The 57671-nt window shown below is 46.7% G+C and carries 52 protein-coding genes (1 of these 52 running past the window's edge); 31 read left to right on the forward strand and 21 right to left on the reverse strand.

The features are described from left to right. Positions 1 to 35 precede the first annotated feature (35 nt). Positions 36 to 8354 carry a hypothetical protein gene (locus ACZND6_RS03735; RefSeq protein WP_489524398.1) on the forward strand — a complete coding sequence of 2773 codons (8319 nt, stop codon included), beginning with the start codon at positions 36 to 38 and terminating at the stop codon, positions 8352 to 8354. Positions 8355 to 8492: 138 nt separating this feature from the next. Here the strand turns inward: ACZND6_RS03735 and ACZND6_RS03740 are convergent, their stop codons facing one another. Genes ACZND6_RS03740 through ACZND6_RS03750 form a run of 3 tightly spaced genes read right to left on the reverse strand, consistent with a single transcriptional unit; the run spans position 8493 to position 9572 of the window. Beyond that, positions 8493 to 8774: a type II toxin-antitoxin system YafQ family toxin gene (locus ACZND6_RS03740; RefSeq protein ID WP_155165935.1), complete on the reverse strand. Its 282-nt coding sequence runs from the start codon at positions 8772 to 8774 to the stop codon at positions 8493 to 8495. After that, a complete protein-coding gene (locus ACZND6_RS03745) occupies positions 8768 to 9133 on the reverse strand; it encodes a type II toxin-antitoxin system RelB/DinJ family antitoxin (protein ID WP_241680189.1) in 366 nt (121 codons plus the stop codon). Before ACZND6_RS03745 ends, ACZND6_RS03740 begins: the two co-directional genes overlap by 7 nt. Then, entirely contained in the window at positions 9120 to 9572 is a 453-nt protein-coding gene (locus ACZND6_RS03750; RefSeq protein ID WP_489524399.1) for a hypothetical protein, read from the reverse strand. The genes ACZND6_RS03745 and ACZND6_RS03750 overlap by 14 nt, the downstream gene beginning before the upstream one ends. Positions 9573 to 9689: 117 nt before the next feature. Here ACZND6_RS03750 and ACZND6_RS03755 point away from each other — a divergent pair, with 117 nt between their 5' ends. The 5 genes from ACZND6_RS03755 to ACZND6_RS03775 are packed head-to-tail and all read left to right on the forward strand — an operon-like array spanning position 9690 to position 14120. Beyond that, a complete protein-coding gene (locus ACZND6_RS03755; RefSeq protein ID WP_443891602.1) occupies positions 9690 to 10226 on the forward strand; it encodes a transglycosylase SLT domain-containing protein in 537 nt (178 codons plus the stop codon). Between the two features lie 25 nt (positions 10227 to 10251). Next, positions 10252 to 10530, forward strand: a complete 279-nt coding sequence (locus ACZND6_RS03760; protein ID WP_008812091.1) for a TrbC/VirB2 family protein — start codon at positions 10252 to 10254, stop codon at positions 10528 to 10530. After that, the gene (locus ACZND6_RS03765; RefSeq protein WP_290066036.1) at positions 10531 to 10857 is read left to right on the forward strand and encodes a VirB3 family type IV secretion system protein; all 327 of its coding nucleotides are present in this window, start codon (positions 10531 to 10533) and stop codon (positions 10855 to 10857) included. It begins immediately after the preceding gene. Between the two features lie 3 nt (positions 10858 to 10860). Further along, entirely contained in the window at positions 10861 to 13326 is a 2466-nt protein-coding gene (locus ACZND6_RS03770) for a VirB4 family type IV secretion/conjugal transfer ATPase (RefSeq protein ID WP_486865525.1), read from the forward strand. Next, positions 13323 to 14120 (forward strand): hypothetical protein, encoded by a 798-nt coding sequence (locus tag ACZND6_RS03775; protein ID WP_155165941.1) that lies wholly within the window; start codon positions 13323 to 13325, stop codon positions 14118 to 14120. Before ACZND6_RS03770 ends, ACZND6_RS03775 begins: the two co-directional genes overlap by 4 nt. Here ACZND6_RS03775 and ACZND6_RS03780 read toward each other — a convergent pair. Further along, positions 14068 to 14982, reverse strand: a complete 915-nt coding sequence (locus tag ACZND6_RS03780; protein WP_155165942.1) for a hypothetical protein — start codon at positions 14980 to 14982, stop codon at positions 14068 to 14070. The genes ACZND6_RS03775 and ACZND6_RS03780 overlap by 53 nt on opposite strands. 49 nt (positions 14983 to 15031) lie before the next feature. On the opposite strand from ACZND6_RS03780, the gene ACZND6_RS03785 reads away from it, so the two are divergent. The 3 genes from ACZND6_RS03785 to ACZND6_RS03795 are packed head-to-tail and all read left to right on the forward strand — an operon-like array spanning position 15032 to position 17692. Beyond that, a complete protein-coding gene (locus ACZND6_RS03785) occupies positions 15032 to 15751 on the forward strand; it encodes a TrbJ/VirB5 family protein (RefSeq protein ID WP_486865526.1) in 720 nt (239 codons plus the stop codon). A gap of 12 nt (positions 15752 to 15763) precedes the next feature. Beyond that, positions 15764 to 17452, forward strand: coding sequence for a TrbL/VirB6 family protein (locus ACZND6_RS03790; RefSeq protein WP_462336990.1), 1689 nt, complete (start codon positions 15764 to 15766; stop codon positions 17450 to 17452). A 3-nt stretch (positions 17453 to 17455) separates the two neighbouring features. Beyond that, positions 17456 to 17692: a hypothetical protein gene (locus ACZND6_RS03795; RefSeq protein WP_337575335.1), complete on the forward strand. Its 237-nt coding sequence runs from the start codon at positions 17456 to 17458 to the stop codon at positions 17690 to 17692. 5 nt (positions 17693 to 17697) lie between these two features. Here ACZND6_RS03795 and ACZND6_RS03800 read toward each other — a convergent pair whose 3' ends face one another. Both ACZND6_RS03800 and ACZND6_RS03805 read right to left on the reverse strand, forming a co-directional pair. Further along, positions 17698 to 18051, reverse strand: a complete 354-nt coding sequence (locus ACZND6_RS03800) for a type II toxin-antitoxin system PemK/MazF family toxin (RefSeq protein WP_008812084.1) — start codon at positions 18049 to 18051, stop codon at positions 17698 to 17700. After that, on the reverse strand, positions 18048 to 18323 hold the full coding sequence (locus ACZND6_RS03805) for an AbrB/MazE/SpoVT family DNA-binding domain-containing protein (protein ID WP_278747618.1): 276 nt from the start codon (positions 18321 to 18323) through the stop codon (positions 18048 to 18050). Before ACZND6_RS03805 ends, ACZND6_RS03800 begins: the two co-directional genes overlap by 4 nt. A 57-nt stretch (positions 18324 to 18380) precedes the next feature. On the opposite strand from ACZND6_RS03805, the gene ACZND6_RS03810 reads away from it, so the two are divergent. From ACZND6_RS03810 to ACZND6_RS03840, 7 genes are all read left to right on the forward strand, one after another. Then, complete coding sequence (locus ACZND6_RS03810) at positions 18381 to 19130, forward strand: VirB8 family type IV secretion system protein (RefSeq protein WP_293737564.1); 750 nt, start codon at positions 18381 to 18383, stop codon at positions 19128 to 19130. After that, positions 19127 to 19975 (forward strand): TrbG/VirB9 family P-type conjugative transfer protein, encoded by an 849-nt coding sequence (locus tag ACZND6_RS03815; RefSeq protein ID WP_337575338.1) that lies wholly within the window; start codon positions 19127 to 19129, stop codon positions 19973 to 19975. The genes ACZND6_RS03810 and ACZND6_RS03815 overlap by 4 nt, the downstream gene beginning before the upstream one ends. Then, positions 19976 to 21187, forward strand: a complete 1212-nt coding sequence (gene virB10, locus ACZND6_RS03820; protein WP_293737562.1) for a type IV secretion system protein VirB10 — start codon at positions 19976 to 19978, stop codon at positions 21185 to 21187. Positions 21188 to 22304: 1117 nt separating this feature from the next. Then, a complete protein-coding gene (locus ACZND6_RS03825; RefSeq protein WP_486865527.1) occupies positions 22305 to 24248 on the forward strand; it encodes a hypothetical protein in 1944 nt (647 codons plus the stop codon). 12 nt (positions 24249 to 24260) lie between these two features. After that, positions 24261 to 25499, forward strand: coding sequence for a ribbon-helix-helix domain-containing protein (locus tag ACZND6_RS03830; protein ID WP_486865528.1), 1239 nt, complete (start codon positions 24261 to 24263; stop codon positions 25497 to 25499). 15 nt (positions 25500 to 25514) lie between these two features. Beyond that, positions 25515 to 26042 (forward strand): hypothetical protein, encoded by a 528-nt coding sequence (locus ACZND6_RS03835; protein ID WP_486865529.1) that lies wholly within the window; start codon positions 25515 to 25517, stop codon positions 26040 to 26042. Between the two features lies 1 nt (position 26043). Then, positions 26044 to 29058 carry an LPD1 domain-containing protein gene (locus ACZND6_RS03840; RefSeq protein WP_486865530.1) on the forward strand — a complete coding sequence of 1005 codons (3015 nt, stop codon included), beginning with the start codon at positions 26044 to 26046 and terminating at the stop codon, positions 29056 to 29058. 104 nt (positions 29059 to 29162) lie between these two features. On the opposite strand, the gene ACZND6_RS03845 is transcribed toward ACZND6_RS03840, so the two are convergent. After that, on the reverse strand, positions 29163 to 30698 hold the full coding sequence (locus ACZND6_RS03845) for an argininosuccinate lyase (RefSeq protein WP_486865531.1): 1536 nt from the start codon (positions 30696 to 30698) through the stop codon (positions 29163 to 29165). A 136-nt stretch (positions 30699 to 30834) separates the two neighbouring features. Between ACZND6_RS03845 and ACZND6_RS03850 the strand changes: the two genes are divergently transcribed. Beyond that, positions 30835 to 31818, forward strand: a complete 984-nt coding sequence (locus ACZND6_RS03850; protein WP_308513702.1) for a LysR substrate-binding domain-containing protein — start codon at positions 30835 to 30837, stop codon at positions 31816 to 31818. Between the two features lie 339 nt (positions 31819 to 32157). On the opposite strand, the gene ACZND6_RS03855 is transcribed toward ACZND6_RS03850, so the two are convergent. Next, the gene (locus ACZND6_RS03855) at positions 32158 to 32469 is read right to left on the reverse strand and encodes a hypothetical protein (RefSeq protein WP_486865532.1); all 312 of its coding nucleotides are present in this window, start codon (positions 32467 to 32469) and stop codon (positions 32158 to 32160) included. A 369-nt stretch (positions 32470 to 32838) separates the two neighbouring features. Here ACZND6_RS03855 and ACZND6_RS03860 point away from each other — a divergent pair, with 369 nt between their 5' ends. The 8 genes from ACZND6_RS03860 to ACZND6_RS03895 are packed head-to-tail and all read left to right on the forward strand — an operon-like array spanning position 32839 to position 42270. Then, positions 32839 to 33876, forward strand: coding sequence for an LPD3 domain-containing protein (locus tag ACZND6_RS03860; RefSeq protein ID WP_487713904.1), 1038 nt, complete (start codon positions 32839 to 32841; stop codon positions 33874 to 33876). Beyond that, complete coding sequence (virB11, locus tag ACZND6_RS03865) at positions 33860 to 34936, forward strand: P-type DNA transfer ATPase VirB11 (protein ID WP_486865599.1); 1077 nt, start codon at positions 33860 to 33862, stop codon at positions 34934 to 34936. The genes ACZND6_RS03860 and virB11 overlap by 17 nt, the downstream gene beginning before the upstream one ends. After that, the gene (locus ACZND6_RS03870; RefSeq protein ID WP_489524400.1) at positions 34923 to 37478 is read left to right on the forward strand and encodes a type IV secretory system conjugative DNA transfer family protein; all 2556 of its coding nucleotides are present in this window, start codon (positions 34923 to 34925) and stop codon (positions 37476 to 37478) included. Before virB11 ends, ACZND6_RS03870 begins: the two co-directional genes overlap by 14 nt. Positions 37479 to 37511: 33 nt before the next feature. Further along, on the forward strand, positions 37512 to 37940 hold the full coding sequence (locus ACZND6_RS03875; RefSeq protein WP_278748318.1) for a hypothetical protein: 429 nt from the start codon (positions 37512 to 37514) through the stop codon (positions 37938 to 37940). Between the two features lie 53 nt (positions 37941 to 37993). After that, positions 37994 to 38224, forward strand: coding sequence for a hypothetical protein (locus ACZND6_RS03880; protein ID WP_418819402.1), 231 nt, complete (start codon positions 37994 to 37996; stop codon positions 38222 to 38224). After that, on the forward strand, positions 38221 to 39294 hold the full coding sequence (locus ACZND6_RS03885) for an ArdC family protein (protein ID WP_489524401.1): 1074 nt from the start codon (positions 38221 to 38223) through the stop codon (positions 39292 to 39294). Before ACZND6_RS03880 ends, ACZND6_RS03885 begins: the two co-directional genes overlap by 4 nt. Before the next feature lie 5 nt (positions 39295 to 39299). After that, positions 39300 to 41168 carry a DNA topoisomerase 3 gene (locus tag ACZND6_RS03890; protein WP_487713907.1) on the forward strand — a complete coding sequence of 623 codons (1869 nt, stop codon included), beginning with the start codon at positions 39300 to 39302 and terminating at the stop codon, positions 41166 to 41168. Further along, positions 41155 to 42270, forward strand: a complete 1116-nt coding sequence (locus ACZND6_RS03895) for a relaxase family protein (RefSeq protein WP_155168124.1) — start codon at positions 41155 to 41157, stop codon at positions 42268 to 42270. Before ACZND6_RS03890 ends, ACZND6_RS03895 begins: the two co-directional genes overlap by 14 nt. Before the next feature lie 3 nt (positions 42271 to 42273). Here the strand turns inward: ACZND6_RS03895 and ACZND6_RS03900 are convergent, their stop codons facing one another. The 11 genes from ACZND6_RS03900 to ACZND6_RS03950 form a co-directional block, all read right to left on the reverse strand. Continuing rightward, positions 42274 to 43203 carry a tyrosine-type recombinase/integrase gene (locus ACZND6_RS03900; protein ID WP_155165678.1) on the reverse strand — a complete coding sequence of 310 codons (930 nt, stop codon included), beginning with the start codon at positions 43201 to 43203 and terminating at the stop codon, positions 42274 to 42276. Positions 43204 to 43223: 20 nt separating this feature from the next. Then, positions 43224 to 44756, reverse strand: a complete 1533-nt coding sequence (locus ACZND6_RS03905; protein WP_486865601.1) for an ESPR domain-containing protein — start codon at positions 44754 to 44756, stop codon at positions 43224 to 43226. 36 nt (positions 44757 to 44792) lie between these two features. Next, entirely contained in the window at positions 44793 to 46388 is a 1596-nt protein-coding gene (locus tag ACZND6_RS03910) for an ESPR-type extended signal peptide-containing protein (RefSeq protein ID WP_487713908.1), read from the reverse strand. Positions 46389 to 46428: 40 nt separating this feature from the next. Beyond that, complete coding sequence (locus ACZND6_RS03915; RefSeq protein ID WP_487713909.1) at positions 46429 to 47955, reverse strand: ESPR-type extended signal peptide-containing protein; 1527 nt, start codon at positions 47953 to 47955, stop codon at positions 46429 to 46431. A 38-nt stretch (positions 47956 to 47993) separates the two neighbouring features. Next, the gene (locus ACZND6_RS03920) at positions 47994 to 49508 is read right to left on the reverse strand and encodes an ESPR-type extended signal peptide-containing protein (protein ID WP_489524402.1); all 1515 of its coding nucleotides are present in this window, start codon (positions 49506 to 49508) and stop codon (positions 47994 to 47996) included. Between the two features lie 23 nt (positions 49509 to 49531). Then, the gene (locus ACZND6_RS03925; protein ID WP_155166054.1) at positions 49532 to 49813 is read right to left on the reverse strand and encodes a hypothetical protein; all 282 of its coding nucleotides are present in this window, start codon (positions 49811 to 49813) and stop codon (positions 49532 to 49534) included. A 338-nt stretch (positions 49814 to 50151) separates the two neighbouring features. After that, positions 50152 to 50361 (reverse strand): hypothetical protein, encoded by a 210-nt coding sequence (locus tag ACZND6_RS03930; protein WP_155166053.1) that lies wholly within the window; start codon positions 50359 to 50361, stop codon positions 50152 to 50154. Then, positions 50358 to 50705, reverse strand: a complete 348-nt coding sequence (locus tag ACZND6_RS03935) for a hypothetical protein (protein ID WP_155166052.1) — start codon at positions 50703 to 50705, stop codon at positions 50358 to 50360. Before ACZND6_RS03935 ends, ACZND6_RS03930 begins: the two co-directional genes overlap by 4 nt. Before the next feature lie 22 nt (positions 50706 to 50727). Next, on the reverse strand, positions 50728 to 51453 hold the full coding sequence (locus ACZND6_RS03940) for a hypothetical protein (RefSeq protein WP_173020605.1): 726 nt from the start codon (positions 51451 to 51453) through the stop codon (positions 50728 to 50730). Between the two features lie 2 nt (positions 51454 to 51455). Continuing rightward, positions 51456 to 51734: a helix-turn-helix transcriptional regulator gene (locus ACZND6_RS03945; RefSeq protein WP_149879688.1), complete on the reverse strand. Its 279-nt coding sequence runs from the start codon at positions 51732 to 51734 to the stop codon at positions 51456 to 51458. Positions 51735 to 51970: 236 nt separating this feature from the next. Further along, positions 51971 to 52165 (reverse strand): hypothetical protein, encoded by a 195-nt coding sequence (locus ACZND6_RS03950; protein WP_173020606.1) that lies wholly within the window; start codon positions 52163 to 52165, stop codon positions 51971 to 51973. A gap of 90 nt (positions 52166 to 52255) precedes the next feature. Here ACZND6_RS03950 and ACZND6_RS03955 point away from each other — a divergent pair, with 90 nt between their 5' ends. Then, positions 52256 to 52744: a hypothetical protein gene (locus tag ACZND6_RS03955; RefSeq protein ID WP_489524403.1), complete on the forward strand. Its 489-nt coding sequence runs from the start codon at positions 52256 to 52258 to the stop codon at positions 52742 to 52744. 383 nt (positions 52745 to 53127) lie between these two features. Here the strand turns inward: ACZND6_RS03955 and ACZND6_RS03960 are convergent, their stop codons facing one another. Next, on the reverse strand, positions 53128 to 53439 hold the full coding sequence (locus tag ACZND6_RS03960) for a YdaS family helix-turn-helix protein (RefSeq protein WP_279175310.1): 312 nt from the start codon (positions 53437 to 53439) through the stop codon (positions 53128 to 53130). A 144-nt stretch (positions 53440 to 53583) separates the two neighbouring features. On the opposite strand from ACZND6_RS03960, the gene ACZND6_RS03965 reads away from it, so the two are divergent. Continuing rightward, positions 53584 to 54276 (forward strand): hypothetical protein, encoded by a 693-nt coding sequence (locus ACZND6_RS03965; RefSeq protein ID WP_008812104.1) that lies wholly within the window; start codon positions 53584 to 53586, stop codon positions 54274 to 54276. A gap of 43 nt (positions 54277 to 54319) precedes the next feature. Here the strand turns inward: ACZND6_RS03965 and ACZND6_RS03970 are convergent, their stop codons facing one another. Then, positions 54320 to 54613, reverse strand: coding sequence for a hypothetical protein (locus ACZND6_RS03970; protein WP_008812105.1), 294 nt, complete (start codon positions 54611 to 54613; stop codon positions 54320 to 54322). 143 nt (positions 54614 to 54756) lie between these two features. On the opposite strand from ACZND6_RS03970, the gene ACZND6_RS03975 reads away from it, so the two are divergent. The 4 genes in view from ACZND6_RS03975 to ACZND6_RS03990 are tightly spaced (at most 29 nt apart) and all read left to right on the forward strand, a layout consistent with a single transcriptional unit that may run on beyond the window. Beyond that, on the forward strand, positions 54757 to 56229 hold the full coding sequence (locus tag ACZND6_RS03975) for a hypothetical protein (RefSeq protein WP_486865613.1): 1473 nt from the start codon (positions 54757 to 54759) through the stop codon (positions 56227 to 56229). 29 nt (positions 56230 to 56258) lie between these two features. Then, positions 56259 to 56981 (forward strand): ATP-binding protein, encoded by a 723-nt coding sequence (locus tag ACZND6_RS03980; protein WP_149879680.1) that lies wholly within the window; start codon positions 56259 to 56261, stop codon positions 56979 to 56981. Further along, positions 56978 to 57241: a hypothetical protein gene (locus tag ACZND6_RS03985; RefSeq protein WP_149879679.1), complete on the forward strand. Its 264-nt coding sequence runs from the start codon at positions 56978 to 56980 to the stop codon at positions 57239 to 57241. The genes ACZND6_RS03980 and ACZND6_RS03985 overlap by 4 nt, the downstream gene beginning before the upstream one ends. Before the next feature lie 11 nt (positions 57242 to 57252). Further along, positions 57253 to 57671, forward strand: the beginning of a protein-coding gene (locus ACZND6_RS03990; RefSeq protein ID WP_149879678.1) for a hypothetical protein. 466 nt of this gene lie beyond the right edge of the window; the window shows 419 of its 885 coding nt (coding positions 1-419); the start codon lies at positions 57253 to 57255; the stop codon falls past the right edge of the window.

Raw genomic sequence — 57671 nt, forward strand, 5'->3', positions numbered from 1 at the left:
CCGATCATGCCTCGTTTACGGGCGGAAAAGTCATCGTGACCGGCGTCAATTTGACTCAGACCCAAGCTGCGGATTTGGCAAAGGCATTCAAAGAACAGTTTGGAAGTGCAACGACCCTCGAGTTCCAAGGCACGATAGCGGGCGTTTCACATGATGATAAATTAACCGTCGCAAAAACCAACGAGCTGTACAACAACGTTGAGCATCTTCGCGATGTCATTTTCGTAGACCGAAAACTTGAAGGCGAAAACGGAGCAATCGTCGTTGGAGATTCAGGTTTGCGCAACAACACAGGCTTCACGGGCATCAACGAAGCAACCGGAACAACAATTCAAGACGGGAAAGAGCTTACTCTGATCGGCGGTAAGTCCGACGGAACAGGAAATCGTTTCACTCTAGCTGAAAAAGTTATTACTGCCGTGGGCACCGGTGCTAAGCTGATCTTGGGCAGTCTTGGTATTAAAGACTCTTCTCTTTATCAGGGTCAGGCCTCGGAAGTCAATCTTTCCAACGGCGGAGAATTGAGAATCGCTGCGGGCGACTATCTTGTCACGAATCACACCTCTTCGGGAGGTACAACAACGGTAGATAAAAATTCTACGTTCCGCAGTGACAACGGCACATTCACCGACAAAGCTGTTCTCGAAAATAACGGCGAAACCGTTCTCGGAACGTTGAACGGTTGGAACGCTGCTGAGGTTCACAATAACGGCCGGCTGACGATCAACGGCAACACACAATTCGGCGGCAGATTTATTAATAATGCAAATGCCAAATTAGTAGGTACTGCCGATATCGACGGAACCTTGCAAAACAGTCAAGGCGCCCAGTTGATTGCCAATACTGTAAATATCAACGGAACCCTCCGCAATTTCGGTTACATGGAGGCGCTGGATAATTCGACCGTGTTTGGTACGCTGGAAAATCCGGGCGAAATCCGTTTGTTCAATACTTCTATCGGCTCCCGCGGTGACGGCAACATTGGCACTATCGGGAACACTTACACCCTTAAAGCAACCGGTAAAACGCAGGTTTCCGGTTTGATCGCCAATGCTTCAGGCGCTGTTGCAGAATTTACCGGAGATGATTCGGAACTCACAATCCTCAGCGGCGGCGTTGTTTCTAATAATGGCACCTTGATTGCCGATTCTTTGGTAATTAATAACGGCGGCTATTTCATCAATGGAGATAATGCACAGCAGACCTTCACTTCCTCCCCTCTTCGTTTGAGAGCTGTTGCCAGAGCAGTTGCAAGGGCAACCGAACAATTGAAGAATTTGACGGTTTCTGAGGGCGGCAGCAAGACAAATAACGGCATTGCCTATTACGGAACCGGTTCGATTGCGGGCGAATTTGTCAATGCAGCAGGAGCAGAAGCCTACGGCGGCGTGTCTGACATTTTCGTTGACGGCAGCGGATTAGGTATTACGAATACCGGCTCGATCAAGAATGCAGGTACGTTTACTTTCGGCGGTACCTTGAACAACTCCGGCTCGATAACCGGGGACGGCCTGATTGTTTTCAAACGCGCCGGCCTCGGCAATGATACCTTTACGAACGCCGGACAAATCAATGTCGGAAGTCTGGAAGCTGACAATATTAAATACGTCCAGACGGCAGGCAGTCTTTCGAGCGCTTCGGGTTGGTTCAGCAATTCAACAGTTGATCTGACCGGCGGAACGATTGAACACGCTGTTCTTGGTTCTGGCAATACATACAATCTTGGCGCGGGCTCCGGTTCCAATGATGCAGCGACATTCACAGTCGGCACGCTCGACAGTTCTTCTGTCGTTAATATCAATCGCGGCGCAACACTGAGAACCGAACACATTGCAATGGACGGTCACAAGACGACTAACTTGCAAGGCGGCCGTCTGTCCACAACGTTGGATCAGGTCTTTGCCGATCTGGATTATTCAACACTTAACCTCGATGCGGTTAACCCGGACGACAAAGTAGAAGTCACAAGCAATCCTCAGATTGTGACCGGGGTAGGCAATGTTATTGATTCCGTGGCCGAAGGCGTTGCTTTCCAGTGGGGCACTGTCGCATTTGACGACGCCTCATACAGCGCTGCGCTGGCCGGCGATGCAGTCAACAAGCTTGTAGCCATCGGAGACGTTCCGGCGGAACGTCGCGGTGAGCTCGAAGTCGCATTTAACGGCAAAGCATCAGAGAGGTTTAATGTAGATCTCGCAAATTCTATTAAAGCCACGGCTGCCGGCACTCTAGCCTACGCAACGTTTGCTAATGAAACGCTTTCCAATGAAAGCGCTGCCAATCCGGATGCAACCTCTTTGGTTGTAGGCGTTAATGACCGCTCGGCGGTGATTGTTCCGACATCCGGCACCCCTAACGTTCTTAGCCAAAATATGGGTTTTATGAACGTCACCGGTGTATCCGACGGCCTCTATATTAATAACGGCAGCCATTTCGTATTAGTGGGTCAGTCCCAGCCCAATCCGAATCTCGCTCCGGTTGAATTAGCAGACGGAGCTGTATGGGTTGGCGGCAACAAAAATGTTGACGGTTCCGTCACACCTTCTAAGTTAACCCTTGGGTCCTACGGTTCTGCTACGGAAACAAAGGGCCACCTTGGGGAATTAAATATCGGAATCTCTCCTGCCAATCCGACTCTCGGAGGTGCCGGTGGTCAGGTTATCGTCAAAAACGGTGTTTTCACTGTTGATAATCTGAACAATGGTTCAGCCGGCTACGGTACTGACAGAGAGGGACTGGTTATTGGCAACTCTGACGATACAACCACTCAGCTGATTGTCGGCACCTATACGGCTGTTGACGGCAGCGCTATGAGCAATCACGGTATTTTCAAAGCTCAAAATATTGCATCCCGCAACACCAATAATTCGTTTGTTAACTACGGAACCTTTGAGATCGGTACTGCCGACATCAGCGGCTACGTGGAAAACAACGGTCAAGCAGCCTTTAATGAGCTGACACTACGCGAATACGGTTCTGTTAATAAGCAAGGTGCTGAACTGACAGCCGGAAAACTGACCGTTTCCGGTAACGCTCTTGCCGGTGCTTCGGGAACTTACGGCATTCGTGGATCGCTGGAAAATCAGGGCAAACTGTCCGTTACGGATGAGCTAACTGTTGGCGGTGATATTACCAACAGCGGCGAAGTGGACATTGCAAAACTCACCGTTCAAGCCGCGACACCCGTTCAGGATGCAACTGCGGGTAGCTTCATTAATAACGCGCTTGCGAAAGTGGACTCACTTCTGACGGAAGCCGGCTCCATTGTGACCAATGCAGCTGACGCTGTACTCACGATTGCCGGTCTTAACGGGGCAACAGAACTCAAAGGAACTCTGACCAACAACGGAACCGTCAAAGTTGACGGTACGCAGAACGTTACGGTAGCGGGCGGGGAGTTAAACAATAACGGGACAATGGACAATACCAATGCCCTGAACGTTACCGCCGGTACCGTTAACAACAAGGGCACTTTAGCTCTGAAAGGTTTGAACGTCACAGGCGGTCAGGTAACCAACTCTGCGGAAGCTCAGTTCAAAGACACGGGAACTACCAAGATTGAAATGGCTGATGCTTCCGACGTCGGTATCGCCAATGAAGGCCACCTTGAGCTTACAAATCTCATGCTGTTGAAGGGAATGATTCAGGGCGGCTCCGTGGGTTCCAAGGGTGTGACACTGGCAGAAGTCAGGCAGGATGCCTCGATTGAGGCTGAAAAGGTTCAATTAAAAGAACTGAACAATGCCGGAACGGTAAAAGCTACCGATTTTGCCGCAGCCAAGACCGAAAATACAGGCACCGTTGAGGCCGGACACCTTGTTCTGGCTGAGAACGACCGCTTCCTTAACCAAGCAACGGGTTCAGTCAAGGCCGATCAGCTGGTTCTTAACGGCGGAGAATTTGTCAATGCAGGTGGAAACACCTCGGATATTGCTCTGACTCAACTCGCCACCGGCGGTCAGTTCACTTCCGACGGAGACAGCACCCTTCAGAAGGTTGTTTCCAATGAAGGAACGATTAACCTTAACAAGGGTAATCTTAATATTGCCGAGCTCGATGCAAAGAACTCCGTCTATAACCAGTTAGGCGGTCATTTCAAAGCTGACAAGGGCTTCTTTGAAGATTCCACGCTGAATATTAAAGGCGGAATTTTTGACGCTTCCGAAGTTCGCGATTCCGAAGGAAACGTTACCGGTCTCCTCGGCAATAACACCGTTAACATCTCCGGCGGCAATAAGACTCCGGTGATTGATAACGAGGATTCTGCGGAAGTTAAGTCCCACTACAAAGATAATTTAACGCAGGTTATTGCGGGCGTAGTCAACAGCGACACAACGGTCAACATTATGGCGGGCGGCGTCCTCGATGTTGCCAAGATCGAACTTGACGGAAAAGCCGATAGCATCAATCTGACAGGCGGCGTTCTTCAGACAAGTGCGGATCAAATTTTCGGCTCTGTCACGACTGAGGCCATTCGAATCGACGCGGCAGACGCCGAAACGGGCACGGTACAGCTTCCGACCACCGTGCTTTCTGCAACTACCGTAGGCGCAGTCAAAGACGAGATCCAGTCCGGGCTGAATGTCGAAAGCGGCAATCTTGCTCTTGACGACGATTATTTCAGCGCTTCGCTGATTGTCAGCGTCACCGACAAAATTGCGAATGCATTTGAAAATGCGGCCAACCTGACCATCAATTTCTTAGGTCAGATGACTGCCCCGTTTACTATTACGACGGCAAACGATCTGGAAAAAGAAGGACTTGATGTCGTTCTGAACCCCGGCATTGTGCTCAACACGACGACTCTGCACAATGAGTTTGCGGATGAGTACAACAAAGACACTGATGCTTCTCAGACGATCAAAGGTTTGATCATTGGTGCCGAGTCCAATGATCCGAATACCAATTCGATCAATATTAGTATGGGATTCAAAGATGTCTCCCATACGGATAAAGTCACAATCGAAGGCGGTAAGGAATTGGTTCTTGTCGGCAATGCCGTCAATGCAATTCCTGAAGGTTCTTTTGGTGATGATGCCAATAAACTGCTGAAGGATTCCGCCGACGGCGGTTCCATTGATGTGAATAACGGTCAATTCACGTTCGGCTCTCACGGCGGTGTTACACCGACAGTCGGATGGATTCTTTCCTCCAATATCGGAGAAGACGGAGCTTTGGAAGCCAAGAACGGTGAATTTGCTGATTGGACTATTGCAAACAACGGTAATGTTCACGTTCACTCCAATGCCATTTTGCATATCAACAGTTTGACCGGCAATGGTTCGACCGTTAACGAAGGGAAACTGTCTCTGGACGAAAAACACGGAAATCTTCCGGTCTTTGATGTAACCGGAAACTTCCTGAATAAGGGCCAGAACTCCGTCTTGGACGCTTCCAAAGTTGACAAGGTAACGGTATCCGGCACACACGCCAATGAAGGCAAAGCCGATTACAACGATATGCTGATTGCCGAGGGCGGCAGCTCTAATAACAGCGGCACGGAAAAAGGCAACATCCTCACCGTTGAAGGGACTCATGCCAACTCCGGCACTTCGATTTGGAACGGTGTCACCGTTGCCGATTCCGGCAACGGTGAAAACTCCGGCAATTTGGATGTCGGAAGCGTATTTGATGTGATTGGTGAGTTTGTCAACAAAGGCAAAGACGCAGTTCTTGACGCCACAAAGACAGCTGTGACCACCGTCGCGGGTCTGTTGCGCAACGAGGGAACGGCCAATTACGACGATATGACCGTCGCTTCCGGCGGCACGTCGAACAACTCCGGTTTCGAGAAAGGCGACATCCTGACGATTGCTGACGGCGGTCAGCACACCAACAGCGGTACCTCTATTTGGAACAATGTCTCGATCCAGACGGGTGCTACTTCAACTGTTGAAGTCGGCGGCAAGGAAACGATCAACGGAACCTATGACATTGCGGGCGACCGCATTAACAAAGGCGAAGTTGACGCAACAGGCGTTGCCAATACTCAGGTTTCCGGGACGCTCGATAACCAAGGAACCTCAAACTACGACGATATGACCGTCGCTTCCGGCGGTACGTCGAACAACTCCGGTTACGAGAAAGGAGACATCCTCATCATCGAAGACGGCGGTGAGCACATCAATTCAGGAACCTCGATCTGGAACAACCAAACCGTTCAGGTCGGAGGCTCGGCCACTACCGAAGAAGGAGGCAAAGAAACCATCAATGATAAGTATGTCATTGATGGCGAGAAGACGAATAAAGGTGAAATTGACGCCACCAAGGTCACCGATACCCTTGTTTCCGGGGCACTCGACAATCAAGGCAAATCTGAATACGACGATATGACGATTCAGGGCGGCGGTACGTCGAATAATTCCGGTTACGAGAAAGGAGACATCCTGACGATTGACCCGAACGGCGAACACAATAACTCCGGCACGTCCATTTGGAACAACGTCGTTGTGGCCGGAGGCGATGTGAACAACACGGGAGATATTGAGACGGGCAAACTCACCATTGATGACGGCCTTGTCAAGAACGACGGCGGCAGTCTGAAAGCCGAGGAAACCGATCTTAACGGCGGAGACCTTATTATCGGAAACGACAGAGAACCGACCGAAGAAAATCACGTTAAAGCCGAGATCAATCCGACGGGCGACGTTATCGACACGAATATCTACGTGAAGAATAACGGCGACTTGAACTTGGGACCCAAAGGCGGTCTTGATTGGGCCGACTCTATCGGATCTCCGACGGTGCCCAGCGGCACACCGAGCCGATTGGTTATTACCAATAACGTGACAACGGGCCCGGGAGGAGGAATTTCCGTAGGTCCCAACGTTTGGACGGATAAAGACAATCACGTCCAGATCGGAAACGGTGATTTGTATTTCGCTAAAGACTCTTTGACCGTTATTGACAGCTCCATCCTCACAGACGGTAAGAGCGCATTCAATACCACAAGCGATATTGCGAAAGTGACTGTCGAACCGGGTGCAAACCTTGTTCTGGGCAATATTGAAGAAGTGGGCGACTACACAATCGTCAACGGCTACATCACCGGCGGAAATGAATCCGGCGGAAATGAATCCGGCGGAATGTGGACGGGCGGCTGGACCGGCGACAATCTTTACGCTCTTCCACAGGACGGCTCCGGCATCAACTGGATTCTGACGCTGCACAACGATCCGAGCAAGATTTGGGTCAATGCAACGCTGGCCGATGTCCGCACTGTCTATCCTGACATCGCCATTCCCAACATTGCTAACGACGATCTGCTGCACTGCAAGAGCGGTGACGCAGGAGCCGAATTTGTTTGCCGCGTTCTGCGAGATAAAGAGCTGGATATTGCCGGTAAGACCAAAGTCATCAACTCTGTAGCAAATATCGCCTTTGCGGGCGGCGCTATGAGCGTTTCCATGAACGACCTCAACACGGCTGCCGACTCCATCGAGGGCAGAGTTTCCATGCGGAACGAAGCCTTTACCGAGTACGGTGTTATGCGCGAATGGGATCGCGGAAACGATCTTTGGGTCGATGTTATCGGAGGTAAGCAGAAGTACAAGAGCCTGAGTGCCACCGGTATTTCTAAAGCCGGATTCGATACGAACGCCTATGGTCTTGTTATGGGCTATGACCGCAAGTTTGCCGGTAAGTCCGTCATCTTAGGCGGCGCTTTCAGTTACAACCACGGTTCACTTGATTCCACCGGCGACGTGCTGAAGACCAAGAACAAGTATGACAGCTTCGGTCTGCACGCTTACGGCGCTTACGCTCCCGTCGATAGAGTCAATCTGATCGGAACTTTGAGCTGGATGCACAACTCCTCTGATATTACACAGTCGATTAATGCAGCTGGATTCAACAAGGCCGATGCTGATGTCAAGACAAATCTGTTTAGTCTCGGCACTCGAGCCGAAGCCAATCTGCCGGTCGGCAAGGCAAACGTAATTCCTCACGCAGGACTGCGTTATGTGTGGGCCAAGTCCGGCAGCTACGACACCAAGGTGGACGGTAAGAAGGTTTGGGGCAACACACCTGATGCCACTAATACTTTCCAGCTGCCTATCGGCGTTGCGGTTCGTGGCGACATTATGACTGCTTCCGGTTGGAATGTTCGTCCGCAAGCTGATCTGACCCTCATCCCGCAGTTCGGGGATACCGAACAGAAGACGAAACTCAGCAACTTCAACGGTGTCAGCGACAAGCTCTCCGGTGAATTTGCGGGCAAATTCGGCACAAACGTGAACTTAGGCGTACAGGCCGATAAAGGTCCGGCAACGTTTGGTGTCCGTTACGGATTCACGGGCGGCACCAAAGGCAAAGCAGACCACGCCTTCAAGTTCGAGGCCAGATACCGCTTCTAAACAAATCTAAAAACAAACGCGGGCTCCTCAAGGAGTCCGCACAACCCCGATGAATGAAGGATTCATCGGTGAGCGCTCTAAGAGGGCGCTGACCAATGAGTCTCAACCCAAGAGAAACAAATGCGCAATAGAAAAAAATTACCTTTTAACCTTGGAAAGCAGTTCCGAATGACTTCCGGTTCTTGCCAACCTGAGCAAAGGGTATTCAACTTTATAAATGAGAAGCCAATCGGGGCGGATATGAAGTTCGCGATATCCCTTCCAATTGCCGCTCAAACTATGGTCTCTGAATTGAACCGGAATCTCAACTTCTTTGAGAAGCATGTCAATTGCTTCAGAAAGCAGTTCCATCCTCTTTCCTTGTGCTTCCATTTTTTTAACGTCTTTCAAAAAAAGACTCGAAGCCTCGATATTCAGCATTCTTTATCCACTGCCGAGAGCAATTCTTGGAAATTAGAAAACTTTTTTCCTTTTCCTGCCTCCAGCTCATTCATCGCTTCGATGGTTTCTTTGTTTGGGACGTATGTACTAAAGGGAATGTCTCTCTCATTGACCAATTTGATCAAGGTCATCCGTACCAAGTCGGATATGGAAAGACCCATAGCCGAAAGAATCTCACTTGCTTCCAATTTCAATTCTTTGTCGAGTCGAACCCGAATAAAAGAGTCGGCAGTACTCATAGAATCTCCTTCTAAAGAATGCCTACATTGTAGCACCAATGAAAGATTAAGCTCTGCTTTGGCCGCATCATATCCTTTGCGGAGTTCAGGATTTTTCATCCAATCCGCCGAAGTCTCTTTCCAAGATTTCTTTGTAGGTCTTCTGATTTGCCTTTTTTCTACCTCTAGCTTTTTCAATATCAAGTGCAGCCGCTTTTTTCAAAGAGCCATCTCCGAGGTCTTCCTCTGCGCAAAAATGAAGGTACAGAGCGCAGTCCTCTTCGCTTTCAAGAAAATCAACTGGGTCATAAGGTTTGCAAAGTTTTGTACTCAGCACCTCTGGGAAGGAAGAAGGTTTTTCAGCCCTAATACTTTTGCTCGAACAGTAATCAAGATATGCGTCACTGACGCTTTGAAAAGCATCTTGAAGCTCCAAAAGGGTGAGGCCTTCATAAATCAACCCGCAACGGATATCAAGAACTTTGCCCGTAAATCGGCCGTCCGGACTAACTTCCACGGAACCTTCATACCCTTTGTAACTAAGCTTCTCGTTGCTCATAAAAAATCATCCTCATTAGAGCCAAATTTTAATCAACGCGGCCTGCGTGTAAGGTTAATTATCGGTTTCATCCTTGCAACTCTTTCCCTCTCATCTCAAGCCGATGATTTCGGGGATTTGGCCAAACGCTGCGCACCGGAAGTTTCTGAAGACACGCTGCGCGCATTGGTCAGAACCGAATCTAGTTTTAATCCTTATGCCATAGGCATTGTCGGAAGAGGTTCTCGGCAGCCGAAAGCATTCCATGAGGCGATGGCAATCATTGCGCAGCTGGAACTTGAAGGAAAAAACTATTCAGTCGGTTTGGCACAAATCAATAAAAAGAATTTTTCCAAGCTCGGTATCAATGCCTCCGGGGCACTGGATGCCTGTACCAATTTAAAGGCAGCATCAAAAATCCTTTCCGACTGCTACCAAAGAGCACAGAACCGCAGCGGCAGCAATTCGCTTCACGATGCCTTGAGCTGCTACTACTCAGGAAATTTTCAGACCGGCTACCGCCACGGCTACGTGGATAAGGTGCGCGCCAATGCCGGCATTTCAACCTTAACAGCTCCTGTCGTTCCGTCCATCCGGGAAGCTGAAACGAAATCAAAAGATTCTTCAACCCTTGTCGCTACAGGCGACAACTCATCAACCGGATTGATTTTTTAATCCGATTAACTTTAGGAGTTTAACTATGAAAAAAAACAACTTCTTATTCCCCGCTGCGCTGGCCGCGTTGATTCTGAGTGACCCGGCACTGGCTGCTGCCGGAACTCAGAGTCTGAACAATACGCTCCAAACAATTTTGAGTGTATTCCAAGGCGCATCTCTTTTAATCGTCACAGGAGCAATTATTTGGGCAGGCTACAGAATGTTGTATACCCATGCCAATATTCAGACGGTTGGCGGCCCCTTCCTAGGCGCTTGTTTAATTGCCGCAGCTCCATGGCTGGCTGAATTGCTGGTGGGCTAAATGGAAACATCGAGCCCTTTGTTTAAAGGTGCGACGCGCCCCGCTTGCATCGGGGGCGTTCCCCTCCAGGTATTTGTGCTCAATATCGGCGTCGTTTCGCTTTTGGCAATCTGGATTTGGATTCCTTTGATTTTGATTACGCCTATCACGCATTTTTATTTGAAGACCGTCGCCGACAAAGATGAGCAGATTTTCTCGCAGCTGATTTCCTATGCGCGAATCAATCTCGTTCGCTCTTTTAACCGACGGTACTGGGGAAACGTCACAAGTCTGAGCCCAAAACAAGAAAAAAAAGAGCTTTTCATCCTTGAAAAGAGCAAGGAGTAAACCATGTTTGCCCAACGTAAAGCACTTGAAAACTCTGAAAAAAGCCTCTCGGAATTTATTCCCTACTCAGCAGTAATTGCGCCCGGCGTTGTGATCTGTCGTGAAGGAGATTTGGTTGCGACTGTAAAGATTTCCGGAAAGGTTTTTGAGGCGGTTTCCAACGAAGCGCTCCAAAGAGACGCGGAGCGCCAGAATAACTTCTTAAAAGTGATGGCAAGCGCGTCCTCCACGGACGAAATGTCACTGAAAGTGCACAGAATTCGGCGCGTTGTTCACGACGAACTTTCTGTGCCGGACGAGAATTCGAGCAGCCGTTTTGTCAGAGACTTTGTTCGCGCCTACAACCGTGAAATCTCGGAAAACAATCTGATGGCGACCGAACTTTATGTGTCGTTGGTCAGCCATAAAGCGACGGCATTGAAGAGGGATAATTACAAAGAATCGGAAATCCGGGAGGAACTTAAAGAGCGCTTGGAGGTTTTCGGAAAAGTCTTCGATCAGCTGGTAAGTTCACTTAGGGATTACGAGCCCGCAGTGCTTGGAGAATATTCGGACGAGCAAGGAATTATTTTTTCCCATCAGCTCTCCTTCTACAATTACTTGCTGACCGGGCAATGGCAGAAAGTCCGAGTGCCTTTCATGCCGCTAAACGAAGCACTGGGGAACGTTCAGGTTTTCGGCGGAGCCGATACCCTTGAATTTCAAACTGCATTGGGAAAGTCCTATGTGCAGTCGATAGAGCTTAAAGATTATCCGATGGCAACGTATTCCCGGCTGCTTGACGGACTGCTCTACAACACTAATTTCGATCAGAGTTCATACCCCTTTATTGAAACGCAGACCTTTACGGCCCTATCCAAAAACAAGGGACTCAAGGCTCTGAAGTTGCAGCAAAACCAATTAAGGTCGGCTCAAGACGATGCCGTTTCGCAAATGCAGCTGCTGTCATTGGCACGCGATATGGTCGCCAACGGTCAGATTGTCATCGGCGACTACAGCTATTCGCTTCTTGTATTCGGCAGCGAAGATACCGTTGTTGCCCATGCGAATGACTCGGTAAAAAAATTGCAGGACGCGGGATTTTTACCGATCAAGTCCACTCTCGCGCTGGTTACGTCTTATCTGCATCAGCTTCCCGGAAGAAAGGACCGCTCGCGGGTCGCAAAAATCTCAAGTATGAATTTTGCTCATCTCGCTAGTTTTCATAATTTTCCATGCGGAAAACGCGACCGAAACCCTTGGGGCGAAGCCGTCGCGTTAATGAAAATGCCGAGCGATCAGCCGTATTACTTTAATTTTCATTACACCGATCCCGAAAAGGATTCTTTGGGAGACGTGCCGCTTGGGAATACGGCAATTCTCGGAGCATCCGGCGCGGGCAAGACGGTATTGCTGAATTTCCTTTTGTGCTCGGCGCAAAAGTATCGCGATAAAGACCATCAGCTCTCGGTCATCTTATTCGACAAGGACAAAGGTGCCGAGCTAGCCATTAAAGCGATGGGCGGCGGATATTTGGCAATTGAAAACGGGAAACCTTCCGGCATCAATCCCTTCCAGTTGGAACCGACAACAGAAAACATCCAGTTTTTGATCGGATGGACAAAGCGGCTGATCGGACGCGACGGACTTCAGATCACTCCGTTGGATGAGCAGCGGATCGCAACAGCAGTTGAGACGGTCATGTCCATGCCCGCTAAGTACCGAAGACTTGCTGTGCTGCCGCAAAGCCTTCAGACGGGCGACCGTGTGGAAGACGCGCAGAACTCGCTTACCATGCGCCTTTCTAAGTGGATTGAAACGGGGCCTCTCGCATGGGCCTTTGACAATGAAATCAACACGCTCGATCTCAATGAATTTCCCAACTTCGGAATTGACGGTACGGACTTTTTGGAAAATGAGGATGTCCGCGGCCCGATTACGGAAATTCTCCTTTATCTGATTGAAACTCAGGTAATGAAGGACAAGAGACGAACCATCATTGTGATGGATGAGTTCTGGAAGTATCTCTCCGACCCGGCTACGGCTCAGTTTGCGTTCGACAAGCTCAAGACGATTCGTAAGCAGAACGGTATTTTTGTGTTTGCTTCTCAGTCCCCTGAAGACGTTCTGAAAAGCGAAAGAGGTTCCGCGTTTGTGGACAACACGGCTACAAAAATCTACCTGCCCAATCCCTACGCGAATGAAAAGGATTACACGGAAGGGTTCAAGTGTACGAAGGACGAGTTTTCGATCATCAAGAGCCTCGATACACAAAGCCGTCTGATGCTGATTAAGCAGGGGCCTGTGTCCGTGATGATTCGGCTTGATCTCGGAAATTTCAAACGTGCTCTGAAGATTTTTTCCGGGACTGCCGGAACCACCAAGTTCGGAGAAAAACTATTTTCTCTCGTGGGAGACGACCCTGAAGTTTGGATTCCTTATTTCTTCGGGGACAAACCCCTTCCGACTAGCGAAAAGGAGGAGGCATGAATTCTTTAAATTTTAGGTGTCAGGATCGGCTGATCTCGGCATTTTTCAAGGATGTTTCTGCTGTTTTCAGTGACGCAGAGATATACGAGTTAAAAAAGATAATCAGCCGTCCTTTTATTTTCCCTCGTGATAAGAGACTGCTTCTCGAGAGAATCAGCGAAAATTGCGAAGAAGCGAGGCGCCTGTCCGATTCATTCGGATTTAAATACTTGTCCAACTTACTGGCTTTGCGCGTAAAGCTTCTTTACCGTTTTAAGCAACCTCGTGAAGAAGGAAACGTTCTTATTGGCGATAAGTACTCAGTCGGTTTGCGCTTTCTGGAAGTTATTGAACAATCCAATCAGAAATTTCTTTGGATCAGCCAGAACGGACCATTTAGTTATGACACCGATTATCCGTTAACGGTTGCGCAGGCCGAATTTCATGCTCCTGTGATTCCCTGCTCAGTAACAGCTTCAGAGTGTTTTGAAAAATTAGAGCAATTCTCTCTGAATTGGTCCTCCCAGTTAACAGTTTTAGAAATTGGTTCCGGCAGCCAATCCAATTCTTTACCCGGCAAAAGTCTTAATTTTTTTCCACAGCTTCTTAACAAATTGTCATTTATCAAATTCCAAGGAGTCATTATCCATTTGGATGAAGAAATAGAAGATGTGATGATTTCAAACCGATACGAAATCGTCTCGGAACTCCAAAAGTTAAAAGCCATCGGGAAAGATGTCTACTTCGGCTGTGACCAAGTTGCTAAGGAAGAAGCTTCTCAGAGTTTTGTTGCTGCCGTAAAAGGAGTTCTGTAATGAAGCTATTAAGAAAAAATAAGCCTTGTCTTTTGGCCCTAATTGGCAACAAAAGATCGCTCGGCAGTTTCATCAGATCAAAGTACTTGGTTTCGCTTGTAAACGAACCGGAGGCGAAGTCCAACTCAACAACATTGTATGAACGATCTCGCGAAGGGTACCGACGTTTTAAAGCCGGAAAAAGATCATGGTATTCAAATCTCCGGCCAATTATCTCTCTGATCAAATTAAAAATTTCACTTGCAAATATTGGGTTGTCCGGTAACAAAAACCAGTTATCGCGACAAAACTCGAGGGCTTTTTCCGTGTTTATGGAAAAGGAGGAAATATGCGCTTGAAATTTCCAATCTTTATTCAAAAGTTTGCTAAGAAAGCGCAACTTAAATGTTCTGTGAGAGCCATCAGCATTGCTCCATACCGCACGTTCAGGGGCCCACTGAAATTTTTGAATATCCGGGTGTCCGGCAAGCATATGGGGTCTAACGTCTGCCCTGAGGTACGCAGAGAGCTTTTGCCACTCAATTTCTCCTTGTCTTATGTCCACGACGTATTGCTTCAAGTGCTTTACGAAATAAAGCTTTTCGAGGATATCAAAGGCAACATCTTTCACATTGAAAGGATGGGGACGACCGGCAAGCAAGGAAGTTATTGCGCAAATATCAAAAGGTTCATCCGACCGACGTACACCAACAAGATTCAAAGAAGCAAGAAACGAAAGAAGATTTTGGGAATTTTCTTCACTAAGAAGAAGTTGATTGGAAGGGGCCTCTTGCGCCGCTTGGAAAAAAAGATCTTCAAGTTTACTGATTTCCCGTCGATGCCAAACCTCTTGAATTTTCTGCCTGATCCCGATTGTTTTCATTTGGATGCTCTGCAAATAACAAATAAATCTTAATGGAGAGGAACAACTTATGTATAGAAAAGTAATAGCCACCCTTATGTTGTCCGCCGGTTTGTGCTCCGGCACATCCGCTTTAGCCTCCGGCATCCCTACCGTGGATGCGGCTGCCATTGCACAAATGGTGCAGCAGCTCACGCAGATGCAGCAGATGTACTCGAACATGGTTCAGCAGTACAACACGGCAGTCAACACGCTGCAAAACTTCACCGGAACTCGCGGATTGGGACTGGTGGATTACAACCTGAATCTGAGAAGTCTGATACCAACCTCCGCCCGCAGTCGGCTGAACGGAATTATGAACGGCACGTCGTCTCTTAGCAGTTTAGGGCGGGATATTTTTAACCGGCTAAAGCTCGGAGACGCGTGCAGCAATCTTGACGGGGAAGTCAAGCAAAACTGTCTGAAGGCTCGCGAATTTGAAGCGGAGCAACAGGCAGTTTTGGAAGAAGCAGCCAATACCGCCAACCAGCGTCTTCAAAACATCGAATCGCTTATGAGTCGGATCAACACTGCAACGGATGCCAAATCCATTGCCGATCTTTCCGCGCGTATTCAGGCCGAGCAAGTTGCGCTTCAATCCTCTCAGTTGGCTGCACAGTTCCAACAGGCTCAGATGGATAAGCAAAACGAGCTGGTGCGTCAACAGGCCGAAAGAGAAGCGCATCAAAAGATGTTTCCAAGAATGACGCAAGCGGATATTCAACGGGCCATTCGTCCGCCGAAAAACTAAAAGGAGAATCCTATGGCGGGTACTTTTGAAGCCTTCGGGAATCAAGTCAGAGGAACAATGGCTGGTTTTGCCAATTCCGTTTCAGGCGAGATCATCTCGAGCATCAGTCCGATTATTTACACCGGCATCATGATCTACTTTTTTGCCCGGGCCTATCAGATCACGACAGGCCGGGCGGAAGGCGCGATACCCGACTTGATCACACAATGCGTAAAGATTGTATTGGTCGCTTTTTTCGGACTGAATGCCGCAAATTTCGTGACTTATGTTATCCCGGCGGTCTATGGCATCGAAAACCTGCTGTTGAATGCAATATCCCACGGCACGACCGCAAGTGACATAAATAACGCTTGGGGAGCTGCTGACCAGACATGGCAAACCTTTATGAACGGCTTTCAGGCCATTTACAACATTTGGTCGAACAGCTCTTGGAGCGTTTGGTCCATCGGTGAAAGCATTGCCACGAGCCTGTTCATCATTTTACTCATGGTGCTTATGCTGGTGGTATGCATTTACTTCATGTTTTTCGCTGTCGGTTACTTGCTGCTTTACGAAATCTTTCTTGTCATGGGGCTGGCTTTCGGGCCGCTGTTTATTTGCACATTGATGTTCACCGTAACGCGGACGTGGTTCGACGGTTGGCTCAGAGCAGTGGTCTGCTGGGCCTTTACTCTTGTCGCAGTGGCAGGAACACTCTCACTGATTAACGGTATCTTTGCAGAGAGAATTGATCAAATAACCGAGTTTGCGATAGCTGCCGAAGGCGGAAAAGACTATGGAGTTCTGTTAGTTAACTTAGGTGTTTTTGCCGTTGTAGTGCTAGCTCTTGCAACAGTTGTGAAATCTATCCCCACATTTGCCGCCGGTCTTACCGGAGGCGTTGCGCTTCAGGCTGCCTCGGTGGCAGGTATGCTGCAAAGTTTCGGCAGAACAATGGCAGCCGTCACGGGCGGTGCTATGCTGGGGTACGCGGGCGGTATGTACGGACGCGCCAATGCTCAGGATACCGATTACGCTAAAGAAAACCGGGATGCTCTGAAGTCTCAAGCCCAGCACCTCCTTGGCAGCGGCGGCCTTACCAATCCCGGTTCATTTGCAGCAGCGACTGCCGGTTACGCGGCAGGCGCAGTCAGACAGTTCTTCACCGACCCGGACAAATTAAGAACTCCGGCAAACGCGGGTTCAGACGGTTCTTCCGGTCCGACAGGAGGAAGCAGCTCGGGCTCGCAATCCGGTTCTTCAAGTGCTCCTGCCCCTGCATTTACCGGCCCGGCAAACATGAACCAGACGCCACAGCAGGAAAAGGTGGCGGCAGCCAATGCTGCGGCGCTCGGTGCTGCATACGGAGCACAACCGTCTTCCGTTGCACCGTCGATATCTCCTTCAGGAACGACGGCAGCAGTCGGTTCTGTGCCCGCTCAAGGTGCGGCCCCGCAAAGCACCGGTTCTTTTGGAGCGGCTTCAGGTGCGTCCACTTCAGCAGCGTCCGGCAATTCCGGCGCAGCAGATCCGGCGTTTGATTTCTCAACGGATCATTCGCAGTTTGACCAAAGAGCTCAATTCAATACTCCGACCCCTGAACAAAACATTCCTCAGCCGTCTCAGAGTTCTGGGTCTTCAGAACAAGTGAATGAAGCACAAAGCCGGGAAAACGAACGGATCGCCGATGAAATCTTAAAAAACAGAAGTAAAGAAGAGTGAACCATGCAATCAAAAAAACTTCTCTATTCAATCTTAACCGGCGCTTTTACAGCCTTTGTTCTAACCGGCTGCGGCGCCACAAAACCACCGACACCTTCCGGCATTCGCGTCCCTGTAACTGAATTTGCACAGCAAAGACAAAAGGAAGCAATGCAGAAAAAAGAGGAAGCAAAATTCAACTTTGGAAAAGACCGGGCTACACGTAATTTCAGTTTCGGTTATGAGGAGACGGAGCAATGAAAACCTTACTCCTCTATTCCGAGAATGGCTGCAAGCTTGCCCAAAACTTCATCAACAACATACTGAGGAGCGGTCTCAATGAAAGTCGCTTCCCTTGCTCGGACGTCCATCGTGCGAAGCTGATCACAAATAATGACACCGGTCGTTTGCAGTCCCGTTCCAATGAGAGGAACGACGAGACCGTACTTTCGATTAAAACCCGCACCGTTACTGATAGCCGCAACAATAACGCGGTTAGAAAGAGCGTTTACCGGCTGAACGCTGACTACAAGCGCCGGACGAACGCCTTGCTGTTCCTGTCCCAGCGAGGGATCGAAAGCAATACGTATGATGTCACCTTGTTGAAGTACCTTTTTCATAATAATTCGGTGCCCTTACGTTTATCTTTTCCCCAAATTTCATACTCTTCTTCCAGCAAGGGCATGATCTGTTTGTGCTCCTCGAGGAGTTGGCTGAGATCATATTTCGGAAGTTTTCTGCGTTTCTTTTGTTTGGACTCAATAATCAGCTTGCCGTCGTCAAACGTATATTCAACGGTGTCGCCTTCTGTTGCGTTCAAAAGTTCAAGTAAAGCCTTGGGAAATGTGGCTACTACCGATCCCCCGACTCTTCGTAATGTCAAAGAAGCCATATCTTTCTCCTAAAAGATAATTTTTAGATAACGAATATTATACAGATAGGAAACAATATGTTTTTCAAGAAAAAGAAACCAACGCCCCAAGCAGAAGCCGCTCCTTCAGCTGCAAAAGAAACCGTGAACAAACCGGCTTATCCCTATCACGAAGCTCTAGATTGGACCGTTGAGCGTATGGCGCTGAAGGAAAAACAGGCCAAAGCCGGTTGGACAGCCGCCAAGATTATGGGGTGCCTATTAGTGCTGGTGAGCATTATCTGCATTGTGATCGCGGTGAAAAAGGAGGCTTATCCCTTTATCGTCGAGCTGGATAAGAGCAACGGCACTACCCGGGTGATCGACATCCGTGATCCGCAAAACATCCCGGCCGATGAGATGATGGACAAGTATTGGCTCAATCTGTACACGCAGAGCCACGAAAGCTATGACTACCGCACGCTGGAAAACGACCATGCACGAGTCCGCCTGATGAGCGTTCCTGAAGTATTCAATCCTTATGACCATCAGTACGGACTGGATAATAAGAAATCCCTTCAGAATCTTCTTAAAGACAAAAAGAAGATCATCTGCAATGTTGAGTCCGTCGTTCCCAACGGAAACGGAATCGCAACCGTCCGCTTTACCAAACGCCTTGTTGATACGTACAGCAACAATGAAGAAGCTAGAAACTCTTGGCGTGCAACCATCGGATATGAATACAACCCGAATTATTCGATGGACGAAGCACAGAGGCTTGTAAACCCATTTGGTTTTACGGTCACAAGCTACCGTGTTGACCCGATCATTGAAGGAGCCGCCCCATGAGAAAAAGTCTTTGCTGTCTTTTGCTGGTTACATCTTTCCTCGGCTGCGGGCTCTCAGTTAATGCTTTAGAGCGTCCGACGGCAAGTCAATATGACGCACGAGTGATGTACACGGACTACAAACCCGGTCAGGTGTATCCGATCCGGGCCGCAAACGGGCTGATTACAACCATCACATTTTCTCCCGGAGAAAAGATTCGCGATTTCGGTTCCGGGTATTCAACCGCTTGGGAGTTTCAAGCCCGAGGCAATAATTTCTTTCTTAAACCTAAAGATTTCGACGGAGCGACCAATCTTGTGATTGTGACGGATAAACATACGTATCTCTTTGATGTGCATCCCGGTTCCAGAGCCAAGGCAACCTACAGCCTGACCTTCCGGTATCCGCTGGAAGAAGCGGCCAAAGCTCAGGAGAATGCAAACAAGAAAACCGTGGATTCTCTGCTGAACCAATCCGATAAAGAGATTTCCGATAAGACCGATTCCGAGAACCGATCTGAAGTTAATAAGTTTTACAGCGAAAATTTCGGCTCCTCTCCTCTTTCAAAAGAAATCGCACCTCTAGAAGTGTTTGACAACGGAAGGTTCACGTACCTGAAGTTTGACCGGCACACCGACTTTCCGGCTGTGTACAGAGTCTCTGAGAACGAAGAGGAAACACTGCTTAACTCTCACATCAAAGGCGACTGGCTCGTTGTTCACGGCGTTTACAGAGAACTTAGACTCAGAGCCGGACAAGCTGTCGTCGGCATTTACAACGAAACCTACAGCGGCGGCGGAGCTCCGAACGACTCGGGTGTGTCGGTGCCCGGACTGAAACGAGAACTCGTCAAAGAGGTGAACTAAATGAATGAAAACACAACACCGCAGATTTCCGGTTCTCAACCCAATCCTGCTGAAATCGGAATCCCGAGCGTTGCCGGGAAAAAATCATCCCCGGCAAAAAACAGAAACTTGGCTTTGATGGCAGCGTTAGTCGTGTTCATGCTGATTTGCATTGCCTTCGGTTTCTATCAGAAGCATTCTTCGAGAAACGCGCAGCCTAAGCAACAGGAGCAAGCAACTCCGATGCTTTCCGGACGCACGCTCACGCTTCCTCCTCTCTCGCAGATTCAGCCGCCGGAGGCGCCGCCCGCACCCGTGGTGATAAAGGAACCGGCTGAGCCGAAACCGGAAAAAGAGGCCGGGCTGATTCAGGAGCCTCCGGCGATACAGACGCAGCAAGCTGCAAGCAGTCCGATGGTCAACAGCACCAAAGAAAAACCTGAACCGACACTCGCTGAAAAGAGAAACATGGCCCCCATGATGGGCGATGGAGGAGCCTTACAGGGAACGGAGGAAAGTGGGGAAAAGGGATTTGCAGCCACCCTCCGTGAAGAGGGCTACGACTCCGGTTCCGGGCGATCTTCAGGCGGAAAATTAGGCGGACTGCTCTCCAGCGTTTCGACTCCTCCGACCAGTGCAATCATGATGCCGGACAGAAATCTGCTTCTTCCTAAAGGCACGTTCATAGACTGCGTTTTGGAAACCAAGCTTGATACGACCGTCCCGGGCATGACTTCGTGCGTCATCCCCCGCGACGTTTACAGTGCGAACGGTCGCGTACTTCTGATTGAGCGCGGTTCAAAAGCCATCGGCGAATATAAAGGTGCCGTGGAGAACGGGTTGAACCGAATTTTCGTTCTGTGGACGCAGATTCAGACGCCTAAAGGCGTGCGCGTCAATATCGATAGTCCTGCAACCGATGCGCTTGGCGGCTCGGGTATGGCAGGAGAAATTGACTTCCATTGGTGGGCTCGCTTCGGTAACGCACTGCTCTTTACTTTGATTCAGGACGGTTTTGACTTCGCAATGACCAAACAAACCGAAAACAACGGCGGGGTTAATTACTACCAGAACAGTGAAGACGGAATGAATCAAATCATTCAGGAAGCCATGCGTCAATCCGGCAACATTCCTCCGACGCTCACAAAGAATCAGGGCGAACGTGTCGGCATCTTTGTTGCCAGAGACGTGGACTTCTCCAAGGTTTATCAGTTGAAACCCACAAGCCGATAAAAACTCAAACATAGAAACACTTGAGCCCCGCAGCTTTCGCTTTGGGGCTCTTTACCTAAGTGCCTAGCAAGCCAGCAACAAAAGCAACGCAATGACTAATTTGAGTAGCCATCGCAGAATGCGCTTTGCTATACTAGAGGCGTGAGATTTATTTACGAGCATGATCTCAACCTTATAGGCGGCTCCGGACTGCAATCCGAGAGCCGTTTTGCTTGGTTTCTTCACAGACTGGAAAGGTTACCAGCAACTTCCCAATTCCATTCTCGCCATGCTCTACCGAGTTTGGTTTTTGCATTTTATCAAATCGGGTTGTCTGTAATTTTTGAATAGGCCAGCAAAAATAAGACCCGCACAGTGCGGGCCTTGATGGTGTTTTATTTCGGCTTTCAGCCTAGCTAAGTTGAGGTAACGTCACCGAACCCTTCCCGAAGGCTCCGTGCTTCAAGGCTCCTTAGCACCCTCAAGCACTTCATAACCTGATCTGCACACTCGTTGCAGATTTACTTCTTTGTATGTATTTTATCCGCACTATCAACTTCCAAAAAATTTCTGCACTGGGTCTATTGGTGCGTTTTTTTGAGAGGGCCCCGAAAGGGATCAGATACGACAAAGCCCGGTTGGGCCCGGGCTTTGGTGAATCTAAAAATTCTTATGAGGGATGAGATGGTGTGCACATTTCTAACCTCGGGGGAGATTATATCTCATAACACGGTTGTCTGGACAGGCGATGTCAATCTTGGATACAAGATTGTGCTTGTTCTGGTGTTGTGGGCTGTAATCCGCACGAAGCTCTAAGAGCAGAAAAGAGGCCGATTCCGTAAGGGGTCGGCCTTGTGCGTTTCAGAGATTAAGCAGCAAACCGATTCTTCCAACAAGTCCGCTAAAAACGTGAAATAATTAACAAGATAAAGTTTGACAATTAGTTCGTAAACGTCTGCACAAGAAGTCCCGCCAAGATTTTTTGATTTAAGCGTTATGAACTTCGTTAATGCAGCTGGACTCCATGCCTGTCGGGAAGTCCCGCAGGTCATCCTGTCATTTCCCTATTCTAAAAAACTTCTCTTTTCTGCCGTAAAAGCCGTCACGAGCCTCAGAACCTCTTGCCCGGAGGTGTCCTATGGACTTTAACTTAAAAGCGTTAGGAGCGGAGACGGTCATGGTTGACAGACGGCTTGCCGCTAGACTCGTTGAAGCGGAACTTCTTCTGAGAGACGGTGAAAAACTGCCATATGCAGAGGAACTAAATCAGTTTATCCGTCAAAACAGCTTTATCGGCGTTAATCCTTCAGAGCGTTTATTCGCTAAATGTGCCGTCACCGGAAAAAATGCTGAATGCATTGGAGTGATGGTTAAGCCGAGAGAGATAGTGCTTGCCGAAGAGGTCTATTACCGACTGCAAGAACTGGAAACAGCAGAAAGCATTCAAAAGGAATACTTAAGAAAATCCAAAGACGGCACTCCTGTCAGGCCTTTGTATGAGGTTCGCGCCGATTATGCGGACAATCCTTCTCTCTCTGAAGAAGAAAACCGCTTTATAGATAGAATCCGACCTCGAGAATATTGCTTTGAAGCCTTGAACGCTTCTGAAGCAACAAGAATTCTGGGAGGTCATGAATATGCCTTTTTCAGCCGAGTCCATCAATTTCTTAAAGAAGAAAAAGAAGCGGGAATTATTGAAGACATCAGCTCCCGCGCAGTCTCCATACCGGGATTTTCGGATTTCTGCGGTGTTCGGTACGGTAATTTATTTATAAAGACTGATTTCATTAAGAATCCCGTTAAGTCGTGCGTTTACGAAAAAGATAAAAAGGCATGGAACTTAACGCTAGAACCGAAAAAACTTTTGAAGTACGACCTAGGGGCAATACAGAAAAACGTCGAAAATCTTCTTGAAATCGGTTATCGTCGCCTGACAAAAATCGAAAGTTTCTGGACAACAGAGGCATTGCCGGAAGTAAAGAAATTCTTCGACAGCTTTAAGACTGATTCCGTCAATCTTCAGGTTGGTGAGAAAGACAGCTCTCTTGAAACCGTCATTCTCAATAACTGCGACCAAAAGGTTTTTGACAAACTTCCCTTAGAGGAAAAAATCGGGATTGACTCTCTCCGTTTTCATCCGAAATTAAATTCCGACGAGATTGAACCTCAGTCTTTGGACGATAAACCCGATTGTGTTCTGAAGGTTGGTTTTTCATTAAATGAAAAGGAAGCTGCGAAGCTGCCGGAAGCAGTAAGAGAATTGGTTAAAAGAATCTCGGATGTGGAGGTCAGGCATACCGTCGAAGACGATAACGGGGTACGGTCATTTGTCAACCATGACAAACAGCTGCTTCAGGAATTGTTTACTGAAGCTGCCGAAAAACAAGGGGTCGGCACGAAGGGTTTAGACCTTTTTTCCGGGAGCAATCCGGTATTGAAAGAAAAACTCGAAATTTCTTACGGGTCAATGTCTTTGCCTCTGGATAACCTTTCAAAGCCTCCGATTTCAATTTCCGGCATTCAGACATTCAACGAAGAAAAAGGCTGTTATGAAGCCGAATATATTCCCCGTCATCTTTATGGCACCAAAGCCTTAAGAGATGCATTTAAACAACTGGGAATGGACGACGGCAAACCCTTCCCGTTTTCTGATACGGCACTTAAATCCGGCCTTGACAGGAAGGTATTGGAAGAAGCCGCAGAAATGGTCAGGAAAACCGTCAAAGAAGACATCGAAGACTTCAGGTTTTCCTTTGAGAGTCAAAAACTCTTTATTCCAAAAGGCGCCAAAGATTTTACGGATGCGCTGCGCTTCACCGTCGAAGTCAAATCTGTCGAGCTCGCTAAAGAGATGCTGGAACGAAAAAAGGAAGCCCCTCTGAGAAAGGAGCACAGGGAAAGCATTGAAAAGATTGTCGGCAGTTTTTCAAAGAGCCGGGAATTTCAGGAGCATCCGCAACTGTCGGAAGCTCTGAAAAACAGGCTTGAAGAAAAGTTCAAAGCAGCCGAAAAAGCAGGTATCCGGCTCGATCTGCGCCACAGGGACGACCCAAAGAAGCAATCCCAAGATCTCGAACGTTAAAGGTTAAACAAAATGAACTACGAAGAAAAAATCGAATATGCGGAACCGCTCGTTATTGAAAAGCGACTCATGCAGCAGCTGATCGACCCCGGCACCGATATCCGGCCTCTTAATGCCGAGGCTGCGGAAATATTTCTTGCCGAGTATGAGGTACTTAGATTTGAGAATCCGCTGGAAACTCAAATTTGCAAACCTTTTTGCGGAGAAAAAGAAACCGAATGTGTCACGGCACTGGCGGTGAAGAAGGAAACGATCAAAAAGATTGATGCGCTTGAGCACGATTTAGATGAAGCAAGACAGAACCAATGGCGCACCGAGTACCTCCAAGACTGTAAGTCCGGGATGGAGGTCAAACCTCTTTTCGGCGTTGATATCGAGTACGACAACATTCCATGGGAGAACCCGCTTGATGAAGAGGAAATGGATTATTTGACCCAGATAACGCCTACGTCTTTTGTGCTTGATCCAAAAGGGGAACCGGGCAGAATTGATCAGCTGGACTCGGCTCTGATAACAAAGTTCGGCGCATTTCTCAATAGGAAAAACGGAGAAATTGAAGATGACAAATATTACTGCGCTCCGGAGTTTCGCAGAAATGAGGTGTGTTATTACGGCTCTTTGAGATTTCACCTCCACGAAGTCGGAGAGCCGGTGAAATCATTCGGAAACTGGAACGAACAAACAAAAACATGGAGCGGCGTATTCGATCTTTCTCAATTAAACGCGGACGACAAAGAGGACATTAAAGACGCTCTGGAAGAACTTCCAGAGAAATTATCTCAGGAGAAAGTTTTTCAGGGCGCTAAAGAGGACGAGCTTTTCTGGAGAGAAAGCGTGACTGCTCCGATAGAACAAACGCTGCGGCTGCTTGAAGAACCGAAAAAAGAAATCAAACTTCAGGTAAAAGAGAAGGATCTCAGCATGGCGGATGTTTTGGAGCGGAGCATCCGGGAAAAAGCCGAAGAGCGATGGAAGGCCATTGAGACCGAGCGCAACCAGTCCAAAGCAGTTTTAACACCGGAAAACAGAAAGGTATTCGACGTCCTGTTTGAAGCTTATGTTGCGACCGAAGAACTTCAAAAGCACCCTAGATTGCAGAAGGCGCTGGAAAAACAACTTCTCAGTGTCTTTGTAGCGGCCCAAAAAAAAGGTATTACCGTCGGACTTAATGAATATTCAATGGACGCGCCGAGCAGAAATCAAACGATCATTCAGGTCAAGCAGCCCGCCCGCGACCGGGAAAAACAATAAGAACAGGAGGAGAAGATGGCAATCAGTTTTAAAGAACAAATTGACAACTTCAGCAACGATTTTTATATCAACACGGCCTACATTCCCTACATCGTCAACGGGCCGGATTGCGCAGACGGTTTGTCTGCGGATGAATTGAAAAAGATTGATGACTTCCTCGATAAATGGTCATATGTCGATTGTTCGGAGGCAATGCTCGATTCACCGGACTTCGGTGAATGCCATATCTGCGGTATGCAAGCAGCGGTGACTAAGGCCACTTTTATCAATAAAGAGGCTGTCCGGGAAGAAGAGCAGCGAAGAGAAACCGATGAGAAGCTATCGGAGCTTTCCTCGGAAAATGCCGAAACCTTTAAACAAGTCTATGAATCCCACGTTTCGCGTCCCGAATTTAAAGAGCATCCGCGCATGAGAGAAATCTTCAGGGCAAAACTCGCCGATGTTTTTGTGGACGCAGAGCGCCGAGGAATTGTTTTAAAGCCCGAGGAACGCGCCATTGATTCAAATCTCAACAAACCTAACAAGAACGACATGGAGAGATAGCATGGCCCAATTATTGCCCGAACAACTCGAATTTGATTTTTTTGCTCCTCCTGCCCCGGAAAAACTCAAGCAGTCTGAGAACAAGGCTAAATCAACTGCATTCAAAGACACAGACATTTTGAAATTTCAATTAAATAAAGACGGCAGCCGTAAACTCGAGGATTTCGGAGAGGACCTTAACAACACGAGAAAAGGAAGGTCGGTTCACAAAAAAGGCGACCCTTATCAATTTCTCACTGCATCTCAGGATGAGATTGAAGAACGACTGGCTACAGAGTCGCTGGATAGAGTCTGGCCTAAAGAGGCCGTTTTCGATCTGCACAAACAAAACCCAAAAGCAGCGGCTTGTCTTTGGATTGTCAGAGCTTCATTGAACGGACGGCGCCCCCCGAAAAGTTCCAGCAAATACGGGCGTTATAAGTACATTGCTTCGACCGCTATTGCCCTGCATCGTCAGGTTGTAACCGGAAAACTTGCCCCGGAAGCAGAAGTCGAAGCCTTTGATCGTTTTTATGAAGCACGGGATAAATATGAAATCTTCTCCCACATTTCTCCGAAGTATTGGCCTTTTATCAGTGCAAACAGCATCGGAGACGCAGCCAATATGTGTCGATGGAATAACCTCGAACTCTCGGACGGTTCCGACATCAATTCTTACCGCTTCCAATGCACTTTTCCGGGAAGCATGGACAGCGAACATTTATGTTTAAAAAACTCCGACGGTAAACTTTATCCCTACTATGCGATAGCAGTCGGCAACAGCGAGAAAGAATTTGAGGCAAATATTGAAAAGCAGCTTAATGCAACTTTCGGAAAACTGCTTAAAGCACCGGGCCAAGCCGAAAAAACTCTGGAATCCAAGCCCAAACCTGAATTACCCGTAAAGCTCTACGGACGCGGTATCAGTAAGACTCATACTTACGAGGTGTACGGCAAATCCGGCTCGATTGAGTTTCAGCTTACTGACAAGATTGCTTTTGAATCCGATGACGCTTTCTGGAAGTATGTTAATGAACACAGAGGGGAGCTGGAAGGAAAATACCGGGCTTTCAGAGAAGAATTTTCGAGAAGCGAAAAGGATTGGAGAAGCGGAAACCCGATCAGAGATCGAGTGGGGCCGGATTACCGTCAAGGGAAGGACGCCACACCGGAAATGTTTCAAGAGACCTTCGGATTCCGAGGTGTTGAGTTCGGAAACTGGGTCAAACAAGGAAAAAACGGCAGGGAACGGCAATGGATGCTCAACAATGCTTATGACTCCCTCATGGATCTCTCAAAGATATTGGACATTCCTCCGAAGGCCGTTGCTTTGGACGGTGGTTTAGGGCTTGCCTTCGGCTCTCGCGGTCACGGAGCAGCTTCGGCGCATTATGAAGTGGCGAATCGCGTTATCAATCTCACCAAAACCAAAGGCTACTCAAGCCTTGCGCATGAGTGGTTTCATGCGCTCGATCACTATTTGATGAGAACAAATTACCAAGAAATTCAAGACCCGGAAAGGCGCTACTTGAGCCAGCAGGTCGATTCCTCAATAACTGTTCAGCTAACGGAAGACGCAAAAAAAGAAATTTTCAAGCGTGCCGAGCCAGTTTACCGTTCTGCAAAATGGATTCCGGCCCAAGTGGAGTATTTAATAAAAAACGATTCAAAAAACTTTGAGGCCGCGATTAAATGCGCACAAGGTGATACCGATTCCTTCAGTATTGAAGTGAATTATCAGGAGCGCACGAACTCAGCCAACAAGAAGATGATGTTTGAGTTCACCCGAAAAGACATTAACGTTAAAGAAGTCGGCCAAAACAATGTTATCCGCTTCCCGCTGCATGATGCATGGGCCGAAACCATCAATGCCATCCGGGAGAGCGATATGCACAAACGTATGACGCGTAAGAGCGACTATTGGCATTCCAAAGCTGAGGAAGCCGCCCGCAGCTTTGAGGGTTTTGTCGAGCTGCGCTGCAAGGAAATCGGCATAACAAACGACTTCCTTACAAACGGCGCCTACACTGAAAAAACTCTCGGCAAAGAAGGTTTTTATCCTTACTTAGACGGAAAAGACGTTGAGAAAGTAACGAACGGATTCAAGAGAATTTTCAAGGTTATTAAAACCAAAGAAACGGATAAAGGCGTGGCTCTTTTCTCCAAGGCCAATCAGGAAAGCCTGAAGACACCCAAGGCCGAGATCCGAGAGGCCTTAATTAAAGCGTTCGGAAAAGAAGGTCTCGTTAATCTCGTCAACAACAACCGCTTTTACTTGGCGCAAACGGAGTACGAAGCACTGACCGTTGCTTCGATAGAACAGGAAAAAAAGCAGGGATTCTCGACTATTGCGCTGCCCCAAGATCCGACACGGATTCTCGGATTCCACGACAAAGTAAATCACCGGACATTTCTCATTGCCGACAACCTCAAACCGGAGACCGCTTGCGCGGTGATGCTGCATGAGGTCGGCGTTCACATGGCTGCCGATTCCACTCTAAGAGCAAAGACCCGGAAGCTGATTGATACGGCTGTAAATCTCTATGAAACGGGATTAAAAACTGAAGACACTCTGATGAAGACCGTTAAAAACCGCCTTCAGGAAAGCAGAATCTCCCGCAGTTCCTTTGATTACCGGGAAGAAGTCTGCGGATATCTTGTCGAAGAAGCGGCAAAAGCTCAGGCCCGAGCTCCGGCTGTCGTCCGATGGTTTAACGACGTTAAATCTACAGTCAACGTCTGGTTGGTCGAGCACGGCGTCAGAGATACCAGCAAGCTCTCAGCGCTCGATCTCGCGACGATAGCCAAATCTAACGTCAAAGAAATCTCGAAGATGCCGCAGGAGCATGAACTAAGTCCGAAAGGCCGCGAGATTCTTGCAAAGCACGTTCAGGCTTTGTCGTCTAAGTATTCAAAGCTTTCGGATGCTGAAGCTGAAATCAAGGGACTCTACAAACGATTTACCGAACTGGAACAAGTCGGAAAACCGCTACCGGAAGTTCCGAAAGCGAAAAAGACAAAAGAACCTGAGAGATAGGGGGAAAAACATACACCTGAAAACAGCTGACCTAAAGGGCTCTATGCAACATCCCCGCTGCGAGGATCTACACTGCGGGGATGTTTTAACAGAGTGATTGACACCTATCGATTAAGATCTAATGATCTGTCAGTTTTTTTAGCCTCCTCTTTTGGGAGAATTTTTTGGAAGTCACCATCTAGTTTTTGCAACGCATTTGATATTGTGGCAACGTTGTCTTTTGCCCAATTAAGCTGAGACTGAATGGATTTCTCCATACTTGCAAGATTCTTATTAAGTTCGGCCGGTTGCGGACCTCCTGTAGTTTTGCGATTTTGAATAATTTTGACGGGATTCAACGTATCCTTAAATTGACTTTCGGGCATTGGACACAGTGGATTACCTTGCGGGTATTCCTTCTTAATTACTTCAGCATAGATTCGTTTTACCTCAGAATAGGGAAAATCTGCCGGCTTAATACCGTTCGCTTTGGCGTAACTAACAATTTCACTTGCAATATGGTGGCCTACTCTAAAAGGTAATTTATAGTCACGCATGAAAACGTCAGCTACTTCCTGACTAGCAGTCCAGTCCGAATTCAACTCTTCCAAAGCACGTTCGGGATTGATTTTTAAAGCAGCGATTACTCGCCTAACCTGACTTAACATAGCAAGGGTTTCTTTCACTCGGCCGGATGTGTCTTCAACATTACGAGCATCGCTCATACCCGGAATGATATTGTGCGCAAGCCAAACAGCCTGTTGCGCATCCGAAATGACACGACTAGCGTTTGTACGGGTACGGATCATCAGTCCCGGATTACGTTTCTGTGGCATTGCCGATGAAACATAAGTATTCTCTCCACCCTCTTGCAGTAATATCCACGGCCTTGGCTGAGCGTACTGCACACTCAAGTCCTGTATAAAGGTTCCAACGTGAAGTGCAATGCTCGTTAAAATTGAAGAGAACTCGACTGCGTCATCGTTGGACTTAAACTGGCCCGCGTCATAGGCATTTTCAACCGGGGCTTTAAAACCCAAGTAATGAGCCATTCTTTCACGATTTAGCGGCCAACTTGTGCCGTTAAGTACAGTAGTACCCATAGCACAGTAATTTAAGCGATCATAAAAATTTTCAATTCTTTCTGCGTCTCTTCTGAAGGCAGAAAGCAAACCAAGAAGATAATGTGCGTAACTGTTAGGTTGAGCCGCAACGCCATTTGTGTAATTTGGAACAATCGTATTTTTATTTTTCTCTGCAAGGTTAAGCAGAGACTGCATCGTATTGCTCAAAGAAACCATCAGTTCCAGAGCTTCATCTCTTAAAATGGCTGCGCGATAGGTAGCGTGCATATCTTGGCTCGATCTTCCGATATGAAGCATGGTGACATCCATTCCGGCAGCTTTGATAAGGAGCGGCTCGAAAGCGATAACTTTCTTCGGACGTTTTGCGCCGGGTTTACTCCCGTTTGTTATAACCTCTTCGATGCCTCTGGCTATTTTCGGTGTCACGGCTTTATCCAGTAAACCTTCTTCACTGTTAATTACAGCAGTAGCCTTATTCATTTCGCCAAGCCAAAAGAATTCATCTCGTTCTGCTGCGTTTGCGGCTAATGAAAATAAAGCGCAAAAAACAATTGCGAAAGATTTTCTTAATTTCATAATTCCTCCTGAAAGTAACAGTTTGAATATAACTATCCAAAAAAAAATCTTGTCGCTAATTTTCATTTTTTAAAATTGGGTGGGGATAATATGAAAATAATTAATATGTTTTGTTTTTTCTTAATTTGGATTTCTTGTGAACCCCTTCAATGATATTGAGACTTGGCAGACTCTTCTTTGCTTATCGGAAGGGAGACAACTCAATCAAATCGCTCATGAGAATGAGATCAGTCTTGCTGCGCTCATCCGAAGAATTCGTACCATTGAAAATACATGGGGTGTGAAGTTGCTTTCGACGAATAGACCAATTCGTCTTACCTCAGCAGCAGTCAATTTTTTGCCGGAAATCCGAACATTATGTGAGAGCCACAGGAAACTACAACACCGCTTTGAGACAGCTAAAGATTATCACTCCAGTCTCTCCGGCCAGATCCGTTTTGCAGTCGCTGCTGGTTCTCTCGGTAGCCAGAATACCCATCGCTTGCTGATGGAATTTTCAACCCAGCATAAAGGAATCGAATTTCAGACAGAAATAGGACCTAATCTCAATAAAGTCCTAAACGGGACATGCGATGTTTCGACATTCACCGGTAATTTAGAGCTAAGCGGATTGGAAGCGATTCCGAGAGGACGGGCGAAATATTTTGCACTTGCTTCTCCCTCCTACATAAAAAAATTTGGTTATCCACATCATCCTTCAGAGCTCTCACAACATTTCTGTGCTGTTTTTTGCGGAGCTTCTAGAGCCCGTACAGAATACCTACAGAAAGCCAAAGAAAAAAGAATAGTGACCTACGGCAAAACAGTTACTTCGACTGATGTTTTATTTCTTAAGCATATTGTTCTTCAAGGAGAGGCCTTAATCGTAGACTTACCGGTAGGCCACTGCGCAAAAGAAATTAAACTAGGTCATTTGGTACCGGTTTTAGACGGGTGGCACCGGAATTCTGAACCACTATGGATCGTAACATCAGAAAATAAATGGAAAGATCCAAAAATACGCATTTTTATGAAATGGTACGCGACGGCTTGGTCCGAAATGCTCCAAAAAGCCGAGGATTCTTTGCGAAATTGTCTGAACGACGTGTTCATTGAAGAAATTCTTGATTCAACACCTTAGAATAACCCCGGCTAAATATTTGCTTCTATATGCTTCTTTTTTTCAGAAGTGGTCTAGCCGCTTAGCCAAACGGCTCGGCTAAGAAGCCCCTGTTTGATGGCTTTATTTCAAATTTAATGAATTTACTTTTTCGCTATGATTTGCTGTGTGGAGGTTTACGGCATCTACAAAATCAACAGTCAAAAGATTAAAAGAACAAACAAGACTGGGCGTCCGTCCGGGAACACCCGGCCCAAGAGGTTGCTAGAGCTAAAAGGCTAAAGGCTCAGCACGTTGTAAAACCGGTCAACCGACCAACGAACGCCTCATAGAAAGGTGTGGCCGGAATAAACAAGCAGATTACAAGTAGAACAGGCAGCAATAGATAAACAAAAAGATCGGAGAAAGGCATAAAAGCAGAAAGGCCCACCAGAAGAGAAGAAGGACAAGCTGCAAGCAGTAGACCGCAAGAAAGGGTGTTAGCTTACAGAATGCTAAAAGCCAGCCGTCATCCTTTTCTAAAAACGGAGGCCACCACGGGATAAGCAACATCATCGTGAGACTGAGACCGTCGCCGGAACCAGTCCTATTTCTCCCGCTTTTGCACACTTCGTAGGCTCCCGCCATTTGAGCAGGAGTCAGACCGGAACCTCCACCAAAAATGCCTAACATTTAAACCTCCCTCTCTATAAATAATATTTTAAGTCTTGAGGGCTAGTAAAAGCCGGAGCCGGTTCATCCCCGCTTGCGCTGGGTACTACTCAAACTTGGGATTAGCTTGCGTTCCGCCGATTTATTCGGTGCCAAGGAGTCAGGTGCATGATTGTCTCCTGACCTTGATGCTTCGGTTACACCAAACTCTTGACCCCAGCCGGTCGGAAAAAAACAAACCGAATCCAACCCGGAAAACACGCACGAGTCCTTAGGCAATTTCGGATCATACCTGAATCAGCAGCTGTAAGTTCCCGTATTGCCGTTTTTGCTACAATAAACGGGTGAGTCTGCAAGTGTCCCGCCAAAACATTTGCTCGGTTCAACATAATGACTTCAAATCCCAATTTGGCGGAAGACGATACAACCCCGGCGAAGCGTTCGTGCCTTTTAGAAAATTCGTGGAAATTCGGACCTACAAGGTTTGCTGTTTCTGAGAAAATCCAAATCATCCGGCTCTCTGAAACCGATCCGATTTCCAATAAAAAAGACGCTATCAATAAACTGGTCGATGCGCTGGGAAATGGCGTAGTCAATCAGGACACAGGTTTCTTATTGCAAAGCTCTAGAAGTGACGCTAAGAAAACATTATTCAGAAAAGACATCGACTCTCCGATTGTAAGGTGTATTTATTCTCAGGCACGAGATTTAGCACAAAAGTCTGTCCTAATTGAATCCCACGGTGACATTCTTCATGACAATACTCAAGTGCAGGCTATCCATATTTTTGCCGCCGGAGCCTTGGTTGAGAACAGATTGTTCCGAGTTGAGCTGACCGTCAGAGATTATGTTGAAACCGATCATGAAAGAAAAATGGTTCACTCAATAGACGGTGTTGAAATAAAAGAAGTAGATAAAAACAAGGCATCCGTCTGGGAACCCCCGGCCCAAGTGTTTCCTGAAAAAAACCTCTTGCAAAAAACCGGTCAACCAACCAACGGATGCCACGCTCATATTTTAAAAGAAATTAAAGAAAATATCACTATTGAACAACTTTTACACTCTTACATCCGCGCTGACGGAAAGGCATATTTTGAGGCAGTTGACACAGAAGAATACGGCTCCGACGGTGTTTATCAGAGTTTGGTCAGAAGAAAGTATGTAGCCTCCAAATTGACGGATCTTCTTACCGGTTTGCAAAGAAAGAATGGAATTGCCGTATCGGATTCGGCAAAAAAAGAAATTTACATTCAAATTGAGAAAGTATCTGAACCATTCTGGAAATCCTCGGATCAGCTTTCCATTGATTTTCAAAGTTTGAAAAAAATACTTCTTAGCAAAGATTTCGATAAGAACGTTCTTTTGAAAAACTTTATTAAAACCCAGCGAAATCGAATTTTGGGAGGAACCAATGAGCTCTCCCGTTGAAAAAGACCTGACGGTTCGTGTGCAACTCCAAAAAGGACTGCAAAAGTATCTTGACCGCAGCGATATAACGGAAATTGCCGTGAATCGCCCCGGCTTCGTGTGGGTTGAGGAGTCCTCCGGGTGGCGATGCTATGAAGACAAAAATTTCACCTACGATTACCTTGCCAAGCTCGGAAACGTCTGCGCTGTTTACGGAGGAGAGAATAAAACGCTCGACTCCGCTCATCCGGTGCTCTCCGTGGAACTCCCGGACGGTGAACGTGCCCAGTTCGTGATGCCTCCGGCGTGCAAGAACGGGACCATCAGCCTTACGGTCAGAAAAATCTCGAAGCACGTTATCGGACTGGATTCTTACATTCAGAACGGATATTTCTCGCACATCCGCCCCAAAGACTCTCTTAACCCGATAAACGAAGAGTTATCTGCGCTTTACGAGGAGGCTTTTGACGACACTAAAACGCCGGATGCCCTCAACCTTCTCCGGGCAGAATTTTTAAAGCGCTGCGTGGAAACCGGCAAAACAATAGTTATTGCCGGAGAAACCGGTTCAGGTAAGACTACGTTTATGAAAGCTTTGATGCAGCATATTCCGACGGATCAGAGAATTATTACGATTGAAGACGTACCTGAGCTTCTTTACGGACTCCCAAAGCACGAAAACCAAGTCAACCTCTTCTACCCGTCTGAAGCAACGGATAAATCAACGGTAACCGCTGCAAGCCTCATGCGTTCGTGTCTCAGAATGAAGCCCGACCGTATTCTGCTTGCCGAGCTGCGCGGGGGAGAGACTTTCGACTTTCTGAATGTGTGCCTTTCCGGGCATTCAGGTTCAATTACAAGCTGCCACGCCGGAAGCTGCGGACAGGTTTTTGACTATTTGGCGCTCAAAGTTCTTCAGTCTTCAACGGGACGCGAGCTGCCTTATGCGGTTATTCAGCAGCTTTTGCATCAGGTCATTGACGTGATAGTTCACGTCCACCGAAACAGAACTTTCGGACGTCATATCACTGAGCTTTTCTTCAACCCTCATACTGAGGAGACAAAGAATGAAAGCCTCTAAGACGCTTCTGAAAATCCTCTTTGTTGTTATCGCAGCCCTGCTTTGCGCGCTGGTCATTCTTTTTATCAGCAGTTTCGTATTCATGCGGATTTTCAATCTTCCGCTGGAAGCGTGCCGCCCGTGGACGATCATCCAATACTTTATGATGTACCGCCACGCTCCCGACAAAGCGGTGCGCCTTGCCGTTCACGGGTGCCTTTTTCTGCCGTGGATTGCGCTGGTCGGTGTCGGCATTGCAATCGTGATTAATCGAGACAAACGTGCTCTGCACGGGGCGGCAAGATTTGCCAATCTTGGCGAAGTGAGACAATCCGGCCTGATTGATCCTCCGGGCGGTCTTGATAAAACCATTCTGGTCGGAAAGTACAAAAACAACTATCTGACCTATGCCGGATACCAGTTTGTTCTGCTTGCTGCGCCTACCCGAAGCGGTAAGGGCGTCGGTATTGTTGTTCCGAATTGCCTCAACTATTCCGATTCTCTGGTCGTTCTCGATATTAAAGGTGAAAACTTTGATATCACGTCAGGTTTCAGAAAAGCGTGCGGACAGGAAGTCTATTTGTTTTCGCCTTATGCGGATGACGAAAAAACCCATCGCTACAACCCGCTGGATTACATCAGCAGCAGCCCTGCCGAACGGCTCGGCGACATTGATGCCATCGGTCAGGCGCTTTATTCGGGTGAAAACAACAACGACAAGTTTTGGAGTGAAAATGCCAAAGACTTTTTTCGCGGCGTAACTCTGTTCGTTCTGGAAACACCCGGACTGCCCCATACTCTGGGAGAAATTCTCAGGCAGGCTTCGGGCAAAGGAAAGCCGGTTAAAGAACACCTCCTCGGAAAACTAAAAGAGGCTCAGGATGCCGGTCATCCCTACTCGAACAACTGCGTTGATGCGCTCAATCGCGTCTTGAGCAACTCGGACAATACTCTTGCCGGTATTATCGCGACGTTCAATACTGCGCTTTTGTCCTTCCAGAATCCGAAGGTGGATTTGGCAACGAGCGCCTCGGACTTCGATTTGAGAGAAGTCCGGCGCAGACGAATGAGCATTTATTTCAAGATCGAGCCTACAAAACTCAAAGACGCCCGGGTGCTCATCAACCTCTTCTTCGATCAGCTCTTAAACCTGAATACCCGGAAACTGCCGTCTCAGGACAAAACGCTCAAGTACCAATGTCTTGTACTTTTAGACGAGATGACATCCATCGGCACAGTCAACATGATTAAACAGGCTGTTTCCTATATGGCCGGTTACAACATGAGACTCTTGACCATCATTCAAAACAAGTCGCAGCTTGAGGATGTTTACGGCAAAGCCGGTGCCGTAACGCTTTTGTCGAACCATGCTTTGATGATTATGTATGCCCCGAGCCCGGCCACCCAATCGGATGCGAATGAATATTCGGAAATGCTGGGATATGAGACCGTCAAATCAAAGTCCAAGTCCCACAGCAAGGGCGGCAACTCCACCAGTGAATCCGATCAGAAGCGCGCCCTGATGCTTCCGCAGGAAATCCGGGAACTCGGCAAAGACAATGAGATCGTAACGCTTGAAAATACCAAGCCCATTTTCTGTCAGAAGATTAAGTATTACCTCGATCCAGCTTTTAGGGAAAGAGCGAATTGGGCGGTTCCCGAGATTCCGCAGCAGGACGTTGAACTTTTCGTTGCACAAATGGAGCAGCGGATAAAAACCGCCTCAGCAGCCGACTTAAATGAAACGAATGCTGCAAGCCGTATAGTCACCGGTAATACCGAACTACCGGACGATATGAAATCGGTACCTGACAACCAGTGGTCCGAAGATCAGGTTAATTGCTACATTGAAAATCTGATCTCCAACGAGATTGTCAAAAAGTCGATTTCCAATTTTGATGCTCTTGATGGGATCAGCGCAGCTTCTGCATCGGCTCAGACCGACGTTCTGCGTCAAATGAATAGTGCCGCAGCACCCGGCACCGAAAACGCCCGGCAGATTTTGTCCGACTTGACTGAAGAAGAAGCAAACGTCAGCCCAACCTCGGAAAGCAGCAATGAAGACGAAACCTCCGAAAGCTCGGAAGAATCCGATACCGCACTTTTGGCTTCTCTTGAAGAATTTTCCGATGAGTCTGATTCGGAAAACAGGGTTGAATCCATTGCCATTCACGCGGACATAGAAGAAACGCATTTAAGTGAAATAACCGAGCCGGACACGGAGCCGGAAGAGACCTCTGCGGCGACGCAAAACGTTACGGACATTACTGCCAACATCACAGCAGATGTCACTGCCGACTGGGACGAAAAACGCTGTGCGGACTTTGCGGCCTCTTTGATTTCACAAATCAAGCTACAGATGAAAGAACAAAAAGTTTCCGACGCGTCCGTTCAGGAAGCTTTTCCGGTTGAACAAAAAACCGAACCTACCGGCAGCGAAACTCCTATGCCCAAGGACGAAGGTGACAAACAGAAAGAATACTTCAGACACGTACAAAAAATTAGAAACGCTTATCGGAAAGTCGCGAAGAATCCGCTTGCTTCGCGAAGAAAAATTTCCTAACAAAAGCGGGCAGCAACTCTTAAAGGAGAAAAAATGACTGAATACAAAGCCTTCAGCAATACCGTCGTTGTTTTCAAAGAACCAACGGTTTCGCAAATCGTTCCAAAATCCGGCCCCAATGCCGGTAAAGAAACATCCGTCTTGGAGTTCAAAGCCTATAAGCCTCATTTCGTAAAGCAAAAAGACGGCTCCTTTCAACAGGACAAAGACGGGACGGAGTTTTTCAGTGTCCGTTACTACGGCAAAGAAAGTTCGGCAAAAAGAATGGCAGCGGGCATCAAAGAAGGAATGATGCTCGAAGTTCGTGGGGATGTCTCAACTCGTGAATTTACCGGCAAGAACGGAAAACAGATGCAGGAGAACGTTTTGACTGCAAAAGGACTTGCTGTTTCTTTGAATCAACCCGGTCTGACGATTGATTATTGTCGTCCCAAAGCAAAAGAGCCGGAAGCTGAACGCTAAAGAGCTCTGAGTATAAGACCGTCCGTTAAAGCGGACGGCTCCGAGGAACCACCATGAAAACAACCAACCGAGAAACCATAAAACTCACCGTAAATATTCTCATCAGGAAATTTTGCGAAGACAAAGCCGCCAAAAATTTTTCCATGGGTAAACAGGAAGCCGAGGACTACGGCGCTTGTGAAGAAACTTCTTTGCGCGAAGAGGATAAGGACAAACTTTTTGAAGATTTCGCACTGGATTGTTTCACACGACCGAGCTTTTCCAATAACAGGGAGCGGCTATGAACGAAAAATACAATGCATACGTTCGATCCGTCGCCGATTACTTCATTGAAGAGATGAAAAAAGGAACGGCACCGTGGCAGCAAGACTGGGATAACGTCGTGCCTGTCAGTGCCGTTACTGATGCTCCTTACCGGGGTACCAATGCGCTGCTGCTGATGGCTGTCAGAATGAGTCAAGGGTACGGAGACAATCGTTGGCTCACGTTTCGTCAGGTACAGGAGCTCGGCGGGAAAGTAAAAAAGGGAGAACACGGCACCAAGTGCATCTTCTGGAAACACTTAGTGGAAAAGGACGAAAAAGATGAGGATAAAACGGTAGAACGCCTCATTCCCTGTCCGTTTGTCGTTTTTAATTCCGAGCAATGTGAAAATCTGAATCTCAAGAAATTTGAGACATCGGTACACAAATGGACTCCGTTGGAAGCTGCAGAACGTATTCTTGACAAGTCAGGCGCCAAGATCGAAGAGATAGAACAAAACCAGTCCTACTATGTTCCGGCTTTGGACAAGATCGTTCTTCCGCTGAGAACTCAATTCAAAGATGCAGAAGGTTTTTATGCCACGGCACTGCATGAACTGGGACATTGGACGGGTCACAGCTCCCGCCTTAACAGGCCGATACTGAATAAGTTCGGAACCCCGGATTACGCCAGAGAAGAACTTCGGGCTGAAATTTCTTCAATGATGGTGTGCAGCGGATTAGGCATCAAACACAAGGCCCAGAACAGCGCTTCCTACGTGAACAACTGGATCGAGGTACTTAAAAAAGATCCTAAAGAATTATTCCGGGCGTGTGCTGACGCCGAAAAAATTAAGGATTATTTATTCGGCATTGATAAATCTTTAGGACTGACGGCAGAGCCTCCGGTAAAGGAAGATAAAAGTCCGGACTACAAAGAAGCTAAGGCCGCCCTTCAGACAGCAGCTCTACAGACTTACAAGGATTTACCCAATTATCAACAGAAATATATTCAGAGTTCGATGCTGAATTATCTGACGCAGCCGTTATCCAATCCGTACCAATTTCAAAAACCATCACAAAAAATCAGAACCATTGATATTGAAAGGTAGTCGCTATGCAATTATGGATTGCGGAAAAACCCTCTGTTGCCAAAGCTATTTGTGCAGAGTTGGGAATTGTAAAAAAGGGAGCCGGTTTTAACGAATGCAACGGCGGCAATACCGTCACTTGGTGCTTCGGCCACCTTTTGGAACAGGCGGGCCCCGATGCTTACACACCTGATGACGTTCCAGTCACCAAGAAAGGCGGAAAAATTTGGCGTATGCAGGATTTGCCGATCTTCCCTTCAGTATGGAAACTCAACGTAAAACCGGACAGAGGCGTCAAGGCTCAGCTCAAAACAATAAAATTACTTTTGGGTAAATGCGACAGCATTGTTAATTGCGGCGACCCGGACAGAGAGGGTCAGCTCCTTGTTGATGAGATCTTGGAGTTTTACAAATGCCGAAAACCCGTCAGTCGTTTTTGGGTTTCCGCACAAGATCCGGCGTCCATTAAAAAAGGCTTGAAATCTCTTAAGCCGAATAGCCAATTTCAGGGAATGAAGCTTGCAGCGCTCGGCCGATCCAGAGCCGATTGGCTGCTGGGAATGAATCTGACCCGGGTTTTAACGCTTACTCACGGAGCTAAGGAAAGGAAACTCATTGCCGTGGGGCGCGTCCAAACTCCTACGCTTGCCTTAGTAGCCGAAAGAGACAAAACAATTAAAAATTTTAAGGCTGTCCCTTATTTTGTTTTAAAAGCTGAAGTTTCCTCCGGGCGCGGCAGTTTTACAGCGCTCTGGAAACCGTCGGACGTTCAGAAAGGTTTGGACTCTGAAGGCCGACTGGTGAATCCGGCAGTCGCAAAGAGTTTGTCAGACAAGCTCAAACCGATAAAAACGGCGGTTGTCAGAAAGACGGAAACCGTGCCCAAAAAGCTGGCTCAGCCCCGGGCCTTTTCGCTCGCGGACATTCAGCTAGAAGCAAGCAACAAATACGGTTTTTCTGCTCAGGAAACACTGGATACCTGTCAAAGTCTGTATGAAATTCATAAAGCAGCAAGCTATCCCAGAAGCGATTGTCAATACTTGCCGGAATCTCAGTTTAGTGACGCGCCTAAAGTCCTTGCAGCCATTGCGAAAACTTGCCCCAAGCTGAAGGAGTTGGTCTTAAAAGCCGATCCGACTGTTAAGTCTCAAACTTGGAACGATAAGAAGATAACTGCTCACCACGGAATTATCCCGACGCAGCTGCCGGTTGACTGGACGGCATTAAGCGATAAGGAACAAAAGATTTATGAACTGATCGGACGCCGATATTTGGCTCAATTTTTCCCGATTCATCAATTTAATTCTTGCTCCATCGACTTGGAACTAGGAGGTGAGACGTTCATCGGCAAAGGAAAAAACGTTACCGCGCTTGGCTGGAAAGTCGTTTACCAAAATCAAGCTGACCCGGACAACGATAAAACCGAATTCGATCAGATTCTTCCTTCTGTAAAAAACGGAGACATTCTGAAAGTCCTAAAGACTGAAACGAAAAACGAACTTACCAAGCCGCCAGCCTATTTCACCGAGGGTACTCTGATTGCAGCTATGGAAAAAATTCATACTGTAGTGGACAACCCGGAATATAAAAAATATCTGAAGGAGGGCGACGGGATCGGCACACCGGCAACCAGAGCAGCGATTATCAGCGAACTGAAAAGAAAAGGTTATTTGGAGACGAAAGGCAAAAAAATCTGCGCCTCTTCAGACGGAATTGAATTGCTGAAGCTCGTGCCCGAGCTCGTCCGCAACCCGATCCTTACGGCTGTCTTTGAAAGAAAACTTAGGGACGTGGAGTCCGGCAAAAGCACTTTGAGTTCCTTTATTGAAAGCCAGCAAAAATTCATTTTGCAGGAAATCAATAAGGCAAAGGTAATTAATAATGGCCTCCAATAAGAATCCGTTTCTTGACGATCTTTTTCCTGATCCGATGCGTGCCCGAAAAGCACGCATTTTCAAAGGGTTTGAGAAAGTTTCAAACACAGCAGCCTTCAGATTTTCAGCCCTTAGCTCCAAGGTTAAAGCCGAAGGTGTTGTCGATAGGCGCGCCGAGGTCATGTTTCGTTTCGGACAGGCAAACATAAAAAGTTATCTTCACACGATAAAAGCAGCCGATTACATTGCGCGAAACGGAGACATTGAACTGATCGACCAGAGCGGAAACTGTTTGCAGGGAAAAGCGGAATATCGAAAAGTTCTCTATGAGTGGAAGCTGCTTTCAGAAATGGGAGACGGAACATCTAAAAGAGGCCACGCCAGAAGAGTCATACTTTCGATGCCCGCCGGAACTGACGAAGAAAAATTCAAGAGAGCTTGCAGTCAATGGGCCGAGGATATGCTTGACGGATACGACTATCTGCTGGCTTTCCATTTGCCCGGGAACGATAAAAAAACTACTCAGCCCCACTGTCACGTTCTTCTTCGTACAAAAAACCGAGAGGGCAAAAGGATTCATCTGGCAAACGACGAGCTTTCGGCAATGCGTGAGCATTTTGCCGCTTGTCTCCTTAAAAACGGCATCGAAGCCAATGCGACCCGGAGGTGGTCAAGAGGAAAGACACAACAGGGAATTTCTCAGGCGGAGCACCATGTTTTAAATAATCGCCGAATGTCTGAACAAGATCGAGCTCGAGTCTATGCCATAGCCAAAAAGCGAGAACTTTTGAAACGGCAGCAAGCTCAGGTTGAAAAAGTTCATTCTGCCTTTAGGGATGGAAAAACAATACCGGACTCCCCCTCCATTCAAAAAACTAAAAAAACGCGAAAGACAGTTGCTTATTTAGCTGAACAAGCGTCGAGGAAACTTCTTGATTCTTCCTATGCCGAGGAGCAGCACCTCGGCAGAAAAATGCAGGATTATTACTCTAAGCTCGAACCTGTAGAGAGCGCCGAGCAGAAAACACTGCGTCAGCTAAATGAGGTAAAACAGCAGCAAATTAAGCGGATGCAAGCCATGCGTAAACGGCTGAAGAAAGGTTCTCAAAATCTTGAAAAGTAGGCGTCAGCCGAAAACTTCCAGATTCTTGCAAACTTTTTCCCGGCTGGTTTCCGAACGAAAGTCATAGCGGGCGGTAGTCGCAACCGACGTATGCCCCATCGCTCTTTGCAGAATAAAAAGATCACAGCCCTGTTCCAGCATCCGGGTCGCAAAAGTTCGGCGCAAGTCATGAGGGCGCACTTTACCGATAAGTGCTAATTCAGCTCTCTTTTGAAGAATCCTGTAGATGGATGAGGGCTGCATTTTTCTAAAAATGAACTTACTGTTATCTGCACCGGGACAGATTCGGGGAAAGAAAATACCGTCTTCCAATCCTCGAACCATTAGCCATTCGTCGATAATCCGGTTCAATTTTTTCGGCAAAAAAACGCGACGTTCTTTATTTCCCTTTCCTATAAAACAAAAGGATCTGCCTATGCAATCCCAATTTTTCATTTCCAACTGAACGCATTCAGCCCTTCTCAAGCCGCAGCCGAGCATTAACGCAAATAAAGCCATATCCCGTTTCCCTTGGTTTGTGCCGTCGTCACAAGCCTTAAGGAGCCCTGCGGCTTCCTTGATTGTCAGGCTTCGGCCTTTAGGAAGACGTTCATATTTAACGCCTTTTAATGCTTGGATTTTCAGGTAAGACGACTGAGGCAGCTGATCGAGGGTCCATGCCTCCTTTGCTACGGTTTTGAATGCTGTCAGGTAGAGATTCTGGGTCGATCCGCAGCAACCCTGAGCCGACAATTTCTTTTGGATTTCGGTCCAATGAGTGCGCTTCAATTTTGACCAGTCCGCAGACTCAATATCTTTTGCGCCTAAGATATTGGCAATGTGCTTCAAGCAATTGGAAATCGTGATAACCGAGCGTGAGGAGCCCAACCTTGAAAGGTAAGCAAGGGCCGGGTTCTTTTTCACGGATGATATTGTGGTATCGGCTGCAATCATTTTCTTCAAAAAGTCCAATGTTAGATAGCAAAGACACGAAAAAACTGTTCTTTGAATGCCTTTGCCAAATCCGCAGCTTGGGTCTGAGTCAAATTGACGCCGGTCACGATGACTTTTCCGCCCGTAAACGAGGCATGATCGGCAAGCGTTTTAGCGACTGTGCCCGGCAAATATTTCTGGAAGAAATCAGTCAGGCTGGCTTTCACTTCTTGGGGAGTCGTCGAACCTAACGCGACGTAATGAAGATCCTGCCGACCGGAATTACCAAGAGAATCGAATACGTCCAAGGCGTTATTCGTTTGGATTGTCCCGGAAGAGGTCAGACGTCCGTTTCCGAATTGGAAACCGTTCTGGAAATTGGCAAAGCCGGAGTTGTTGAGATTCCCGGCAATCGTAAAGCGGTTCGTTTCCGTCCAGTTGCCCCGGTTATTCAGATTTCCGTTGTTGGTAAGGTTTCCTCGGCTGATAACGTCCCCAGTGAGAGTTAAGGTGCCTGTATTATTAAGAGAACCTCCCAAATTGGAATTTCCTATCGAGAGGTTGTCGGAATTAGCCGTCGTGCCGTTGGACTGGTTGAAATTTGTAATAGACAACGTACCTGCGTTGCTTAATGTTCCGTTCTCCTTGTTAATTGTTTCGATGCTGTAATTGCCTTTTTCAACAACAAAGTTCCCTGCTTTCTGAGTAATGAGCGCACGGTTTACCAAGTTTCCACCCGAAAGGATCAACGAGTCTCCGATTGAAAACTTCCCGATTCTCTGTCCGATTACGATGGAATCCGCTGTATTGAGGCTTCCGCCGTTTAAACGCACGGCTCCAGTGAAGTGGTAAGTATTATTCGCGGTTTGTTGAAAAGTTCCCGCTTCTTGGAAGAGATTGCCAAAATTTCCGACAACAGACTGACCGCCCAACATTCTGAAAATACCCCTGTTGCGGATATTTGCGATATTCATTTCAGAATTAAGATTGATGGAGCCGTAGATACCGTCGGAGTTGTTTTGGAAGAACCCACCGGAACCAATAGTAAGTGTGTCGGTAACGGTTACGTGAGCTTCACTAGATGAATTATGGTAGGTAGAGCGATCTCCGACGTTAACGGTTCCGTAAACATTCATATTCCCATTAACAATCAAAGTTCCTTTTGCAGGAGTCGAGCCCTGATTGTTATGTCCGAGAGCCATCCAGCCGTCGTTTGCCACTGTCAGATTGCCGTTGACGGTGAGGGTTATATCAGGGAAAGTTTCTTGACTGCGATTGGTGCAGCCGATATACAAATATTGCGGACCTTGTGATGCGGAATGAGTGAGGTTCCCGTTGACGGTCACATTGTCATAGACTGCGCCGTATTTATTTTGACTTCTGATTTGATTCGTTCCAACTTCTCCGCTTAATACTTCCAGAGCGTTGACGCTGCTTGAGATAAAAAACGGAGCCAAAGCCGAAGAAATAAGCATTGCTTTACCGGCATTCTGGCACGCGCTTGTCATTGCTTCGGAAACGGCAACAAAGCATCCTCGGCGTTTGTTCCACATCTTTTTAAAGATTTTGTTCATATGTTTTCTCCTAGGAAAAGAAACCAAAGGTTTCAATCAGCACTGTCCTAAGACAGCACTGGCGGAAACCTTCGGGGAAAGACGAAAAAACTGTTCTTTGAATGCCTTTGCCAAATCCGCAGCTTGGGTCTGAGTCAAATTGACGCCGGTCACGATGACTTTTCCGCCCGTTAAAGAAACATGACCAACGAGTGACTTGGAAAGTGTGCCGGGCAAATACTTCTGGAAGAAATCCGTCAAGCTAACCTTAACTTCCTGTGGAACGGAAGAGCCAAGGCTGACATAACGTAAGTTTTGCTGTCCTGCTTTGCCGAGAGAATCAAAAATATCAAAAGCATTATTCGTCTGAAGGGTTCCCGAAGAAGTCATGAATCCGCTCTGGATCTGGAACCCGTTCTGGAAATTAATGTTGCCCGTGTTGTGCAGATTGCCGGCAATTGTGAAGCGGTTCGCTTCCGTCCAATTGCCGTTATTCGTCAGCGTTCCGGTGCTTGTAAGATTGCCTTGAGTATTGACGTTTCCAGTCAATGTTAATCTGGCAATGTTTTCAAGAGATCCGCCAAGATTTGAGTTGCCGATGGTTAAAGTACCGGAATTTTTAGTTGACCCTCCGGACTGGTTGAAATTAGTGATAGATAGAGTTCCAAAATTACTTAGAGAACCGTTCTCTTTATTGATGGTGCCAAAAGCATAAGAACCATTGGTTACCGAAACTTGTCCCGCTTTTTGTGTCAGGAGACCCGTTTGATTAAGCGAACCCCCGGCTAAAACGAAGGATCTTCCTATTGAAAAATTGCCTGCTCTCTGGCCGACGGTAATTGGTTGCTGTGTTACTAGAGAGCCGCTGTTCAAAACAAGTTCATCACGGATATAAATATTATTGGTGGAATTTTGGTTAAATGAACCTCCGTTAATGTTAAGACGGCCAATTTCTCCGGAAACATTCATGTTTTTAGATGCGAGATTGAAGTTTCCCCAATTGTTAAGAGTTCCGATGCTAAAACTGCCTGTACCTGAGGTATGGACATCCGTTCCCAGTCCGCTACCAGTTTTATGTCCGGTATTAAAGAACGAACCGTACAAATTCATTGTTCCGCTAACAACCAAGCGAGAAGTTAACGGGACATATTGATAGTTAACAGCTCTGGAGCCGAGGTAAAGCCAACCGGAAACATTTAGGTCTCTGGTTGTTAAAGAAGCATTGACATTACTCGCGCTTCCGTTTCCTACTTGACCGATAGAGACCCACGTTTCAGGGCCAAAAGTTGTTGTGCCGTTGACTACCAAATTGACGTTAGAGAAGTGTTCGTTGTCAGAAACACAGCCGATTAGCAAATCATCACGTGAATCTGTCGTGGTCGTTCTAAGGTTGTAATCAAAATTGCCATTGATCGTTGTATCTTCACTGATAAAGAAGATATGGTTGTACTTATTGGGCAACCGAGAGTCGGCGTCATGGACATTCCCGTTAATAACAACTGCGGCTTGTGAAGATCCAGATAGCAACAGACCAATGGAACCGATGAGTACGGTGGCTTTCCCCGTATTTTGCCTTGCAGCTGTTATCGCTTCGGAAACAGCGACAAAGCATCCTCGGGACTGGTTCCAAATCTTTTTAAAGATTTTGTTCATATGTTTTTTCTCCTAGGAAAAAGAAACTCAAACGTTTCCATCAGCACCGTCCGAAAACGACACTGGTGGAAACGTTCGAGGATTGGAGAAAAAACTGTTCTTTGAATGCCTTTGTTAAATCGGCCGCTTGGGTCTGAGTCAAATTGACGCCGGTCACAATGACTTTTCCTCCCGTAAACGACGCATGATCGGCCAAACTCTTGGCAACGGTTCCCGGCAAATACTTCAGGAAAAAGTCCGTGAGACTTGTTTTGGCTTCTTGCGGAACCGTTGAATTCAGAGCGACATAATGCAGATCCTGCTGACCGGTCGTACCAAGAGAGTCGAATACGTCGAAAGCGTTATTTGTCTGGATTGTCCCTGAAGAGGTCAGGCGTCCGTTTCCGAATTGGAAACCGTTCTGGAAATTAACGCTGCCGGTGTTGTTTAAATTTCCGGCAATCGTGACGCGGTTGGTTTCCGTCCAGCTGCCGCGATTGTTCAGATTTCCGTTGTTGGTTAAATTTCCTCGGCTCGTGACATTGCCGGTCAGTGTCAGCGTATCGGTATTATTCAGTGAACCGAAAAGATTGGCGTTTCCAATCGTCAGTTTGCCATTGTTGTTAGTAGATCCGTTGGATTGATTGAAATTAACAATGCTTAATACGGACTGATTGTTTAAAGTTCCGTTCGATTTATTTAGTGTTGTAAAGTCGTAGCTTCCGGCAGAAACGTTTACAGTTCCGCCTGCTTGGGTCAATAAGGTGCGGTTGCCTAAGACTCCACCAGCCAAAGTCAGTGTGTTTTCAACTGAAAAATTACCGTTTTTACCACCGACGTATAGAGAATCTTGATTGTTGAGAGTGCCACCCAAGAGTGCAATTGAATTGGCAACATAAGTTTGGACACTGCTGGCTTGTCTGAAGTTGCCTCCCCGAACAGTCAGGTATCCCACATTAGCCGCACCAGATTCAACGGAAGAAATATCAAAAACGCCCGAACTGTCTATAGCACCGGCATTTAATTGAAACTGGACATGGTGATAATCCGGTCGGTTATCTAAGGTTGCTCCTGAAGCGATGTTGATAGTCCCGCCAACATTCAAAGATGAGGTAACAATACCTCCGCTGTTCGAGTTGCCACTTCCAACTCGTAACAGGCCACTGTGTAGATTTAGGTTGCCTTGAACAGAGAGGGCACCGGAAAGACGGCTGGCGCCATCTCCTCTATGTGCAATTACAAAAAGGGGACAGTTGGAATCCAAGTTTCCATTGACTTGCAGGGACTGGTTTTCCATGTCTCTGTAATTTTTGGATGTCCAAGAGATATTTAGTTCCGCAACATTTGCTGTGGCATTGCCGTTGATGACGTAGCTATCGACTAAGGTGCGCTTCGTATCTTCTCGTAAATTACCTAACTCGATATTGCCATTGACGGTAGTAAGAGCATAGACATTACTCAAAGAGAGGAGACCGCTGAGAATGACAGCCGTTTTACCCGAATTTTGGCAAGCGCTAGTCATTGCTTCGGAAACTGCCACAAAGCATCCTCGGGACTGGTTCCAAATCTTTTTAAAGATTTTGTTCATATGTTTTTTCTCCTAGGAAAGAAACTCAAACGTTTCCATCAGCACTGTCCTAAGACAGCACTGGCGGAAACCTTCGAGGAAAGACGAAAAAACTGTTCTTTGAATGCCTTTGTTAAATCGGCCGCTTGGGTCTGAGTCAAATTGACGCCGGTCACAATGACTTTTCCGCCGGTGAACGAGGCATGATTAATTAGTTTCTGAGCAATTGAACCGGGGGCATACTTAGTGAAGAAATCATTCAAACTGGATTTCACTTCTTGCGGTAAAACCGAATTCAATCCAACATAATGAAGTTCTTGTTGAGCAGTCGTCCCTAATGAATCGAAGATGTTAAATGAGTTGTTGGTTTGGACAATTCCGCCGCTTACTGCCAAAACGCCGGAAGGCCCGAAAGACCACACCCCGTCATGTGTGTTGAGCGTTCCGGAAGTATTTAACTTATCCGTGAAATTAACTGCACCATAACTATTGATAGTCCCGTAGTTAGTGGTTTTGGCAATTGTTGCATTGCCGTTGAAGTTTGCAGTACCGTAATTGTTGAGATTCTTGTACCAGCCGCCGTTGACAGTTAAAGTTCCTCGGTTGTTGATGTTTCCGCCTTCAAAGTTCGATGTAGAAGCCCCGAGACCGGAAGCGATATTGACGACGATATCTCCCGAAACTTTGGAGGCATTAAATGAACCGCCGTTATAGTTATAGGTGCCGCTGCCTGTTAACTTAGAAGAAAAGTTTCCGCCGGTTTGCGTCACAGTTCCGTTGTTAATAAGGTTGCCGTTTCCGGCATTGACATTCCCGCCCTGCAAATTAAATGAACCGGTATTTATCCAATTACCATATGGATTGATAGTTCCTCCGGTCATGTAAGTATTGCTGCGGGTTTGAAGATTGTTGTGGACGTCAACGCGTGAATTTCCATTGATATGGAAGGGTCCGTCAAAAACCATCCCGGAGCCGTTGACAGAAAGAACGCTGTTGCCTTCTTGGACAAAGGTTGTGTTAGAGAAGCCTCTTCCGTTGATAGTTATGGACGAAGAGTCCTTCAACCGAAATTCTGTAAGGTTATTGCTTTTGTCAGTTCCGCCTCGGGTAAGGTTGCCGATTTCGTCGTAGTCACCGATATAAAGAGATCCGGTGCTATTAACCAGAATGGAATTTGATCTGTCCCAAGTAAAATGCCCTAAATCTTCACTGTGCCATGAATGAAGTAAAAGATTTCCGTTTACTGTAGTAACGGTGTTGTCTGGCCCGATATTAAAAGATGCTTTTCCTCGAACAGACCAAGAAACATTGGACCCCGCACCAACGGTGTAATTGCCGTGCAAATTTAATGAATAATCCTGTTCGGCATAGTCTAGGTTCTGTCCGGCGGTTGATTCTCCGGCATAAATATGCTTATAAATGGCGTATGAAGGCGTCGATACAAGACCCAATACCAGACCGGCGGTTATAACTGTCGCTTTACCTGAGCTTTGAGCGGCAGAAGACATAGCTTCGGAAACAGCGACAAAGCACCCCCGTCTCCGATTCCATACCTTTTTAAAGATTTTGTTCATAAGACCTCCTCGGGTTGTGCTATTTATTTGGTCTGAGCCGTCTGTGCCGGTTCTTTTTCAGCTGGCGTAAAAATGAGAGGGACTGCATCGAAAGCGACTACTTCTTTGATGCGAACCCAGCTAACGCCGCGAATTCCCTGGAACGTAAAAACTTTCTCTTGGGATTCGGGATCGGCCAAGACATTTTGGAAAGCGGCAATCTGCGGATCGGGCTTATGCGGATCTTCAGCTTGAAGGTCGATACCCAGATTTGTTCCGTTCTTGAGATGGATAGTCACTCGTTGAAAGTGAATTGCGTTTGTCATTTTTTCCTCCTTAAGGAAATGAAGTTGGTTTGGGAAAAGGTTTTCGTTAGCCGAAAGCCTTTTCCTAAAGAAACTGAGGAGGAAAAAGGGCGCAAAAAGCCGAACCGTCCTTAAAGAAGGAAAGTCCGAACCTTGAGATTTGTCTGTTGTTCATAACTCTTATTTCAAAAAATCTGGCGGGACTTTCTGTGCAGACTGTTATGAACCGAAAGATCAACTGTCACCGTTCTTTCAACGGGGCGGGACGATTAGAATAATTGGTGCCCGGAGGCTGCATTGTCCCGCCAAGGATGCAACCGCGCCTGTCAATCAGGCCGTCTGCTTCCGGGCATTAACTGTTACGCTGATCGCAATCGGCCTCCGACCTTCAAAAGAATCCAGTCCTGAAGTTCGGCTATGTTTTCAGAAGCTCTTTTCTGAATTACTGCGCCTCTTTTGATATTTGCTTCATAAAGGTGAATCGACTTCGGCCCGGTAAGACCCACAACACGTTTGGATTCGATGACGCGGATGGAAACATTCGGGTATTCCACATTGTTGATTCTCATTTTTTATCTCCCGATTTATCTTTGCTTTTCAAAGTTTCCAGTTTGTCTTGCAGAAACCGCTCCGTCAGTTCCAATGCGTTTTCGGCAACACCTTGTATTCGTTGGTTATTCACTACTGCCGGGAGAACCTTCATTGCAGCCAAAGTTTCGGAGCTTGGGACAAAGACCCATGCAATCAAAGAAAAAATAAGTATTAGAACAAAGGCGACAAAGAACCTAACTGATTCTAAGTAAAGAGCCATTACACTTAAATAAAAGCATGTCAGTCCTAATAACCCTAGACCTATCGAAATTTTGCTGACTTGTCCGATCCAGAAAATATCGGAAGCTGTGATTTCAACCATGATGAACCTTTAAAGAGGATGTTTACCAATGCACGCGTGTCCAGTTTTTGCCGTTGATGAAGACATCAATGGCTCGTCTGGACTGATACTGTTGCCATTTCACCTGTTCATAGACGCGGACAGGGCGGTAGCAAACGGAAGAACTGCTGCTGTCTCCCGAGCTGTCATAACAGGCGTAACTCTCATAGGCAGTGCCTTGATAGCCCTTAACGCAAGCCTTAGTGCCTCCCCAATGTCCGGGAGAGTCCTCGGTTGCTTTGAACCAGTGCTCACCGCCCCAGTTGTAGCTGGCATTATTTTTTCTAAGTAGTTTGTTTTTCCGACGGTCAGTTTTGAACTGATTGTTGTCGTTGATGTTCCCTTCAACGATCCAGCCTTGAGGAGCATCTTCCATCCCTTGAAGGATGCAAGGATCAAATCCGTCAGAAAGCTGCTTCGCATAGTTGCCGTCTCCGGCCATCGGGCAGGATGGAAATTTGCATGGGTGACGCCAAGAAAGGCAGTCAAAGAGTTTGTCTATCGGAGGACGGCATTCGCTAACGGCTCTCGGTCCGTTCGGATTGGCTAAGCAGAGCAGGACTTCGCATCCCCAACGGTCATTGCCGGTCATCAATTCGATCTTCGGCATACCGGGAATCTGAGAATAGTCCGTCGTATCGGCTAATACTTTGAAACCTGCGCCGGACAGCAGGGCGCTGACGGCTGCCAAGGCTAGTAATGTTTTGGGATTTGAGATTATTGTTTTCATTTTCAGTTTGCCATCAATTCTTTGAATTTCATGGAAAAAGCGCTTGCATTAGCTAGTCGTTCCGTCATCGCTTCAACGCTTAAGCCTTGCTGCTCAGCGGCTTTTTTTATCGTCCAAGCGTCTATTTCACACTCGTACCAAAATGTCCATCTACTGGACAATTGAATCGGTTTCGGAAACGTCGGGTCGTTTTTTACCAATTTGTATAACTGGGTTTTACCGCAGCCGAGACGCTCGCAGACCTGTTCAGGTCTCAGTTGATTGAGGCTGAAGTTACTCATAGAGCCTCCGATCAGGAATAAAAAGCAGCGCCGCTGAGTAGTCAGACAATGTTCTGAACAAGGAAGAGAGCATTCTCATGTTTAAAATCCCGAGAAGACAATCAATGGTCTCGGTATTCAGAAACACTATTAGCGCTGAAGGACCCTCGATGGAATAAGACAAACGGGGGGTGTGTGTTTGTCTCAATTCTCTTACTAAGAGTCCGAGGAAATTGATTGTTGGAAAACCATTCATATCAGCCCCCGTAACTGTCCAGTCCCACAAAACCGCAGCAGCCAATAAGGACAAACGCAATGCCAATGAGCATTAGGCCGGGCGCGGTAAAGGACACAGAGTTTCTTTCGCTGTTTTGGAACAGGAATAAAGGTGCAATTGCCAGACAGCAAAGGCCGGAAAGAAGAAGGATGAAGAAGAATTTCTGCTCAGCCATCATCTCCTCCTCGCGAAATCGGTCTCCGGTGTACTGGGTAGAATTTGATTTGTCAGGAAAAAATCCAAACCCAATACCCGGAGTAAAAAAGTGGAGGCAATTATTGCTTTCCTCACAGGAAGTGGACTAACAGGACTTATCGCTCTATTTTTCAATGCCTTTAAAGGCGGATATGAAATTCGCAGAAATATGTTTAGCGTCTCTGCAATAGCTGATGGAAATAAGGGCAGCTGGCGTCGAAAAATCTTTCTATCCATGAAAGCAAACAATGAGCAGGTCATTGTGTTGTCAATTTCCGGTGTCTCAGGCAGACTCCTTACTGACACGGGCCAAATAGTTAAACGGATAGAACTAACTAAAACTCTCATAGCTCATTCTCCCGATTGGCAGTTTGAAATTGATTACCTGCCGGATAGACCCGAGACACAAAAATTAGGGCGTGTGGATATTTTTGTTCAGGCGGAAACTTGCATGAACTTTCGATGCTATTTTTCTTTGATTGAGTTTCAGAACAGGAACCATGCTTCAGACAGCAAATTGCTAGGCCGAACAAACAAATTAAAACCAAAAGAAGGTTAAAAGGTGATGTGAGATCATCTCGTCCAGAAGACCAAAAGAAACAATTAATCCCTAATACCAGAAAGGCTCCCAAAAGGAAATAAAACCAATCCATACCCACCACCATCGAAGACTGCCGTTGTAACGGATTCAAAAAGGCAATATTCCTAATTTCCAACAGCACAGCTGCGAAATGAGAAAAAACAGGAGAAACCATTTGAGAAGCGAAAGGTCTTTGAAGAAACAAGCGTTCAGTACGCAGATAATCAGAAGAGCAAGCGTTAAAAAAAGAAGCAGGAAGGTAAACACACCTAACGGTGATTGAAGATTGGCTTCCATCTTTTCCCCTCAAATTTAAGCAGCCTGTGTTTGTCATTGCTTTTCCTTGTTCTTATTTTCAAAGTTCAAGCGGTTAACGCTTCTGCTCCGGGGCAGCTCAAATACTGCTTAATCTCTTTTTTTAATCTGCCGGTTTCAGCGTTACTTCTATCTAATTGAGCGAACTTCCAAGGGATATCGGGACGCAACTCTTCACAAGTTAGGTGTCCACGAGAAAGGTTGACCAATGTCAGGCAATTCTCGGGTGAAATTAAACGACGCCCGCAGATGTAAGAGTTAATCGTCGCTTTAGAAAGCCCCAGCTCGGTTGCTAAATACCGTCTAGGATCAGCAACCCCAGCTTCTTTTAGAAACGAACAATAGTCTTTCAAATTCATTGCTACACCTTATTTTTGATGTTTTTATTTTACCTGAATTTGTACAACCATGTACAAAAAATATACATAAAGTACAAATTTTATTAACTCATCTAAGGATAAACAAAAAACAGCTTCTGTTATATCTTTCTAAGAGGTGAAGAAATGACAGATGTGCATGAAATCCGTCGGAAAAATTTAATAGAGCTGATCTCTATGTATAAGTCCGTCGCTAATCTCAATTCTGCTTTGGGAAGAAAACGGTATGACGGAACCTTTAATCAAATTAAAAACAAATCTCAACCGCCAAGCGCTAAAACCCCAAGAGTTATGGGAGCGGAGGTTGCGCGAGAAATTGAAATGAAACTACACCTCCAACCGGGTTGGATGGATGTGGTTCACGATCAACCTCAAACTGAACTAATTAAGGAATCTGATAATTTTTTGAAATCTTCTTTCAATAGGATAAGAAGCTATCGTTTAAACAGCGTCACTCCATCGAATCTAACTTTTACACTTTTCGATGGAGAAATGAAATTGAGTGATTATTTTATCAAGTCAGTTTTAAAAGCCACTTCTGAAGAAAATTTGCGATTTGTAGTCGTTGAAGATAACTCTTTGAAATCGAAATGTAAGATTGGCGATGCTTTGATCCTTGATTTTGGAGTTAATACTTTTACACGCGAGGGTATTTACCTGATAGAAGTCAACGGAGAACAGTTACTTCGTCTGATCTCCATTGACTATGAAGGAGGCTATCAAATTCGAACCGATGATTTTTCTCAACGTTTGACGGATTTATCAAAAATAAAAATATTAGCTAGGGCGTTATACGTTTGCACAGGAACAAGCCTGTAGGCTGAACTTTAGCTCCTCAAAACTCCTCGAACCACTCAGACTTTTATTTGTAGAGTTTTGCATCAACACATTTTTTGAGATGCTTCTCTACCAAGCGATCCACTGAGTACTTTGTTTTAAAGTCAATCACTTTTTGAAATTGCAACTCCGTCAGTCTGTTTCGAAATTCCCAAAGGTAATCTTTATTGCATTGCCGTTCGTTTAACTCCAACGAGGAAGCCTCTAACTTTAATTGTTGAAAGTTAGCAGACTTCAGGTCCGTTATGGAAGAATCGGCTGCTTGAACGCAACCGCAGGCAAGGGCAACCAAAATACAACAAAAAATAGTTTTAGCCATAAAAATATCTCCGGGGAATCACTATACCAATATTTTACAACATAAAAAAAATAAATTTGTACGTAGTGTACAAATTCAATTTTTACTATTATGATTTACTCATATCGAGGCAATTGATTTTTGTAGGCAACGGGTAGTGCAATATGAGTAAATCCAATCAATTCGAAAGTCCTTGTTACTTTCTATCAGCAGAAGAATATACACAGGACTATTTATCGCTTCCGGAACTTCAACTTGCTTGCCTCTTTAAGTTGCGTTCAGCTTACGCATTAAAAGGAAGTCCATTATCAGAAGATGATATCGAAGGGCTCTACCCAGTTTATACCCCTGTTCATGAAAAGACGTTAGGCAAAGTGCTTAATAAATTTTTCACGAAGAAAGGCGATGTTTTCGTTGACATAAGGATAGAGAGTCAAATCGAGAAGAGAAAAGAGCATCAATTAAACATAGAGCAATTAATTGAAAAAGAAGTTCAAAAACGAGTCGCCCGTGCTCTGGCCGGAATGAAAGGCGGCTTATCGAAAGCCCGGAACCGGAAAAATCAAAATATTTCGGTTTCGGAAGAAGAATTTCTTACTGACGAAGTGCCGGAAGAGCAGCAAGCCATCTGTGAAGAACCGGAAGATTTCAAGCAAACTTCTAGCAAAACTGTAGCAAACCGCTACCAAACTCCTAGCAAAACTGTAGCAAACGGCTGGCAAAATCCTAGCAAAGTTGTAGCAAATGCCAAGCAAACTTCTGGCAAAGTTCTAGCAAACTCCAAGCAAAGCTCTAGCAAACCTCTAGCAAACAGTTACCAAACTCCTAGCAAAACCGTAGCAAACAGCTGGCAAAATCCTAGCAAAGTTGTAGCAAACGCCAAGCAAACTGCTGGCAAAACCCTAGCAAACGAAAATTTTGCTACAAACGAAGCATCTCAACCTGTTGATTTTGTTGAGAATTCAGAAAATTTCCAGAATGCGCCGGATATTGATCCTGAAGACTATCCCTCCCTCGCGTGTGCGCACGTATGCGCGTCCGATAATCCGATTAATCCGATATCTGATAGTTTTTTAATTAATAAAAAAAATAAATCGGAATCGGTATCGGAATCGGTTAAAGAAAAAACTGAAAATTTTAAAAATCAAAATTCGCGCGAAATTGAAAAATTCTCTACCGGAAAAAAATGGACGCTTCAGGAAGCCAAAACGCTTCTGGTTGATTCCGGGTTAGACCAAAAGTTTCTCGAAGCGTGGGTTTCGCGCTCAGACAGAAATCAAACCCGCTTCAATGCGCTTTTTTCCGAGGTTCTTCCACGGTTCGATCAAGAGGCTTTTGACCAGCTGATTGCCAGATGCAAAGAACAAAAACGTTCTGAAGGGGCCATGTTTTCGGGATCAATCGCTTACGTGATCTCCGCGTTGGAAAGAGAAACGGTCACCGTTAAAACACGTCGGAAGAAGAAAAATTCCGAGCGGGATTACACGGAAGGACTGATTCAAAACCCCGACGGGTCTTGGAGCCCCGACCCGAATTACGTTCCGAAGAAAAAAAAGTATTCGGACAGAGACTGGACGGAAGGGTTAATCAAGAATCCCGACGGCTCCTACAGCCTTGATCCGAATTACGAACGCTAACCCCAACGATTACTAACCCAAGGAACGCCATGTCATCTGATACCGATAACGTCCAAAAGACTTTCAAAACCTGTCCGGTTCACGGTACGTCCTACGTGTACTCCATAACGGATGCCTCAGGGACGCGCTACACAAACGGCTGTCCGCTTTGTGAAGCAGAAAAACGCTGTCAGGCCGCGTTCGGCCAAGCGCTGATACCTGCCAGATTCACAGATCAAACCTTTGAAACCTATGAAGTGACGAACGACGGGCAAAGGGCCGCAGTAACCCTTTGCCGAGACTTTGTGAAGCGTTTCGGGGATTACCGTAAAACGGGGCACGGACTGCTTTTGACCGGGCGCCCCGGAACCGGAAAAACGCATTTGGCTTGTTCCTTGCTGAAAGAGATTATTGCCGGAAAGAAAGCAGCGCTTTACACGTCTCTGGATCAAGTCTTTACGGCTGTGAAGGCAACATGGAACTCGACGGATGATTCTCAGAAAAAATATCTCAAAAAACTTGCCGCACTGGATTGTTTGGTCATCGACGAAATCGGTACGAATCGTGAGATTTCACCGAGAGAAAAAGACTTGTTTTTCACGATCATCAATGACCGTTACGAACAATTAAAGCCGACGATCCTCATTTCCAACCTTTCCCTGCGTGGGGAAGATTCCTTAGAAGAATTCTTGGACGAACGCACAGTAGATCGGATCTTTGAGACAAACACTTTTGTCGTTTTCAACTGGGAAAGTTACAGAGGGACAAAATGAAATCAAGACAGCAGAAAAAGTCTTTGGACAGGTTCATTTATGAATCAATGGGAGAGAAGCAGTATTTGATTTCCTGTCTGGACGACGATCTCTTTAAAAAAGCGCTCAAAGGATTCCGAAAAGAATGCCCGGAAATAGATTCAAAAACAAACGGATTCCGAATGTGCCTCGAAGCGCTTCAAGCTTCGGAATTATTCACTGAGATTTCTTTTATCGACCTGCACGGAACGAAATTTCCTTTATTCCGCAAAAAACAGTAACCGAGACAGTCATGCCGAACAACCACAGACAAAAAACAGCCGGAAGCCCCGAACCGGGACTTCCTGCGTTAAACCTCAACGCAGCTGACGGTTATGAAAACCAACTGTCAGCGACCGCCGAGATAATCAACACTAGCAGCGCCAAAGGCACCGCAACTTTAACTTTGAAGGTAAAGCCTTCTCTGTTTACTTGTGTTAATATCTCTACGGAGATTAGCGAGTTCTTCGACTGCATCGCTAGTGCTCCCTTGATTGACTTCGGCTCGACTGTTCTCAGCAGTTGGGCCGTTGCCGTTTTACGGGGTCGAAATGAACACCCGTACCGCCTTTCATCCCTTTCAGGGAATCCCCGGCGAGAATCTTATACCGCCGACAACGACCTTTTCTTTTACAAACAATCAAGGAAATCAGCCGGGGCCCGGCTTTTGCG

Source organism: Parasutterella sp. (genome assembly GCF_057870745.1).

Bases quoted from the DNA above. Each gene is read 5' to 3' on its own strand.
- ACZND6_RS03825 (WP_486865527.1), top strand. From the start codon at position 22,305: ATGGACTTTAACTTAAAAGCGTTAGGAGCGGAGACGGTCATGGTTGAC.
- ACZND6_RS03790 (WP_462336990.1), top strand. From the start codon at position 15,764: ATGGCGGGTACTTTTGAAGCCTTCGGGAATCAAGTCAGAGGAACAATG.
- ACZND6_RS03970 (WP_008812105.1), bottom strand. From the start codon at position 54,613: ATGGCTAAAACTATTTTTTGTTGTATTTTGGTTGCCCTTGCCTGCGGT.
- ACZND6_RS03830 (WP_486865528.1), top strand. From the start codon at position 24,261: ATGAACTACGAAGAAAAAATCGAATATGCGGAACCGCTCGTTATTGAA.
- ACZND6_RS03800 (WP_008812084.1), bottom strand. From the start codon at position 18,051: ATGAAAAAGGTACTTCAACAAGGTGACATCATACGTATTGCTTTCGAT.
- ACZND6_RS03860 (WP_487713904.1), top strand. From the start codon at position 32,839: ATGACTTCAAATCCCAATTTGGCGGAAGACGATACAACCCCGGCGAAG.
- ACZND6_RS03915 (WP_487713909.1), bottom strand. From the start codon at position 47,955: ATGAACAAAATCTTTAAAAAGATTTGGAACCAGTCCCGAGGATGCTTT.
- ACZND6_RS03895 (WP_155168124.1), top strand. From the start codon at position 41,155: ATGGCCTCCAATAAGAATCCGTTTCTTGACGATCTTTTTCCTGATCCG.
- ACZND6_RS03870 (WP_489524400.1), top strand. From the start codon at position 34,923: ATGAAAGCCTCTAAGACGCTTCTGAAAATCCTCTTTGTTGTTATCGCA.
- ACZND6_RS03980 (WP_149879680.1), top strand. From the start codon at position 56,259: ATGTCATCTGATACCGATAACGTCCAAAAGACTTTCAAAACCTGTCCG.
- ACZND6_RS03795 (WP_337575335.1), top strand. From the start codon at position 17,456: ATGCAATCAAAAAAACTTCTCTATTCAATCTTAACCGGCGCTTTTACA.
- ACZND6_RS03905 (WP_486865601.1), bottom strand. From the start codon at position 44,756: ATGAACAAAATCTTTAAAAAGATGTGGAACAAACGCCGAGGATGCTTT.
- virB11 (WP_486865599.1), top strand. From the start codon at position 33,860: ATGAGCTCTCCCGTTGAAAAAGACCTGACGGTTCGTGTGCAACTCCAA.
- ACZND6_RS03810 (WP_293737564.1), top strand. From the start codon at position 18,381: ATGTTTTTCAAGAAAAAGAAACCAACGCCCCAAGCAGAAGCCGCTCCT.
- ACZND6_RS03950 (WP_173020606.1), bottom strand. From the start codon at position 52,165: ATGGCTGAGCAGAAATTCTTCTTCATCCTTCTTCTTTCCGGCCTTTGC.
- ACZND6_RS03855 (WP_486865532.1), bottom strand. From the start codon at position 32,469: ATGTTAGGCATTTTTGGTGGAGGTTCCGGTCTGACTCCTGCTCAAATG.
- ACZND6_RS03985 (WP_149879679.1), top strand. From the start codon at position 56,978: ATGAAATCAAGACAGCAGAAAAAGTCTTTGGACAGGTTCATTTATGAA.
- ACZND6_RS03775 (WP_155165941.1), top strand. From the start codon at position 13,323: ATGAATTCTTTAAATTTTAGGTGTCAGGATCGGCTGATCTCGGCATTT.
- ACZND6_RS03945 (WP_149879688.1), bottom strand. From the start codon at position 51,734: ATGAGTAACTTCAGCCTCAATCAACTGAGACCTGAACAGGTCTGCGAG.
- ACZND6_RS03900 (WP_155165678.1), bottom strand. From the start codon at position 43,203: ATGATTGCAGCCGATACCACAATATCATCCGTGAAAAAGAACCCGGCC.
- ACZND6_RS03765 (WP_290066036.1), top strand. From the start codon at position 10,531: ATGGAAACATCGAGCCCTTTGTTTAAAGGTGCGACGCGCCCCGCTTGC.
- ACZND6_RS03845 (WP_486865531.1), bottom strand. From the start codon at position 30,698: ATGAAATTAAGAAAATCTTTCGCAATTGTTTTTTGCGCTTTATTTTCA.
- ACZND6_RS03840 (WP_486865530.1), top strand. From the start codon at position 26,044: ATGGCCCAATTATTGCCCGAACAACTCGAATTTGATTTTTTTGCTCCT.
- ACZND6_RS03815 (WP_337575338.1), top strand. From the start codon at position 19,127: ATGAGAAAAAGTCTTTGCTGTCTTTTGCTGGTTACATCTTTCCTCGGC.
- ACZND6_RS03930 (WP_155166053.1), bottom strand. From the start codon at position 50,361: ATGAGAATCAACAATGTGGAATACCCGAATGTTTCCATCCGCGTCATC.
- ACZND6_RS03885 (WP_489524401.1), top strand. From the start codon at position 38,221: ATGAACGAAAAATACAATGCATACGTTCGATCCGTCGCCGATTACTTC.
- ACZND6_RS03740 (WP_155165935.1), bottom strand. From the start codon at position 8,774: ATGCTGAATATCGAGGCTTCGAGTCTTTTTTTGAAAGACGTTAAAAAA.
- ACZND6_RS03965 (WP_008812104.1), top strand. From the start codon at position 53,584: ATGACAGATGTGCATGAAATCCGTCGGAAAAATTTAATAGAGCTGATC.
- ACZND6_RS03890 (WP_487713907.1), top strand. From the start codon at position 39,300: ATGCAATTATGGATTGCGGAAAAACCCTCTGTTGCCAAAGCTATTTGT.
- ACZND6_RS03780 (WP_155165942.1), bottom strand. From the start codon at position 14,982: ATGAAAACAATCGGGATCAGGCAGAAAATTCAAGAGGTTTGGCATCGA.
- ACZND6_RS03880 (WP_418819402.1), top strand. From the start codon at position 37,994: ATGAAAACAACCAACCGAGAAACCATAAAACTCACCGTAAATATTCTC.
- ACZND6_RS03805 (WP_278747618.1), bottom strand. From the start codon at position 18,323: ATGGCTTCTTTGACATTACGAAGAGTCGGGGGATCGGTAGTAGCCACA.
- ACZND6_RS03925 (WP_155166054.1), bottom strand. From the start codon at position 49,813: ATGACAAACGCAATTCACTTTCAACGAGTGACTATCCATCTCAAGAAC.
- ACZND6_RS03940 (WP_173020605.1), bottom strand. From the start codon at position 51,453: ATGAAAACAATAATCTCAAATCCCAAAACATTACTAGCCTTGGCAGCC.
- ACZND6_RS03935 (WP_155166052.1), bottom strand. From the start codon at position 50,705: ATGGTTGAAATCACAGCTTCCGATATTTTCTGGATCGGACAAGTCAGC.
- ACZND6_RS03760 (WP_008812091.1), top strand. From the start codon at position 10,252: ATGAAAAAAAACAACTTCTTATTCCCCGCTGCGCTGGCCGCGTTGATT.
- ACZND6_RS03875 (WP_278748318.1), top strand. From the start codon at position 37,512: ATGACTGAATACAAAGCCTTCAGCAATACCGTCGTTGTTTTCAAAGAA.
- ACZND6_RS03835 (WP_486865529.1), top strand. From the start codon at position 25,515: ATGGCAATCAGTTTTAAAGAACAAATTGACAACTTCAGCAACGATTTT.
- ACZND6_RS03920 (WP_489524402.1), bottom strand. From the start codon at position 49,508: ATGAACAAAATCTTTAAAAAGGTATGGAATCGGAGACGGGGGTGCTTT.
- ACZND6_RS03960 (WP_279175310.1), bottom strand. From the start codon at position 53,439: ATGAATTTGAAAGACTATTGTTCGTTTCTAAAAGAAGCTGGGGTTGCT.
- ACZND6_RS03770 (WP_486865525.1), top strand. From the start codon at position 10,861: ATGTTTGCCCAACGTAAAGCACTTGAAAACTCTGAAAAAAGCCTCTCG.
- ACZND6_RS03750 (WP_489524399.1), bottom strand. From the start codon at position 9,572: ATGAGCAACGAGAAGCTTAGTTACAAAGGGTATGAAGGTTCCGTGGAA.
- ACZND6_RS03975 (WP_486865613.1), top strand. From the start codon at position 54,757: ATGAGTAAATCCAATCAATTCGAAAGTCCTTGTTACTTTCTATCAGCA.
- ACZND6_RS03910 (WP_487713908.1), bottom strand. From the start codon at position 46,388: ATGAACAAAATCTTTAAAAAGATTTGGAACCAGTCCCGAGGATGCTTT.
- ACZND6_RS03745 (WP_241680189.1), bottom strand. From the start codon at position 9,133: ATGAAAAATCCTGAACTCCGCAAAGGATATGATGCGGCCAAAGCAGAG.
- ACZND6_RS03785 (WP_486865526.1), top strand. From the start codon at position 15,032: ATGTATAGAAAAGTAATAGCCACCCTTATGTTGTCCGCCGGTTTGTGC.
- virB10 (WP_293737562.1), top strand. From the start codon at position 19,976: ATGAATGAAAACACAACACCGCAGATTTCCGGTTCTCAACCCAATCCT.